Annotated in this window: 38 protein-coding genes, 2 tRNA genes, 3 rRNA genes and 1 pseudogene (1 of these 44 cut by a window edge); 18 read left to right on the forward strand and 26 right to left on the reverse strand. The window is 67.7% G+C overall.

Features of this window, described 5'->3' with window-relative positions:
* From DSC_RS15370 to DSC_RS15410, 9 genes are all read right to left on the reverse strand, one after another.
* On the reverse strand, window positions 1–837 hold the 5' portion of the coding sequence (locus tag DSC_RS15370) for a TIGR00266 family protein (RefSeq protein ID WP_014162130.1). 171 nt of this gene lie to the left of the window's left edge; the window shows 837 of its 1008 coding nt (coding positions 1–837); it begins with the start codon at window positions 835–837; its stop codon lies beyond the left edge, outside the window.
* Window positions 838–962: 125 nt separating this feature from the next.
* Window positions 963–3185, reverse strand: coding sequence for a TonB-dependent receptor (locus DSC_RS15375; RefSeq protein ID WP_014162131.1), 2223 nt, complete (start codon window positions 3183–3185; stop codon window positions 963–965).
* 138 nt (window positions 3186–3323) lie between these two features.
* Window positions 3324–3950 carry a nicotinamidase gene (locus tag DSC_RS15380; protein WP_148268160.1) on the reverse strand — a complete coding sequence of 209 codons (627 nt, stop codon included), beginning with the start codon at window positions 3948–3950 and terminating at the stop codon, window positions 3324–3326.
* Window positions 3951–4128: 178 nt separating this feature from the next.
* Window positions 4129–5022, reverse strand: a complete 894-nt coding sequence (locus tag DSC_RS15385; RefSeq protein WP_014162133.1) for a fructose bisphosphate aldolase — start codon at window positions 5020–5022, stop codon at window positions 4129–4131.
* 493 nt (window positions 5023–5515) lie between these two features.
* Window positions 5516–5630: ribosomal RNA gene (rrf, locus tag DSC_RS15390) — 5S ribosomal RNA — on the reverse strand.
* Window positions 5631–5766: 136 nt separating this feature from the next.
* Window positions 5767–8642 (reverse strand): 23S ribosomal RNA (locus DSC_RS15395).
* A 240-nt stretch (window positions 8643–8882) separates the two neighbouring features.
* Window positions 8883–8959, reverse strand: a tRNA-Ile gene (locus DSC_RS15400).
* A gap of 72 nt (window positions 8960–9031) precedes the next feature.
* Window positions 9032–9107, reverse strand: a tRNA-Ala gene (locus DSC_RS15405).
* Window positions 9108–9199: 92 nt separating this feature from the next.
* Window positions 9200–10748, reverse strand: a 16S ribosomal RNA gene (locus DSC_RS15410).
* The 16S, 23S and 5S rRNA genes sit together here with 2 tRNA genes alongside, the layout of an rRNA operon.
* 820 nt (window positions 10749–11568) lie before the next feature.
* Here DSC_RS15410 and DSC_RS15415 point away from each other — a divergent pair.
* The 8 genes from DSC_RS15415 (at window position 11569) to queF (ending at window position 19767) form a co-directional block, all read left to right on the forward strand.
* Window positions 11569–12771, forward strand: coding sequence for an MFS transporter (locus DSC_RS15415; protein ID WP_043291521.1), 1203 nt, complete (start codon window positions 11569–11571; stop codon window positions 12769–12771).
* A gap of 118 nt (window positions 12772–12889) precedes the next feature.
* Complete coding sequence (locus tag DSC_RS15420; RefSeq protein ID WP_014162136.1) at window positions 12890–13750, forward strand: NAD-dependent protein deacetylase; 861 nt, start codon at window positions 12890–12892, stop codon at window positions 13748–13750.
* Window positions 13751–13829: 79 nt separating this feature from the next.
* On the forward strand, window positions 13830–14930 hold the full coding sequence (locus DSC_RS15425; protein ID WP_014162137.1) for an NADH:flavin oxidoreductase/NADH oxidase: 1101 nt from the start codon (window positions 13830–13832) through the stop codon (window positions 14928–14930).
* Between the two features lie 223 nt (window positions 14931–15153).
* Window positions 15154–15579 carry an XVIPCD domain-containing protein gene (locus tag DSC_RS15430; protein ID WP_014162138.1) on the forward strand — a complete coding sequence of 142 codons (426 nt, stop codon included), beginning with the start codon at window positions 15154–15156 and terminating at the stop codon, window positions 15577–15579.
* Between the two features lie 47 nt (window positions 15580–15626).
* Window positions 15627–16478 carry a formyltetrahydrofolate deformylase gene (gene purU, locus DSC_RS15435; protein WP_014162139.1) on the forward strand — a complete coding sequence of 284 codons (852 nt, stop codon included), beginning with the start codon at window positions 15627–15629 and terminating at the stop codon, window positions 16476–16478.
* Between the two features lie 353 nt (window positions 16479–16831).
* Complete coding sequence (locus DSC_RS15440; RefSeq protein ID WP_014162141.1) at window positions 16832–17587, forward strand: glutathione S-transferase family protein; 756 nt, start codon at window positions 16832–16834, stop codon at window positions 17585–17587.
* A gap of 299 nt (window positions 17588–17886) precedes the next feature.
* A complete protein-coding gene (locus tag DSC_RS15445) occupies window positions 17887–18891 on the forward strand; it encodes an aldo/keto reductase (protein ID WP_014162142.1) in 1005 nt (334 codons plus the stop codon).
* A gap of 57 nt (window positions 18892–18948) precedes the next feature.
* Window positions 18949–19767: an NADPH-dependent 7-cyano-7-deazaguanine reductase QueF gene (gene queF, locus DSC_RS15450; protein WP_014162143.1), complete on the forward strand. Its 819-nt coding sequence runs from the start codon at window positions 18949–18951 to the stop codon at window positions 19765–19767.
* Between the two features lie 491 nt (window positions 19768–20258).
* Here the strand turns inward: queF and DSC_RS15455 are convergent, their stop codons facing one another.
* Window positions 20259–20807 (reverse strand): cytochrome b, encoded by a 549-nt coding sequence (locus DSC_RS15455; protein ID WP_014162144.1) that lies wholly within the window; start codon window positions 20805–20807, stop codon window positions 20259–20261.
* Complete coding sequence (locus DSC_RS15460; protein ID WP_043290791.1) at window positions 20804–21898, reverse strand: catalase family peroxidase; 1095 nt, start codon at window positions 21896–21898, stop codon at window positions 20804–20806. Before DSC_RS15460 ends, DSC_RS15455 begins: the two co-directional genes overlap by 4 nt.
* Before the next feature lie 167 nt (window positions 21899–22065).
* Here DSC_RS15460 and DSC_RS15465 point away from each other — a divergent pair, with 167 nt between their 5' ends.
* Together DSC_RS15465 and DSC_RS15470 are read left to right on the forward strand one after the other, a co-directional pair.
* Entirely contained in the window at window positions 22066–22596 is a 531-nt protein-coding gene (locus tag DSC_RS15465; protein WP_014162146.1) for an RNA polymerase sigma factor, read from the forward strand.
* Window positions 22593–23339, forward strand: a complete 747-nt coding sequence (locus DSC_RS15470) for an anti-sigma factor family protein (protein WP_014162147.1) — start codon at window positions 22593–22595, stop codon at window positions 23337–23339. Before DSC_RS15465 ends, DSC_RS15470 begins: the two co-directional genes overlap by 4 nt.
* An 11-nt stretch (window positions 23340–23350) precedes the next feature.
* Here DSC_RS15470 and dmeF read toward each other — a convergent pair whose 3' ends face one another.
* Window positions 23351–24328: a CDF family Co(II)/Ni(II) efflux transporter DmeF gene (dmeF, locus tag DSC_RS15475; RefSeq protein ID WP_014162148.1), complete on the reverse strand. Its 978-nt coding sequence runs from the start codon at window positions 24326–24328 to the stop codon at window positions 23351–23353.
* 52 nt (window positions 24329–24380) lie between these two features.
* On the opposite strand from dmeF, the gene DSC_RS15480 reads away from it, so the two are divergent.
* Window positions 24381–24653: a metal/formaldehyde-sensitive transcriptional repressor gene (locus DSC_RS15480; RefSeq protein ID WP_014162149.1), complete on the forward strand. Its 273-nt coding sequence runs from the start codon at window positions 24381–24383 to the stop codon at window positions 24651–24653.
* 79 nt (window positions 24654–24732) lie between these two features.
* Window positions 24733–25356 carry a flavin reductase family protein gene (locus DSC_RS15485; RefSeq protein WP_014162150.1) on the forward strand — a complete coding sequence of 208 codons (624 nt, stop codon included), beginning with the start codon at window positions 24733–24735 and terminating at the stop codon, window positions 25354–25356.
* Window positions 25357–25479: 123 nt separating this feature from the next.
* Here DSC_RS15485 and bglX read toward each other — a convergent pair whose 3' ends face one another.
* The 3 genes from bglX to DSC_RS15495 all read right to left on the reverse strand — a co-directional run bounded on the left by bglX (window position 25480) and on the right by DSC_RS15495 (window position 29057).
* Window positions 25480–27666 (reverse strand): beta-glucosidase BglX, encoded by a 2187-nt coding sequence (gene bglX, locus DSC_RS15490; protein WP_014162151.1) that lies wholly within the window; start codon window positions 27664–27666, stop codon window positions 25480–25482.
* 142 nt (window positions 27667–27808) lie between these two features.
* Window positions 27809–27967, reverse strand: a complete 159-nt coding sequence (locus DSC_RS16965) for a hypothetical protein (protein WP_014162152.1) — start codon at window positions 27965–27967, stop codon at window positions 27809–27811.
* A 127-nt stretch (window positions 27968–28094) separates the two neighbouring features.
* Entirely contained in the window at window positions 28095–29057 is a 963-nt protein-coding gene (locus tag DSC_RS15495) for an aldo/keto reductase (protein ID WP_014162153.1), read from the reverse strand.
* A 135-nt stretch (window positions 29058–29192) separates the two neighbouring features.
* On the opposite strand from DSC_RS15495, the gene DSC_RS15500 reads away from it, so the two are divergent.
* Both DSC_RS15500 and DSC_RS15505 read left to right on the forward strand, forming a co-directional pair.
* The gene (locus tag DSC_RS15500) at window positions 29193–30029 is read left to right on the forward strand and encodes a class I SAM-dependent methyltransferase (RefSeq protein WP_014162154.1); all 837 of its coding nucleotides are present in this window, start codon (window positions 29193–29195) and stop codon (window positions 30027–30029) included.
* Between the two features lie 279 nt (window positions 30030–30308).
* A complete protein-coding gene (locus DSC_RS15505) occupies window positions 30309–30851 on the forward strand; it encodes a pseudouridine synthase (RefSeq protein WP_043290793.1) in 543 nt (180 codons plus the stop codon).
* Window positions 30852–30983: 132 nt separating this feature from the next.
* Here the strand turns inward: DSC_RS15505 and DSC_RS15510 are convergent, their stop codons facing one another.
* Together DSC_RS15510 and hrpB are read right to left on the reverse strand one after the other, a co-directional pair.
* Entirely contained in the window at window positions 30984–31403 is a 420-nt protein-coding gene (locus DSC_RS15510; protein ID WP_014162156.1) for a hypothetical protein, read from the reverse strand.
* Window positions 31404–31533: 130 nt separating this feature from the next.
* Window positions 31534–34065 carry an ATP-dependent helicase HrpB gene (gene hrpB / locus DSC_RS15515; protein WP_014162157.1) on the reverse strand — a complete coding sequence of 844 codons (2532 nt, stop codon included), beginning with the start codon at window positions 34063–34065 and terminating at the stop codon, window positions 31534–31536.
* A gap of 71 nt (window positions 34066–34136) precedes the next feature.
* Between hrpB and DSC_RS15520 the strand changes: the two genes are divergently transcribed.
* Complete coding sequence (locus DSC_RS15520) at window positions 34137–34931, forward strand: TatD family hydrolase (RefSeq protein WP_014162158.1); 795 nt, start codon at window positions 34137–34139, stop codon at window positions 34929–34931.
* An 18-nt stretch (window positions 34932–34949) separates the two neighbouring features.
* Here the strand turns inward: DSC_RS15520 and DSC_RS15525 are convergent.
* From DSC_RS15525 to DSC_RS15540, 4 genes and pseudogenes are all read right to left on the reverse strand, one after another.
* A pseudogene (locus DSC_RS15525) lies at window positions 34950–35186 on the reverse strand (hypothetical protein); the annotation flags it as partial.
* A 63-nt stretch (window positions 35187–35249) separates the two neighbouring features.
* Window positions 35250–36188 (reverse strand): 2-dehydropantoate 2-reductase, encoded by a 939-nt coding sequence (gene panE, locus DSC_RS15530; protein WP_014162160.1) that lies wholly within the window; start codon window positions 36186–36188, stop codon window positions 35250–35252.
* A gap of 25 nt (window positions 36189–36213) precedes the next feature.
* Window positions 36214–37017, reverse strand: coding sequence for an ABC transporter permease (locus tag DSC_RS15535; RefSeq protein ID WP_014162161.1), 804 nt, complete (start codon window positions 37015–37017; stop codon window positions 36214–36216).
* Window positions 37014–37985, reverse strand: a complete 972-nt coding sequence (locus DSC_RS15540) for an ABC transporter ATP-binding protein (protein WP_014162162.1) — start codon at window positions 37983–37985, stop codon at window positions 37014–37016. Before DSC_RS15540 ends, DSC_RS15535 begins: the two co-directional genes overlap by 4 nt.
* A 567-nt stretch (window positions 37986–38552) precedes the next feature.
* Here DSC_RS15540 and DSC_RS15545 point away from each other — a divergent pair.
* The 3 genes from DSC_RS15545 to DSC_RS15555 are packed head-to-tail and all read left to right on the forward strand — an operon-like array spanning window position 38553 to window position 41934.
* Complete coding sequence (locus tag DSC_RS15545) at window positions 38553–40013, forward strand: alpha/beta hydrolase (protein ID WP_014162164.1); 1461 nt, start codon at window positions 38553–38555, stop codon at window positions 40011–40013.
* Entirely contained in the window at window positions 40010–40756 is a 747-nt protein-coding gene (locus DSC_RS15550) for an ABC transporter ATP-binding protein (protein ID WP_014162165.1), read from the forward strand. The genes DSC_RS15545 and DSC_RS15550 overlap by 4 nt, the downstream gene beginning before the upstream one ends.
* Window positions 40753–41934, forward strand: a complete 1182-nt coding sequence (locus tag DSC_RS15555) for an ABC transporter permease (protein ID WP_014162166.1) — start codon at window positions 40753–40755, stop codon at window positions 41932–41934. The genes DSC_RS15550 and DSC_RS15555 overlap by 4 nt, the downstream gene beginning before the upstream one ends.
* A 67-nt stretch (window positions 41935–42001) precedes the next feature.
* Here the strand turns inward: DSC_RS15555 and DSC_RS15560 are convergent, their stop codons facing one another.
* The 5 genes from DSC_RS15560 to rpmH form a co-directional block, all read right to left on the reverse strand.
* A complete protein-coding gene (locus tag DSC_RS15560) occupies window positions 42002–43075 on the reverse strand; it encodes an energy transducer TonB (protein WP_043291523.1) in 1074 nt (357 codons plus the stop codon).
* Between the two features lie 91 nt (window positions 43076–43166).
* A complete protein-coding gene (mnmE, locus tag DSC_RS15565) occupies window positions 43167–44516 on the reverse strand; it encodes a tRNA uridine-5-carboxymethylaminomethyl(34) synthesis GTPase MnmE (RefSeq protein ID WP_014162168.1) in 1350 nt (449 codons plus the stop codon).
* A 73-nt stretch (window positions 44517–44589) separates the two neighbouring features.
* Window positions 44590–46356: a membrane protein insertase YidC gene (gene yidC, locus DSC_RS15570; protein ID WP_014162169.1), complete on the reverse strand. Its 1767-nt coding sequence runs from the start codon at window positions 46354–46356 to the stop codon at window positions 44590–44592.
* A gap of 13 nt (window positions 46357–46369) precedes the next feature.
* Window positions 46370–46810, reverse strand: a complete 441-nt coding sequence (gene rnpA / locus DSC_RS15575; RefSeq protein WP_043290795.1) for a ribonuclease P protein component — start codon at window positions 46808–46810, stop codon at window positions 46370–46372.
* 91 nt (window positions 46811–46901) lie between these two features.
* Window positions 46902–47042, reverse strand: coding sequence for a 50S ribosomal protein L34 (rpmH, locus tag DSC_RS15580; protein ID WP_014162171.1), 141 nt, complete (start codon window positions 47040–47042; stop codon window positions 46902–46904).
* Between the last annotated feature and the right edge of the window lie 200 nt (window positions 47043–47242).

The following is a 47242-nucleotide window of genomic DNA, read 5'->3' on the forward strand; positions in this document are numbered from 1 at the left end:
CCCTTCGCCACCGAAGAACATGCTCTTGATGCCGGCCACCCGGCGGATGTCCATGTCCACGCCGCCGTGGTAGGCGACCACGCAGCCGGTATCGACGTCGATGCGCTCACCGGCGGCCAGCTCGCGCTCGACCACGGTGCCGCCGGCATGCACGAACACCCAGCCGTCGCCTTCGAGCTTCTGCATGATGAAACCTTCGCCGCCGAACAGGCCGGTCATGATCTTGCGCTGGAAGGCGATGCCCAGCTGCACCCCGCGCGCGCCGGCCAGGAAGCTGTCCTTCTGGCAGAGCAGGCGCCCGCCGTGCTCGGACAACTTCAGCGCGATCACCGTGCCCGGATAGGGCGCGGCGAAGGCGACCTTGGCCTTGCCCTGGCCGACGTGCGTGTAAACGGTGGTGAACAGGCTTTCGCCGGTGACCACGCGCTTGCCCGCGGCCAGCAGCTTGTCCATGAAGCCACCGCCGGTGCCGCTGGTGCGGCCATCGCCGAACACGGTGTCCATCTGCACCGAGGCGTCCTTGAACATCAGCGATCCGGCTTCGGCCACCGCGCTTTCGCCCGGATCCAGCTCCACTTCGACGAACTGCATGTCGTGGCCGACGATGCGAAACTCGATGTCATCGGCGCGCCGGCCCGCACCCGGCGGCGGCGGCATCTGCGACGGCCCAGGGCGACCGCCCAGCTCGGCCAGCGAGGCCGCCGGCTGCCAGCCGGGCAGACCCTCGCGCCAGGCCAGCGCGCCCGGGTTGCGGGCGGCGAAATCCTGCGCGGCCGCGTCATCGAAAGGGCCCGAGCGGATCTGCTCGGCGCCGGTGAGGAAATACCACTGGCTCATGACCACATCACCTGTTGTGGAAGATGCGCCGAGTCTAGCGTGCGGCCATGAACATCGCGCCCGTGCCCAAGGTCACGCTGGTCTTGTTGCCGCTGCCGTGACCGGCCGGCAGCGGCAACACCCGATCAGAAGCTCGCGCGGAACTGGGCCCCGATGATGCGCGGGTCGTTGATGAAGCCGGTCAGGTTGTCGAAGTCGATCGCACCGGTGGCACGGATCTGGTCGGTGCAGTTGCGGCAGAACACCGAGGCCTCGTACTTGCCCGCTTCCCAGCTGTAGCCGATCTTCAGGCCGCCTTCAAACAGCGGCTGGCCAACGAATTCCTTGGACCGGTACAGGAAGAAGTTGACCTCGCTGCGATAGGACCAGTCGGTGTAGAAGAACAGTTCGGCGCCATCGCCCATCGGGATGCCATAGCGGGCGTTGAGGTTTCCGATCCACTTGGCGGCCTGCGGCAGCCGGTTGCCGTCGATGTAGGCCCGGCCCTGTTCGTCGAGCGGGTCGGTCACGGTGCAGACCCAGGGCGAGCAGGTGGAAGTCGCCAGGCCCGCATCCTTGATCTCGGTATCGTTGTAGCTGCCGTTCAAGCCAAAGCGCAGGTTCTCGCTGACCAGCAGTTCAAAGTCCAGTTCGGCGCCATAGGCCTGGCTTTTCTTGGCGTTGATCAGCTGCACCGCGTTGGAGGTGCCGCCCACCGCGGTCAGCTGCTGGTCCTTGATGTCCATGCTGTAGATGTCGAAGGCCAGCCGGCCGCGGCGATCCCACAGGTCGGCCTTGATCCCCAGTTCGTAGGAATCCACGGTCTCCGGGCTGGCCACGGTCACCGGCACCCCGGGTGAAGGCGGGCCGAAGCTGGCGCCGCGGTAGCCGCGCGCGGCGCGGGCGTACAGGTTGACCGCATCGGTCAGGGCGAAGGTCGCACTGACATCGCCGGTCACCTTCGAGCCGCTGGTCTTGCCACCGACCGGCGGGGCCGAATCGCGATCCCACTGCAGGATGTCGAAGGTCTTGCGGTCATGCGTGTAGCGGATGCCCGCACGCAGGTCCAGCTGTTCGGTGGCCTGGTAGTCCAGCGAGGCAAAGGCCGCCCACGAGTTGGTCTTCTGCCGGGTCAGGTCGTAGCCGCTCAGCGCGCCGCCGCCGATGGTGTCGTAGTCGTAGGATTCGCCCTGCACATCGTCGTAGAAGTAGTACAGGCCGCCCTGCCAGTTCAGCGGGCCGTCGTAGTTGGACTGCGCGCGCAGCTCCTGGGTGAACTGGTCCAGGCTCTTGATCCCGCCGGCGGTTTCCACCGAGAACGGGATGAACCCCGGGCCATAGGGTTGGGTCGGGTCGACGAACGCACCGGCGCCGTAGCCGCCGTCGATGTCACCGCGGCTGTAGTAGTCGGAGATGCCTTCGTAGCCGGTGATCGAATGAAAGGTAATGTCGCCGGAGCTGAAGGTCAGGTTGGCACTGCCGCCATAGGTGGTCAGCTCCTGGGCATTGTGGCCGTCGATGTAGGCCTTGTCCTCGTCGAAGCCGTCGACCAGCTGATTGCTGCCCGGCCGGAAGATATTGGCGCGGAACAGGCGTGCGGTGCCGTTGAGCTTGCGTGCGTGGGCGTTGAACAGCCCTTCGAAATCATCGCTCGGCTTGAACAGCAGCTGCAGGCGCAGGGCCGCATCGTCGTAGCCTTCCAGCTCCTGGCCGGAGGCCTGGCTGGTCACCCAGTCGTCGCGGTGCTGCTGCAGCAGCGACAGGCGCGCGGCCCAGTCGCTGCTGATCGGCAGGTTGATCGCGCCTTCCACCGAGCTGGTGGCGTGGGTGCCGTAGGAGACGCTGGCATAGCCCTCGCTCGCGCCGAGCACCGGCCTGGCCGAGTTGAACTTGACCACGCCGCCGGGCGTGTTGCGGCCGAACTGGGTGCCCTGCGGGCCGCGCAGCACTTCCACGCTGGCCAGGTCGAACATCGGGAAGCCCTTGATGAAGGCATTCTCGTAGACGATGTCGTCGTACACCAATGACACCGGCTGGGAAGCGTAGGTGGTGAAGTCGGTGTTGCCATAGCCGCGGATATAGAAGCGCGGGAATACCCGTCCGTTGGAGGATTCCACGTTCAGGCTGGGCGCCTTGCCGGCCAGCACGCGCACGTCCGAGGCGCTGGTGGAGAGCGCATCCAGGTATTCCGGACGCAGCACCGTGGCCGAGACCGGCACGTCCTTGGCATCCTCACTGCGGCGGTCGGCGGTGACCTGGACCGCGTCGAGCTGGGCCACCGACGGCGCCTGCTGGGCCAGGGCGGCGGCGACAAAGGCCGCATTGATGGCAATGGCGAGGGTGCTGGTGCGTAACCTGCTGGCAGGCATGGGGAAGACTCCGGGCGTGGGGTGGAGGGGTGCTGTGCTGCAGCACTCTTAACGCAAAATACACGCCCCGCCCCGGGATGTGTCAAATACAAGACGCCCTACCCGGTCGACTTGACCCCTTCGACACCGCCGCCGTGGTCAGCCCAGCCCGATCCCCGCCTGCGCCAACGCCTGGCGCGTGGGCGCATCGCCATCCGGCGCCACCGGCCGGGTCAGATCCCACAGGAACCGCACCCGGAAGCCTTCGGCCTGCGCGTCCTGGGCGGTCCACAGCACGCACACATCGCGCGCCAGGCCGCACACATGCACCTCGGCGATGCCGCGCTCGCGCAGCCAGCCGGCCAACCCGGTGCGCGGCCGCGCACCGTTTGGACCGTGGTTCTCGCGGAAGGCGCTGTAGGAATCCACCTGCACGCCGGTGCCCTTGCGCAGGATCAGGTCGGCCGGTGTCCAGTCCACCCGCGCATCCAGCGCCGCGCCTGGCGTGCCCTGCACGCAGTGCTCGGGCCACAGCGTCTGCGGCGCACCGTGCAGGTCGATCACCTCGAATGGCGCCCGCCCGGCATGCTGGGCGGCGAAAGAGGCATGCGCACGTGGATGCCAGTCCTGGGTGGCCACCACCGTGCCGTAGTCACGCCGTTCCAGCAGCCGGGCGATGGCGGGCACGATCGCATCGCCATCGAAACACGCCAGCGCCCCGCCAGGCATGAAATCCGGCTGCAAATCGACCACGATCAGCGCGGTGTCATCGGCAAAACGGGACATGTGCATCTCCGCGGAAAACCGCTGATCCTATCGGGCGGGGCTGCGTGGAGCAGGCCGCTGCGCGCGCAACATCGTCACAGGCCTGCGCGGTATGGCCGGCATGCAGCGCAGCGGCACCACGCGCATCAGCCACCCATGCAACACCGGGCATCGCGCGCTGCGATGCCCATGCTGAGCATCAGGCGATCGAAGCGCGGTAGATCGACTCGATCGCCGCATCCAGCGCCGCGTTGAACTGCGCATCGCTTTGCTGGGCGCTGAGCCCTTCGGTGAGCGCGCGGCTGAAGCTGGCGATGATGCCGGGGTTGCGGGCCAGCCTGGCGTTGGCCTCGTCGCGGCTGTAGCCGCCGGACAGCGCCACCACCTTGAGCACGCTGGGATGGTCGACCAGCTCCTTGAAGAACCCATCGACGCTGGGCAGGGTCAGCTTGAGGATCACCGGCGTGGCCGGGTCGAGCTTGTCCAGACGCGCCAGCAGCCCTTTCTTCAGTTCGGCTTCGATGGCCTCCTTGTCGGCGGCCTTGATGTCCACCTCCGGCTCGATGATCGGCACCAGGCCGGCGTCCAGCACCTGCTGGGCCAGCTCGAACTGCTGGTCCAGCACCGCGGCGATGCCGGCGGCGTTGTTGGCCTTGATGACCGAGCGCTCCTTGGTCCCGAACACGCCCTTGGCCTTGGCCTTGGCCAGCAACGCGGCCAGGCCCGGGATCGGCTTGAGCAGCTGCACCCCGTTGGCCTCTTCTTCCAGGCCCTTGTCGATCTTCAGGAACGGCACGACCTGCTTGGTGTTCCACAGGTAATGCGCCGCTTCCTGGCCAGCGAAGGTATCGTCCAGCGTGCGCTCGAACAGGATCGCGCCAAGTACGCGCGCGCCGGTAAAGGCCGGGCTGGTGACGATACGCTCGCGCATCTGATGGACCTTGGCAAACATCTGCGCCTCATTCGAATACTCCGATTCGTCCACCCCATACAGCTTGAGCGCCTTGGGTGTGCTGCCGCCGCTCTGATCGAGCGCTGCAATGAAGCCCTGGCCGGATGCGATCTTCTCGCGCTGCTCCTGATTGATTGACACGGTCGGTTGGTCCTGTGGTGAAAAAGGGGAACCCCGAGTGTACGCAACCGCCCTGAAGCTGGCAGTCGTGGAACCGTTACCAGCTCGGATCCGCTTCACTGGCGTAAATGCGGCATGCCCACGGAAGAGGCGCGCAGCAAGCCTCCGCCCCGCATCCATCGAATCATCTGGCGATGCCGGCCACTTCCAGGTCCAGCACTTCCCCATGCAGCTCCCCATGCAGCGCAGCGCTGCTGGCAGGCCTTCGACCGGGCCTGATCGCCAGGCACGAGCGGCCATTGCCCGGAGCAGTGTCGCCGGCCGACTGACCGTCGCCCAAAGGTAGGGTGACTGCATCCGGACCTGATTTCTTCCCCCGCAAAGAAGAACCCCGCAGATCTTTCGATCTGCGGGGTTCTGGGGTAAGGCCCTGGCGATGACCTACTCTTGCATGGCTTACCCCCGCAAAGAAGAACCCCGCAGATCTTTCGATCTGCGGGGTTCTGGGGTAAGGCCCTGGCGATGACCTACTCTTGCATGGCTTAAGCCACACTACCATCGGCGCAGCTGCGTTTCACTTCCGTGTTCGGGATGGGAACGGGTGGGACCACAGCGCTAATTTCACCAGGGAGACAGTTGGAGCAGCGCACAGGGCGCCGGCTCGCGTTTGGACTTGTGACGTAGTGAGTTGGTTTTGATGCCATCGACACGTGCTGTCGAGGTTAAGCTGGTCATCGGGTTTGGCCCGAAGCCACTTGAGGTTATATGGTCAAGCCACACGGATCATTAGTATCAGTTAGCTCAATGCATTGCTGCACTTACACACCTGACCTATCAACCACCTGGTCTTGATGGTTCCTTTAGGGGACTTGTGTCCCGGGAGATCTCATCTTGAGGCGCGCTTCCCGCTTAGATGCTTTCAGCGGTTATCGCTTCCGAACATAGCTACCCGGCAGTGCCACTGGCGTGACAACCGGAACACCAGAGGTTCGTCCACTCCGGTCCTCTCGTACTAGGAGCAGCCCCTCTCAAATCTCCAACGCCCATGGCAGATAGGGACCGAACTGTCTCACGACGTTCTGAACCCAGCTCGCGTACCACTTTAAATGGCGAACAGCCATACCCTTGGGACCGACTACAGCCCCAGGATGTGATGAGCCGACATCGAGGTGCCAAACACCGCCGTCGATATGAACTCTTGGGCGGTATCAGCCTGTTATCCCCGGAGTACCTTTTATCCGTTGAGCGATGGCCCTTCCATACAGAACCACCGGATCACTAAGACCTACTTTCGTACCTGCTTGATCCGTCGATCTTGCAGTCAAGCACGCTTATGCCTTTGCACACAGTGCGCGATGTCCGACCGCGCTGAGCGTACCTTCGTGCTCCTCCGTTACTCTTTGGGAGGAGACCGCCCCAGTCAAACTACCCACCATACATGGTCCCCGATCCGGATTACGGACCTAGGTTAGAACGTCAAGCACATCAGGGTGGTATTTCAAGGTTGGCTCCGCTGCAGCTAGCGCCACAGTTTCATAGCCTCCCACCTATCCTACACAGACGAACTCAACGTTCAATGTAAAGCTATAGTAAAGGTTCACGGGGTCTTTCCGTCTTGCCACGGGAACGCTGCATCTTCACAGCGATTTCAATTTCACTGAGTCTCGGGTGGAGACAGCGCCGCTGTCGTTACGCCATTCGTGCAGGTCGGAACTTACCCGACAAGGAATTTCGCTACCTTAGGACCGTTATAGTTACGGCCGCCGTTTACTGGGGCTTCGATCAAGAGCTTCCCCCCGGTTTCCCGAGAGTGACCCCATCAATTAACCTTCCAGCACCGGGCAGGCGTCACACCCTATACGTCCACTTTCGTGTTTGCAGAGTGCTGTGTTTTTGATAAACAGTCGCAGCGGCCTGGTCACTTCGGCCTCCCCCAGCTATTCACCAGAAGAGGCGCACCTTCTCCCGAAGTTACGGTGCTATTTTGCCTAGTTCCTTCACCCGAGTTCTCTCAAGCGCCTGAGAATTCTCATCCTACCCACCTGTGTCGGTTTACGGTACGGTCTGCGTAAGCTGAAGCTTAGGAGCTTTTCCTGGAAGCGTGATATCGGCAGCTTCGCCCTCATGGGCTCGTCCTTAGTCTCAACGTTGCTCCCCCGGATTTGCCAAAGGGAACCGCCTCAACTCTCTCACCAGGACAACCAACGCCTGGCCTGCCTAACCTTCTCCGTCCCTCCATCGCACTTACGCGAGGTGCAGGAATATTAACCTGCTTCCCATCGACTACGGCTTTCGCCCTCGCCTTAGGGGCCGACTCACCCTGCGTCGATTAACGTTGCGCAAGGAAACCTTGGGCTTTCGGCGTGGGGGCTTTTCACCCCCATTATCGTTACTCATGTCAGCATTCGCACTTCCGATACCTCCAGCAGCCTTCTCAAGCCACCTTCGCAGGCCTACGGAACGCTCCTCTACCGCGCATTACTTGCGTAATGCACCCCAAGCTTCGGTTCACTGCTTAGCCCCGTTAAATCTTCCGCGCAGACCGACTCGACCAGTGAGCTATTACGCTTTCTTTAAAGGATGGCTGCTTCTAAGCCAACCTCCTGGCTGTCTGTGCCTTTCCACATCGTTTTCCACTCAGCAGTGAATTTGGGACCTTAGCTGTGGGTCTGGGTTGTTTCCCTTTTCACGACGGACGTTAGCACCCGCCGTGTGTCTCCCATACAGTCCGTCTTGGTATTCGGAGTTTGCAATGGTTTGCTAATCCGCGATGGACCGCTAGCCATAACAGTGCTCTACCCCCAAGAGGATACATATGAGGCGCTACCTAAATAGCTTTCGAGGAGAACCAGCTATCTCCGGGTTCGATTAGCTTTTCACTCCTAATCACAGCTCATCCCCGTCTTTTGCAACAGACGTGGGTTCGGGCCTCCAGTACCTGTTACGGCACCTTCACCCTGGCCATGACTAGATCACCCGGTTTCGGGTCTACTGCCCGCGACTATGCGCCCTTATCAGACTCGGTTTCCCTTCGCCTCCCCTATACGGTTAAGCTTGCCACGAACAGTAAGTCGCTGACCCATTATACAAAAGGTACGCAGTCACTCCTTGCGGAGCTCCTACTGCTTGTACGCACACGGTTTCAGGATCTATTTCACTCCCCTCTCCGGGGTTCTTTTCGCCTTTCCCTCACGGTACTGGTTCACTATCGGTCGGTCAGGAGTATTTAGCCTTGGAGGATGGTCCCCCCATGTTCAGACAGGGTTTCTCGTGCCCCGCCCTACTCGATTTCACTGATATGGCCCTTTCAAATACAGGGCTGTCACCTTCTCTGGCCAGTCTTTCCAGACTGTTCCTCTAAAGCCATATCAGCTTAAGGGCTGTTCCCCGTTCGCTCGTCACTACTCAGGGAATCTCGGTTGATTTCTTTTCCTCCGGGTACTTAGATATTTCAGTTCCCCGGGTTCGCTTCCAGCAGCTATGGATTCACTGCAGGATACTGCCGAAGCAGTGGGTTTCCCCATTCGGACATTACGGGATCAATGCTTGTTGCCAGCTCCCCCGTACTTTTCGCAGGCTGCCACGTCCTTCATCGCCTCTGACCGCCTAGGCATCCACCGTGTGCGCTTATTCGCTTGACCATATAACCCCAAGTTGCCTCAGGGCCATACGCCATGTCCCAGGGGTACAAAGCCTGGTCCACGAATATAACCACTCAATTTCTTAGGGACTTTTCGTCCCCGCCTTAGCCTCAACGACACGTGTTTAGATGATCATCTAAAACGCTCGCTACGTCACAAGTTGTTAAAGAACAAGGGTCAGGCCTCAACGCCTGACACTCAAACCTTGAATCATTCGTATGCGCAATCAAACATCCAGAGTGGTGGGTCTAGGAGGACTCGAACCACCGACCTCGCCCTTATCAGGGGCGCGCTCTAACCACCTGAGCTACAGACCCAAAAAGATTTCCTTCCCCACCACGCAGCACAGGCGCGCGATGGGCTGCGAGAACCTCGCATGGTGTGCCAGATGGTGGAGCCTGTCGGGATCGAACCGACGACCCCCTGCTTGCAAAGCAGGTGCTCTCCCAGCTGAGCTAAGGCCCCGTAACGGGACTTGCCTGATCAATCGGATCGATCAGAAACTCTGGATGCAGGTTACTTGTGTGGACGCCTACAAGAAGCGCTTGTCATGCTCAAAAGGAGGTGATCCAGCCGCACCTTCCGATACGGCTACCTTGTTACGACTTCACCCCAGTCATCGGCCACACCGTGGCAAGCGCCCTCCTTGCGGTTAAGCTACCTGCTTCTGGTGCAACAAACTCCCATGGTGTGACGGGCGGTGTGTACAAGGCCCGGGAACGTATTCACCGCAGCAATGCTGATCTGCGATTACTAGCGATTCCGACTTCATGGAGTCGAGTTGCAGACTCCAATCCGGACTGAGATCAGGTTTCTGGGATTGGCTCACCGTCGCCGGCTTGCAGCCCTCTGTCCTGACCATTGTAGTACGTGTGTAGCCCTGGTCGTAAGGGCCATGATGACTTGACGTCATCCCCACCTTCCTCCGGTTTGTCACCGGCGGTCTCCTTAGAGTTCCCACCTTTACGTGCTGGCAACTAAGGACAAGGGTTGCGCTCGTTGCGGGACTTAACCCAACATCTCACGACACGAGCTGACGACAGCCATGCAGCACCTGTCTCACGGTTCCCGAAGGCACCAATCCATCTCTGGAAAGTTCCGTGGATGTCAAGACCAGGTAAGGTTCTTCGCGTTGCATCGAATTAAACCACATACTCCACCGCTTGTGCGGGCCCCCGTCAATTCCTTTGAGTTTCAGTCTTGCGACCGTACTCCCCAGGCGGCGAACTTAACGCGTTAGCTTCGATACTGGGTTCCAAGTTGAACCCAACATCCAGTTCGCATCGTTTAGGGCGTGGACTACCAGGGTATCTAATCCTGTTTGCTCCCCACGCTTTCGTGCCTCAGTGTCAGTGTTGGCCCAGATAGTCGCCTTCGCCACAGATGTTCCTTCCGATCTCTACGCATTTCACTGCTACACCGGAAATTCCACTATCCTCTACCACACTCTAGTGATCCAGTATCCACTGCAATTCCCAGGTTGAGCCCAGGGCTTTCACAACGGACTTAAACCACCACCTACGCACGCTTTACGCCCAGTAATTCCGAGTAACGCTTGCACCCTTCGTATTACCGCGGCTGCTGGCACGAAGTTAGCCGGTGCTTATTCTTTGGGTACCGTCAGAACACCCGGGTATTAACCGAATGCTTTTCTTTCCCAACAAAAGGGCTTTACAACCCGAAGGCCTTCTTCACCCACGCGGTATGGCTGGATCAGGCTTGCGCCCATTGTCCAATATTCCCCACTGCTGCCTCCCGTAGGAGTCTGGACCGTGTCTCAGTTCCAGTGTGGCTGATCATCCTCTCAGACCAGCTACGGATCGTCGCCTTGGTGAGCCATTACCTCACCAACTAGCTAATCCGACATCGGCTCATCTATCAGCGCCAGGCCATTGCTGGTCCCCGGCTTTCCCCCGAAGGGCGTATGCGGTATTAGCGTAAGTTTCCCTACGTTATCCCCCACCAAAAGGTAGATTCCGATGTATTCCTCACCCGTCCGCCACTCGCCACCCGTAAGAGCAAGCTCCTACTGTGCTGCCGTTCGACTTGCATGTGTTAGGCCTACCGCCAGCGTTCACTCTGAGCCAGGATCAAACTCTTCACTTAAAACTTTCATTGCCTTGCGGCAAAAGCCTTGAATGCAGATGTCCAACCCAAGCTACGTATCGCTTGCATTTCTACAATCTCTATGTGCTTGTATAAGTCATCTGCAAGATGGACAGCTCGTCCTTCCTGCAGGCGCCCACACAAGTCACCTGCGCATACTGTCAAAGAACTCGAAGTCGGCCTCAGCGCCTCCCCCGTCATCACTGCAACCTATCGCTGCAGCGAGCCGCCCATTATAGGGCCATTTCCAGGTCCGTCAACACCTCGCCAACAGGCCCTTCGTACCACCACCTCGACCGCCCGGCCCAAACCGCTGAACCGTCACCGCCGAAGCGAGCCGCCCATTATGCAGGCCTTCGAACATCGGTCAAGCACTTCGTGCAAAGCCGCCGACCAACCCCACCTCCAGCCTCACCAGCAGAACCGGTGCCGCAGAAGCGGGGGCGAATTATGCAGGCTTCAAGTCGTTGGTCAAGCACTTGCGGAAGCGGTGGCTACCGGTCCTCCCACTTGAAGCGAAGGCTGCCGAGCGTTGTTTGATGCAGGCCACTTCGGCACCAGGTTGCGGCATTTGCCTCGGTGCGGCAGTAACGCCCTTGGCTGCCCTCGGCAAGCGCACAGCTGGTGAGGCGGGTTTCCGTACACCCTGGAACAGGCAGCAGACTTCAGCAGCAGAGGTTGGACCGGCAGGACGCGACGGGCCGATACTGGTCACCCTTCCTTCCAAGCCACGGCCATGTCCCGGCCTTCCACCCCTGGCCTGGGTGCCCGCCAGGCACCTGCCTGCGATGTCGCTTGCGGCGCCGAGCTGCCGCTGCCGATGGCGCGCATTCGCCTGGCCCTGTTCCTGGCAGGTTTTGCGACCTTCTCGCTGCTGTATTGCGTGCAGCCGCTGCTGCCGGAGTTTGCGCGCAGCTTCGGGGTGAGCGCGGCGGCCAGTTCGCTGCCGCTGTCGCTGGCCACCGGTGGCCTGGCGATCGCGATCTTCTGCGCCGGCGCGGTCTCGGAGAACCTGGGCCGGCGCGGGCTGATGTTCGGCTCGATCGCGCTGGCGGCGCTGCTCAACGGCATCGCCGCCTTCCTCCCGCACTGGGAGTCGCTGGTGGTCGTGCGGGCGCTGTCGGGGGTGGCCCTGGGCGGCGTGCCGGCGGTGGCGATGGTCTACCTGGCCGAGGAATTGCCCGCACACCGGCTTGGCGCGGCCACCGGCCTGTACGTGGGCGGCAATGCCTTCGGCGGGATGATGGGCCGGATCGGGATGAGCTTTCTGACCGACCATTTCGACTGGCGCACCGCGATGGCGGTGCTGAGCGGCTTCGACCTGCTGGTGGCGATCGGTTTCGTGCTGCTGCTGCCGCCTTCGCGGCATTTCGTGCGCAAGGCCGGAGTGAACCTGCGCTTCCACCTGCGGGCCTGGGGCGGGCACCTGCGCGACCGGCAGCTGCCCTGGCTGTTCTCGATCCCGTTCCTGCTGATGGGCACCTTCGTCAGCGTCTACAACTATGCCGGGTTCCGCCTGGGCGGGCCGGAGTTTGGCCTGAGCCAGAGCCAGATCGGCCTGATCTTCAGCGCGTACGTGTTCGGGATCGTGTCCTCGTCGGTGGCCGGCGCGGCTTCGGATCGCTTCGGCCGCGGGCCGGTGGTGCTGGCCGGGATCGGCTGCGCCCTTGCTGGGGTCCTGGCGACGCTGAGCCATGCACTGCCGGTGGTGGTGGCCGGCATCGTGCTGCTGACCATCGGCTTCTTCATCGCGCACTCGGCCGCCAGCGCCTGGGTTGGCCGGCTCGGCCGGGCCAGCAAGAGCCACGCGGCCTCGCTGTACCTGCTGGCGTACTACGTGGGCTCCAGCGTGGTCGGCTCGGTCAGCGGCTGGTTCTGGGAACACGGCGGCTGGGGGGCGCTGGTGGTGTTCTGCGTGGTGCTGCTGATGCTCGCGCTGGTTGCCGCCCAGGTCCTGCGCCGTGGTGCCGACGATACCCGGCCCTACGGCCGCTTCGGTCCACAGCCGGCGCGCGGCGAGTGAGCATGCAGATGCAGTGCCTGGGCCATCTGCGGCCGAACCTCGTCGGGAGCGTGGCCAGCGGTGATTTCCATGCCCGTGGAAGGGCAGCGGGCGGCGCGTTCGTCACGGAGGCCGCGGCGTGAGTACGCCGGCGCAGCTGCAGGATTTCGTCGAACGGCACGAGCGGATCTTCGTGCTCACCGGCGCCGGCTGCAGCACCGATTCGGGCATTGCGGACTATCGCGATGCCGATGGCCAGTGGAAGCGCGCCCAGCCGGTGACCTACCAGGCCTTCATGGGCGAACACGCCACGCGCCAGCGCTACTGGGCGCGCAGCCTGGTCGGCTGGCCGCGCTTGCTGGCGGCGCGTCCCAATGGCGTGCACCACGCGCTGGCGGCGCTGGAAGCGCGCGGGCAGACCTCGCTGCTGCTGACCCAGAACGTGGATCGCCTGCACCAGGCCGCCGGCAACCGCCAGGTCGTGGACCTGCACGGGCGGCTGGACCTGGTGCGCTGCATGGACTGCGAACGGCGCACGCCGCGCGCGGACTTCCAGGCCGAGCTGGTCGCGCGCAATCCCGGCTGGGACACGCTGGATGCCGGCATCGCCCCGGACGGCGACGCAGACCTGGAGGCCGATTTCGATGCCTTCCATGTTCCGGCCTGCACGCACTGTGGCGGCATCGTCAAACCCGACGTCGTGTACTTCGGCGAGCACGTGCCGCGCGAGCGCGTGCAGGCCGCCCAGCACGCGCTGGAGACCAGCGATGCGCTGCTGGTGGTGGGTTCGTCGCTGATGGTCTATTCGGGGTTTCGCTTCGCCCAGTGGGCGCACAAGGCCGGCAAGCCGATCGCGGCCCTGAACCACGGCCGCACCCGTGCCGACGCGCTGTTGACGCTCAAGGTGCAGCACGACTGCGCCCAGGCGCTGGCCTTCCTGCTTGCGCCACCGCCGCGCGCGCAGGATGTGGGGCGTGAGGATTCGCAGCGCGCTTCGTGACGCAGTGATCCACCGATCCGGTTGAGCGGGCCGCCGGCAACCGCTGCAATGGCGGTCTCGACCGCCACCCGGATTCCCCGTGAGCCAGCTGTTCTCCCCCATCGCCCTGGGACCTGTGTCCCTGCCCAACCGGATCGTGATCGCGCCGATGTGCCAGTACTCGGCCGATGAAGGTCGCGCCACCGCCTGGCACGCGCAGCACCTGGGCAGCCTGGCCCAGTCCAGCGCCGGCCTGCTGATCCTGGAAGCCACCGCGGTGGAACCGCGCGGGCGCATTTCCTGGGCCGATCTGGGCCTGTGGGACCAGGCCACCGAAGACGCGCTGAAGGCCGTGGTCGATGGCATCCGTGCCTGGTCGCCGATGCCGCTGGGCATCCAGCTGGCCCATGCCGGACGCAAGGCCTCCACCCACAAGCCGTGGGAACACGGCGGCTCGGCCATCGCGCCTGGGCAGGAACACGGCTGGCAGACCGTCTCGTCCAGCAACCGTCCGTTCAACGCGGGCGACCCGCCGCCGCAGGCGCTGGACCAGGCCGGCATCGAGGCGGTGATCGCCGCCTTCGCCGACAGCGCGCGCCGTGCGCACCGGCTCGGCTTCGAGGTCATCGAGCTGCATGGCGCGCACGGCTACCTGTTGCACCAGTTCCTCTCGCCGCTGAGCAACGACCGCAGTGATGGTTATGGCGGCGTCCTGGAAAACCGCCTGCGCCTGCCGCTGCAGGTGTTCGATGCGGTGCGTGCGGCGATACCGGACAGCGTGGCCGTCGGCATGCGCATCTCGGCCAGCGACTGGGTCGACGGTGGCTGGGACGTGGCCCAGAGCATCGCCCTGGCCCAGGCGCTGGAAGCACGCGGCTGCAGCTATCTGCACGTCTCCAGCGGCGGCCTGGATCCGCGCCAGCAGATCAAGCTGGAAGCCGGCTACCAGGTACCCTTCGCCAGCCAGATCAAGGCCCGGCTGACGACCATGCCGGTGATCGCGGTCGGCCTGATTACCGAGCCCGACCATGCCGAGCGCATCGTCGCCGAGGGCAAGGCCGATGCGGTGGCCATCGCCCGCGGCATCCTCTACGACCCGCGCTGGCCCTGGCATGCCGCCGCGGAACTGGGCGCCACCGTGCGCGTCTCGCCGCAGTACCTGCGCTGCCAGCCGTACGGTGCCAAGGGATTGTTTGGCTGACGGGGGTCCAGGCCAGGGCCCTGACCAAGGCCAGCGCGCGTCAGACCGGGGCGGGCGTCAAGTGGCCCACGCTTACGTGCAACGCCGCTTGAGCCTGGGCCGGTGCTGCGGCTAAGGTGCAGGCGCGCGCCACAGGTGTGGGCGGCACGGTGTCAACGGAGGGCACGATGCAGGCTGGTTCCAGGCAATCCGCGCATGCGCCTTGCTGGCGCGGGAGTGACTCATGAGCGCACCGGCACCGGCGCAGCCGCATTCGTCCGAGCTCATCGGCCCGGACCATCCCGAACACCCGGAGCATCGGCTGTACCAGCAGATCGCCCGCGGCGTGCACCGGCTTGATGCCGAGGTCGGTCGCACCCCGGACCAGGCCAGCGCGCGCATGATCGCCCGACTGTTGCCGCTGGCCCGCGAGAAGGGTTTCCGCCGGGTGGACCACGTGGTGCTCAGCCGCCACATCGGCCTGGTCGAACAGGGCGAGAACGTGTTCCTGGTCCAGGGCAGGCTTGACGATCCGGCCCACAAGCGCGCCTTCATCAGCACCGACGAGGCCACGGCCACGCCGGTGGCCGATTCGCTGGAGCGGCTCGAGGCAGTCAACGCGCAGCGCCGACGTCGACGCAGGTCCGGCGCCCAACACGACGACGACTGAAACCATCGTCCCGCAGCGGCCGCAGGGTTGCGTAAGATGCCGGCCCCATGCGCCGCGACCACATCCTCACCCTCTCCTGCCCGGACCGCACCGGGATCGTCTACCGCGTCAGCGGCCTGCTGTTCGAGGCCGGCTGCAACATCCTGGATGCGCAGCAGTTTGGTGATGCCGATAGCGGGCGGTTCTTCCTGCGCGTGCATTTTGATGTGCCGCCGGCACTGGAGGCGCAGGCGCTGCGCGCGCACTTTACGCCGCTGGCTGCGGAATTTGCGATGGACTGGCAGATCCACGACGCCCACGCCAGGGCGCGGCTGCTGGTGCTGGTGAGCAAACACGGCCATTGCCTCAACGACCTGCTGTTCCGTGCCCACAGCAGGCAATTGAACGTGGACATTGCCGCGGTCGCCTCCAACCATCCCGACTTCGGCCCGCTCAGCCAGTCCTACGGCGTGCCGTTCCATCACCTGCCGGTGGATGCCTCCAACCGCGCGCAGCAGGAGCAGGCCATCATCGACCTGGTCGAAGGCGAGCGCATCGACCTGGTGGTGCTGGCGCGCTACATGCAGATCCTCTCGCCGGCGCTGTGCACTGCCCTGGCCGGGCGCGCGATCAACATCCATCACAGCTTCCTGCCCAGCTTCAAGGGCGCCCAGCCCTACCACCAGGCGCACGCGCGCGGGGTCAAGATCATTGGCGCGACCGCGCACTACGTGACCGCGGACCTGGACGAGGGCCCGATCATCGAGCAGGACGTGGCCCACGTGAACCACGCCATGACCCCGCGCGACCTGATCCGCCTGGGCAGCGACATCGAGTCGGTGGTGCTCGCGCGCGCGGTGCGCCGCCATGTCGAGCACCGCATCCTGCGCAACGGCCACCGCACCGTGGTGTTTCGCTGATGGGCCCGTGGCTGGGCCTGGTGCTGGTCGCGCTGGCGCTGGGCCTGGTGCTGGCGCTGGTGGCGGTGGGCGTCAAGCTGCTGCTGGAAAAACGCAGGCGCTGAGCCGGATTGCAGTTGCCGCGCGCCGGTGCGCTGGTCGATGCGCAAGCGCTAGCAGCCTGTCGGGCTTTGGTGGTCGAGGCGAGAATTCGGCTGTGCGAGGTCAGATTTTCGACGGTTCGCCGGCCCATAGTGGTGCTATGGGCCAAGAAGCGGCGGAAAGATGGACCGCACAGGCGGATTCGCAGCCCGGCCGACCACAGTCCGACAGGCTGCTAGGCTGGTGTTTCCACAGACGATGCGGGAGGTCACATGAGCGAGCCGGTCTATCACGTGGTGGGCAGCTACCTGTCGCCGTACGTGCGCAAGGTGCTGGTGTGCCTGGGCCACAAGGGCCTGCGCTACGCCATCGACCCGATTGCGCCGTTCCTGGGCGGCGATGAATTCGAAAAGCTCAGCCCGCTGCGGCGCGTGCCGGTGCTGGTCGACGGGGCGCGGGTGATCAACGATTCCAGCGTGATCTGCCAGTACCTGGAAGACCGTCACCTCACCCCGTCGCTGTATCCGGCCGACATCGGCCAACGCGCGCAGGCGCGCTGGCTGGAGGAATACGCCGATGCGCGCCTGGGCGAGGTCATCATCGCCAGGATGTTCTATCAGCGCGGGCCCAAGCGCTTCCTGTTCAAGGAGGAAGTGGACGCGGCGTCCTTCAACCGCGCCCGCGACGTGGAACTGCCCGGTTGCCTGGACTGGCTGGAACCGCAGATGCCGCAGGAAGGCTATTTGCTCGGCGCGCTGTCGATCGCCGACATCGCCATCGCCAGTTTCTTCCGCAATGCTGCGTTGGTGCGTTTCGAAGTCGACGCCGCCCGCTGGCCGCGCACTGCGGCCTGGCTGCAGCGCATGTTCGCCCTGCCCGAGTTCGCGCGCCTGGCCAGGATCGAAGACACCATCGCCCGGGTGCCGCTGCCGGAACAGGCGCAGGTGCTGCGCGCGCTGGGCGAACCGGTCACCGAAGCAACCCTGGGCACCACCACTGCGCGCAAGGGCGTGATGCGCCTGGATTGAGCGGGCGTGCGGCGGATTTTCCCGGCTCGCGCGTGCGTCCGGGCCCGCCGGCGTCGGACCCGATGACTTGGGCCCGGCGGGGAGCCGGGCGCGGACGATGGCCCGGCTGGAAGACAGCCTGGGCGCGCGTGAGCTGCAGCTCACGCGCGCGCAATGCGCACGGCTGGACGATACCCGCATGGGTGCGGCACCGTTTTCCGCAGGACGCGCCACGTGCGCCGCTGGCGCCTGGCAACCTGTTTGCCACCATGCGGCTGCAGCCGCCCCCTGATCCCGTTTTGCCGCCAAGGAGTATCGACATGAAAACCCGCACACTGGGCCGCACCGGCCCGAGCGTTTCGGCCATCGGCCTGGGCTGCATGGGCATGAGCCACGCCTACGGCCACTACGACGACACCGAATCGCTGGCCACGCTGGACCGCGCGCTGGAGCTGGGCATCAACTTCTGGGACACCGCCGACATCTACGGCCCGCACACCAACGAGCAGCTGCTCGGCCGCGCGCTGCGGGGCCGACGCGAGCAGGTGTTTTTGGCGACCAAGTTCGGCTTCGTCGCCAACAGCGGCCAGTTCGGCAGCGCGCAGGGACCAAAGGTGAATGGCTCGCCGGCATACGTGCGCCAGGCGGCGCAGGCCAGCCTGCAGCGTCTGGGCACCGACCACATCGACCTGTATTACCTGCATCGGCTGGACCCGGCCACACCGATCGAAGACACGGTCGGGGCGATGGCGCGGCTGGTCGAGGAAGGCAAGGTCCGCTACCTGGGCCTGTCCGAGGTTTCGGCCCAGACCCTGCGCCGCGCCCATGCGGTGCATCCGATCACCGCGCTGCAGAGCGAGTACTCGCTGTGGACGCGCGAACTGGAAACCAATGGCGTGCTCGATGCGGTACGCGAGCTTGGCATCGGCCTGGTGCCGTTCTCGCCGCTGGGCCGTGGCTTCCTGACCGGCACGATCACCGCCCAGGACGACCTGGAGGAAGGCGATTTCCGCCGCAGCAACCCGCGCTTCCAGGGCCAGGCGCTGCAGGCCAACCTGCGCCTGGCCGAGACCGTGAAGGCGGTCGCGGCCGAGCTGGGCGCCACCCCGGCGCAGGTCGCGCTGGCCTGGGTGCTGGCCCAAGGTGAGCACGTGGTCCCGATCCCTGGCACCAAGCGGCGCAAGTACCTGGAAGACAACGCCGGCGCGGTCGCGCTCACACTCCCGGCCGATGTGCTGGCCAGGCTCGAGGCAGTCTTCCAGCCCGATGTGGCCGGCCCGCGCTATGGCGCCACCGAACTGGCGCTGGTGGACCGCGGCCGGTAGCGCCCGCAGTCTGCAGCGTCGGTCGAAGGCCGATCATGCGGGGCGTAAAATCCCCGCATGAACACCCCCCAAGATTCGCTGCTGGGTCGCACGGTCGCCTATCCCGCGCACTACGACCCGGACCTGCTGTTTGCGATTGCGCGCGCCGGTGCGCGTGCCGAACTTGGCCTTGACAGCGCCGCTCTGCCCTTCGTCGGCCACGATCGCTGGCATGCCTACGAGCTGGGCTGGCTGGACCTGCGTGGCAAGCCGCAGGTGGCGACCGCGACACTGACCGTGCCGCAGGACTCGCCGAACCTGATCGAGTCCAAGTCGCTCAAGCTCTATCTCAACTCGCTCAACGCCACCGGCTTTGCCAGCGCCGAGGCGGTGTGTGCGCAGATCGCGCAGGACCTGTCCGCGCGCGCCGGAGCGCCGGTGACGGTGGCGCCGGGGCTGCCGGGGTTTGGCCACCACGCCGATGCACTGCTGCTCGATACGCTGGAGCTGGACATCGACGACTATGGCCCGCCCAATCCGGGGCATCTGGCCGCAGGCAGCCACGTGGTCAGCGAGACCCTGGTCTCGCACCTGCTCAAGTCCAACTGCCCGGTCACCGGCCAGCCCGACTGGGGCAGCGTGGTGCTGCGCTACGAAGGCCCAAAAATCGACCACGAAGGCCTGCTGCGCTACCTGGTCAGTTTCCGCGAGCACGCTGGCTTCCACGAGCAATGCGTGGAGCGGATCTTCGTCGACCTCAGCGCGCGCTGCGCTCCGATCAGGCTGTCGGTGGAAGCGCGCTATACCCGGCGCGGCGGCCTGGACATCAATCCCTGGCGGGTCACCCCGGGTTGGGAAGACCACGCGCCGGCGCCGCTGCGCGAGTTGCGCCAGTAACCTCGCGCCGACAGGGGCGCGATGCCTTGCCCCGGCGGGCTGTGCAAGGGTGGGAATGCACGGAGGGGCTTGCGGCTGGCGTTTGGCTCCGAGCCTGGCCGGGGCGGCGTATCGAACCCTTCCGCGCCGGCAGAGAACACGCCGCCGCAGAGCAGTCGGCCTGCGGACAAGTAAGCCGCATCATCATCGGAAGGAAAAGACAAAGGGCGCGGTGCAGACCGCGCCCTTTTCGTCATCGGATTTCCGTGCATCGCGTGCGCCCGACCCTCACCCCAACCCCTCTCCCGGTGGGAGAGGGGCTTAGAAGCCATGGCTCCAACGCGCTAGCTAGGAGTCTGTCGGGCTTTGGCGGTCGAGGCGAAAATTCGGCTGCGCGAGGACAGATTTTCGGCGATTCGCCGCCCCATAGTGGTTCTATGGGGCAAGAAGCGACGGAAATATGGACCGCACAGCCGGATTTGCAGCCCGGCCGGCCAAAGTCCGACAGGCTCCTAGGGCCTGGCACCGGTCTTGCCGCTGCGCGCCATGCTGGAGAACACCCCGTCGCGCCGCACCCAGGCATGGAACAGGGCCGCGCCCAGGTGGCCCAGCACCGTGGCGAACAGGACGTAGGCCAGCACCGTGTGCGCAGGCCGCAGCAGCGCATACAGGTCCGGGCTGTGCGGGGCGATTGCCGGCAGGTGCACCCCGCCGAACAACACGACCGGGTAGCCGCCGGCCGAGAGCATCGACCAGCCGATCAGCGGCATGGCCAACATCAACCCATACAACAGCCAGTGCGACGCATGGGCGGCCCGCTTCTGGATCGCCGGCAGGTCCGCGGGCAAGGGCGGCGGCGGGCTGCGCAGGCGGTTGACCAGGCGCACGATCGCCAGCAACAGGATCGCGAGACCGAGCGGGCGATGCAGGTCCAGCAGGGTCGGGCGCCAGGCCAGCGATACCACCATGCCGGCGCCGATGAACAGCATCGCCAGGATCATCGCGGCCATCAGCCAGTGCAGCATGCGCGCCAGTGCGTCGAAGTGTCCGTGGCGGTTCATCTGGTCTCTCCCTTGGCGCCGGTCGCCGCGGGCGCCTGACCGGTACCGATCTCGTGCATGCGCCGGTTGAACGACACCGAGTACACCGCCGCGCGCGCGGCCAGGATCGGGTCCTTGGATGGCGCCATGCCGTCGGGCAGCACGGTCGGGTCATAGTTGATGTCGCGGCAGGCGCCGCTGTCCTGCGGCGTGGTGCCGGTGAAGGTCACGGTGCCGGCCACCACCTGGGTGCGGTCGGCGGGCCAGGGCTGCGAGGGATCATCGATGGGGTCGCCCTCCCTGGCTTGGGTCACGACCAGGTCCCACTTCACCGGACCCCTGGCCAGGCGCGTGTTGAATTCCTCGCTGAGAAAATCGGCATCGGCCTGCGCGCGCTGCCCGGCGCTGAGCTCCTCGAATGGCGCCTGCGGCCGCAGCGACCAGCGCACCGCATGGCGTTCACCAGCGGCGTTGGTAAACCAGAAACTGTTGACGCCGTTGAACCGGGTGTTGGCCCAGCTGTTGGACCACGGCGCCGACTTGGCCCAGGCCATGAACTTCTTCGCTTCCGGATACTGGTCCAGGAACGCGGCCATCCTGGCCGGGTCGGGCTTGCCGGTGGCCGGGTCCGGCGCCGAGGCGAGGTTCTGCGCCTGGAAGCCTTCCGGCGTGGCCACCACGAAGAACGGAAAGCTGTTCATGGCGGTGCGCCATTGCTGGCCGTCGTCGGTCTTGAGCAGCAGGGCGACGCTGCGCACGCGCGCCTTGGCGTCGGCGCCGTGCGGGTCGCCGCCGCCGATCGACAGCCGGCCCAGGATCGGCGTGTTTGCCTGGGTGAACACGCGCGCCCTGGACAGCTGCGGCGCCTGCGCGCTGGGGGTAAAGCTGCCGGCGACACACACGCCCTTGGCGTGGGCCCGGCGGAAGCCGGGGTGCGGCTTGCCGGCTTCGATGGTGTTGGTCATCTGCTGCGCCGTGAGCCGCGCGCCGAACCCGCCGCCAACCCAGGCAAAGGCGCCGGCCAGGGCGGCCAGAAGCGCGACGATGCCCAACAGGGCCGGCACCGGGCTGGGTTTGCCCGGCGGTCGGGATGAGGAAGATGGCTGGGACATGGGGTTTGCTGGCGCTGGGAGTCGAAGGTGGGACGCGGCGGGCGTGGAGTTATTCCATCTGCCTGTGGCGGCCAAGCTGCGGCCGCGGCGGTGATGGCCTCGTCAGACCCAGGGAATACCCTGTCGCCTCGCCCGTCCCACCCACAGACCCGTCCGGCATCGCGCCCATGACCGCTCCCGCCACCGACCTGGATGACGCCACGCTGCAAGCGCTGATCCCGCGCCTGCGCCGGTTCGCCCGTTCGCTGGTGCACGAGCCGGCGGCGGCCGACGATCTGGTCCAGGCCACGCTGGAGCGCGCGCTCGTCCATGGCCGCAGCCGGCACACGCCCGCGGCGCTGCAGGGCTGGCTGTTCTCGGTCCTGTACCGGCAGTTTGTCGACGAACACCGCCGCGCCCTGCGCTGGCGCCGGCTGGCGCAGCTGTTCGGCCAGGCCGAGCCCGAGCATGCGCCGTCGGCCGAGCGCGTCACCGCCAGCCGCGCCACCCTGGCCGCCTTCGACACGCTGCCGGCCGAGCAGCGCGCCTTGCTGCTGCTGGTCAGCGTCGAGGGCTTCAGCTACCGCCAGGTGGCCGACACCCTGGGCGTACCGATCGGCACGGTGATGTCGCGCCTGGCCCGTGCCCGCCAGGCCCTGCGCGTGGCCAGCGATGCCGCGCCCGGCCCGACCCGGCCGGTGCTGAAGGTGCTGCGATGATCCGCCTGGCGCCGAGCGAGGCGGACCTGCACGCCTATGTCGACGGCCAGCTGGAGGCCCCGGCGCGCGCCGAGATCGAGCGCTGGCTGGCTGCGCACCCGGAGCGCGCGGCCGTGGTCGCCGACTGGAAACGCGATGCCAAACGCCTGCGCGTGAGCCAGGCCCTGCCCGAGCAATGGCCGGCCAATCCGAACCTGGAGCCGGCCCACCTGCGCCGCCGCGTGCGCGCCCGCGGTCGTGCGCGGCTGGGGGTGGCCGCCGCGCTGCTGCTGTCGCTCGGGCTGGGGACCGTGACGGGCTGGCAGGCCAGGCAGCTGCAGGTGGCCTCGGCGCGGCTGCCGATGGCCGATGCGGTCTCGGCCTATCGGCTGTTCGCCGTGTCCGACCGCCCCGATACGCTTGATGCGGCCGCTCGCGCGCAGCTGCAGGACTGGCTGGGCCAGCACTTCGGCGCGCTGGGCGCCATGCCCGATCTGCACGCGCAGGGCTTGCACCTGGTCGGGGGACAACGCCTGTCCACCGAACAGGGCGCGGCGGCGATGCTGGTCTATGCCGATGCCAGCGGTGCGCGGATCGGCGTGTACCTGCGCCCGGGCGGCCGCTTCGGCCAGCCGGGCCAGCGCCGCGACGGCGAGCTGCTGGCCCAGTACTGGTCGCGCGGCAACACCAGCTTCGCGGTGGTCAGCCCGTTCGAGGATGCACGCGCGCGCAACGTGGCGGCGGTGCTCGCGCCAGGCGGCTGAAGGCGCTTCGATCAAGCCGGTTGCACGGCGTTGATCTCCACCGTCACGTGGACCAGTTCCTCATGGATGGCCAGCGCCGCGCGCACGTCCTGCGGCGACAGCGGCCGGGTGGTGACCAGGCCGAGGATGGCCGCGTACTGGCCCCGTCCCACGCGCCAGACGTGCAGGTCGCTGATCGCGGTGGGCTGCGGCAGTTCGGCGATCACCTCGCGCACTTCCTCTACCACCGGCGCGTCCATCTCCGCATCCAGCAACACCCGGCCGGTGCTGCGCAGCAGGCCGATTGCCCACACCGTCACCAGTACCGCGCCGGCGATGCCCATGACCGGGTCCAGCCAGGACGCACCGAAGAACCGGCCGGCGAGCAGGGCGACGATCGCCAGCACCGAGGTCGCCGCATCGGCCAGCACGTGGACATAGGCCGCGCGCAGGTTGAGGTCGGCATGGGGGGCATGGTGATCCTCGCCGGGGTGCCCATGTGCGTGGTGGCCGTGGTCATGACCATGGTCGTGCCCGTGATGGTGGTGGCTGTGGTCGTCCTTCAGCCACCAGGCGCAGACCAGGTTCACCGCCAGCCCGAGCACGCCCAGCACGATGGCCTGGTCGTAGTGGATCGGCAGCGGATTGACCAGCCGCTGCAGCGACTGCACCGCCATCAGCAGCGCCACGCACAGCAGCAGCACCGCGCTGGTGTAGCCGCCCAGGATCTCGATCTTCCAGGTGCCAAAGGCAAAGCGCCGGTCGCGCGCGAACCGGCGCGCGCTGGCATAGGCCAGCAACGACAGGCCCAGCGCCAGCACGTGCGAGCTCATGTGCCAGCCATCGGCCAGCAGCGCCATCGAGTTGAAGATCCAGCCGCCGGCAATCTCGGCCAGCATCATCGCGGCGGTCAGGACCACGGCCCGGCGCGTGTTGCGTTCGCCGGCGGTATTGCCGGTGACGTAGCTGTGGTCGTGACGATGCGCGTGCAGCGCTGGGTCCAGGGACATGCGGAAAACCTGGTGTAGGATACCCCCCCATGGTATCCGAGATTGATCCCGCATGACCCACCTGATCCACGACGTGGCCAGGCTCACCCCGCGCATCCGGCGCCTCAAGGGCCAGGTCGCCGCACTGGAAAAGGCGCTGGCCGGCCAGCCCGAGTGCATCGCCGTGCTCACCCAGATCGCGGCCATCCGCGGCGCGGCGCAGGGCCTGCTGCTGGAAGTGCTGGAAGGCCACATGCAAGCGCACGTGGCCGGCGAGAAGAACCCCGCCAGGCGCAGCGCCGAGGTCGCCGCGATCCACAAGGTGCTGCGTTCCTACCTCAAGTAGCGCGCAGCTCGCGCCGCGTTGCCGCCATCGCCACCTGCGCACGGGCATGCTGTGGGTCTGTCTCCCTCAAGGCGTCGACATGGGCAACCTGCATTTCTACCGTCCCGGCCAAGGCCACGGCCTGGCCCACGATCCGTTCAAGGCGATCCTCGCCCCGCGCCCGATCGGCTGGATCGGCTCGGTCTCGGCCGACGGCGTGCGCAACCTGGCGCCCTACAGCTTCTTTGGCGCCTTCTGCGACACGCCGCCGATCATCGGTTTCAGCAGCTCGGGCTGGAAGGACAGCGTGCGCAACGTGCAGGCCCGCGGCGTGTTCACCTGGAACCTGGCCAGCCGCGCGCAGGCCGAGGCGATGAACCTGAGCTCGGCGCCGTTTGCGCCGGAGGTCGACGAGTTCGAACGCGCCGGCCTGGTCGCGCTGCCCGGCAAGGTGGTCGATGCGCCGTTCGTCGAAGGCGCGCCGGCCGCCTTCGAATGCAGGTTGACCCAGCTGCTCCAGCTCACCGACGCCGATGGCCACGCACTGGAACAGTGGCTGGTGCTGGGCGAGGTGGTGGGCGTGCACATCGACCGTCGCTGGCTGGTCGATGGCGTCTACGACACCGCCGCGGCCGGGCCGATCCTGCGCGCCGGCGGCCTTGACCGCTACGCGCAGATCACGCCCGAGGCGATGTTCGAGATGGCGCGGCCCACAGGCGTGTAGCGCGCCGGTGGCGCAGCCTGTGCAGCCCCTTGCGATGCGCAGGCACCGCCGTGCCCTGGTCCGGACCGACCTGCAGGCCGCCCGCATCGATGCCTTCGGTGCCGCCGTGGCTCGCGCGTGGCGTCAGCCCTTGGGCGGGCACAGCTCGAACTGCACCGGGGTGCCGTTCGCCGACGAGTCGGTGATCCACACATCGAACAGGCCCGGCTCGGCCCGGCACACCAGGTCCATGCCGGTGAAGGCCAGCAGGCTGCGGTCCAGCTGGAAGCTGACCTGGGCCGATTCGCCGGGCCGCAGCGCGATCTTGTTGAAGCCCTTCAGCTCGCGCACCGGGCGCACCCGGCTGGCCACCCGGTCGTGCACGTACAGCTGCACCACGGTTTCGCCGGCGACCTCACCGGTATTGGTCACGGTCGTGGTCGCGGTCAACGTCTGGTCCCAGCCCAGCTGGGTGGTCGACAGCTGCGCCGGGCCGTACTCGAAGGTGGTGTAGGAGAGTCCGTGGCCGAACGGATACAGCGCATCGGCCGTGACCTCGCGCCAGCGCGACTTGAACTCGCGCATGTGCGGCAGCTCGGGGCGGCCGGTCCGCGAGCGGTTGTAGAACAGCGGCTGCTGGCCCGAATCCTGCGGGAAACTCACCGGCAGGCAGCCGGCCGGGTTGTAGTCGCCGAACAGCACGTCGGCCACGCCGTGCCCGGTCTGGCTGCCCAGGTACCAGGTCACCACGATCGCTGCAGCCTTGCGCACCGCGCCGTGCAGGGCCAGTGCGCGACCATTGCGCAGCAGTACCACCAGCGGCTTGCCGGTGGCGGCCAGGGCTTCGGCCAGGGCCTGGTGTGCGGGCGGGACCACGATCTGGGTCCGCGACTGCGCCTCGCCGCTGTAGGACTGCGGCTCGCCGATCGCCAGCACCACCACATCGCTGGCATGTGCGGCGGCCACGGCGGCCTCGATGCCACCGTCGATCGGCTCTTCCAGGCCGCAGCCGTCCTCGACGATCAGCTGCGCGTGCTCGCCCAAGGCGGCGCGCACGCCGGCTTCCAGGGTGACATAGCGCGTCCTGTCGCCGAACAGCGTCCAGCAGCCTTCGATATTTTTGGTGTCGCGCGCGAACGGGCCGACCAGCGCGATCTTCTGCCCGGTCTTCTTCAGCGGCAGCACTGCGCCCTGGTTCTTCAGCAGCACGATCGATCGGCGCGCCGCATCGCGCGCAAGCGCCTCATGCGCGGCCAGATGCGACGGGTCGGCTTCGCGCGCCGGATCCAGCGAGCGGTATGGATTGTCGAACAGGCCGATCTGCTGCTTGACCCACAGCACCCGGCGCACGCTTGCATCCAGCTGGGCCAGGGTCACCTCGCCGCTTGCCACCAGCGAGGCCAGGTTGCGGTCGTAGAAGCCGCTCTGCATGCTCAGGTCCAGGCCGGCGGTGAACGCGCAGCGGGTGGCGTCGCGTTCGTCGGCCGCATAGCCGTGCGCGATCAGCTCCATGTCGGCGGTGTAGTCGGACACCACCAGCCCGGGGAACTGCCAGGCCCCGCGCAGCAGGTCGGTCATCAGCCAGCGGTTGGCACTGGCCGGCACCCCGTTGATGTCGTTGAAGGCGCTCATCACCGTGATCGCACCGGCGTCGAAGGCGGCCTTGAACGGCGGCAGGTGCACATCGCGCAGGGTCTGCTCGGAAATGTCGACCGTGTTGTATTCCAGGCCACCGGCGACCGCGCCGTAGGCGGCGAAATGCTTGGGCGTGGCCAGCAGGCAATCATCGGCAGTCAGCCCGGCCTGGCCCTGAAACCCCTGCACGCGTGCACGGGCGAAGGCACAGCCCAGCAGCACGTCCTCGCCGGCGCCTTCGGCACCGCGGCCCCAGCGCTGGTCACGGGCCACGTCCACGGCCGGGGCGAAGGTCCAGTGGATGCCCGCGGCGGTGGCTTCGACCGCGGTGGCGCGCGCGGTGCGGCGGGCCAGCTCCGGCTCGAAGCTGGCGGCCTCGCCCAGCGGGATCGGGAACACCGTGCGCATGCCGTGGATCACATCGGCGCCCAGCAGCAGGGGAATGCCCAGGCGCGACTCTTCCACCGCCAGGCGCTGCGCCTGGCGTCCCTCGGCCGCGCCCACCCCGTTGAACAGCGCACCGATCTTGCCGGCGCGGATCCCCGCACGCACCTCCGCCGCACCGCGGGCGTTGGCCTCCGGATTGACCTCCGGGGCGAACGGCCGCAGCGCGTCGGCAAAGATGCCCAGCTGGCCCACTTTCTCTTCCACCGTCATCTGCGCGATGAGGGCCTCAATCCGTTCCGAGTTCGACATCCGGTCCTGCCGTGAAAACGTTTACATGTATTCTAGGCGAAGCCCGAAGGATGCCAAGCCCGCGGGCAAGGCTGCACCGCCCCGGGCGCCCTGTCGAGGCCTTGCTGCCAGCGCCGCCGCGGGCCTGCGCCCGGCCAGGCGACTACTGCAGCTGCTCTGGTCCCTGGTCCTCGCCCCGGGGCGGCGGCGGATCGCCGGCCTGCAGCAGCGGCGGGATTTCGCCGGCGCCGGGCGGCAGGACGGGATAGGCATCCCATTCAAAGGGCATCTCGAACTCGGGTTCAAACGCGCGACCGGGCATGGCGACCTCCACGCGTCGGCATGCGAGGGTGCGCCGGCGCTGCCCGGTACTGTCCACCGCCGTTCGTCACGATCAGGTGCAGGCCTGCTGACGGCGGGTTTCACGCCGCCGGCCGCCGGACACGCGCTCAGGGCGCGCTGGCCTGGTCCAGCGCCTGGATCTGCGCCGGGGTCAGGGTCAGGCGCGCGGCCTGCAGGATCTCCTGCAGCTGCTCGACGCTGCTGGCACTGGCGATCGGGGCGGTGATCGAATCGCGCGCCATCAGCCAGGCCAGCGCGATCTGCGCCGGCGTGGCCTTCTGCGCCTCGGCCACCGCATCGAGCGCCTCGAGGATCGCCTGGCCGCGCGGATTGAGGTATTGCGCGACCACCTTGGCCCCGCGCGCCGGACTCTTGGCCGCATCGGCCGGATCGCGGTACTTGCCGGTCAAAAAGCCCGATGCCAGCGCGTAGTAACTGATCACGCCCAGGCCCTGGGCCTTGACCAGCGGCTCCAGCTCGGCCTCGTAGCCGGCGCGATCGTAGAGGTTGTACTCGGGCTGCAGCGTTTCATAGCGTGGCAGGTTGTGATCCTGGGACACCCGCAGCGCCTCGGCCAGGCGCTCGGCGCTGTAGTTGGAAGCACCGATCGCGCGCACCTTGCCCTTCTCGATCAGCCGCGAGAATGCGCCCAGGGTGGCCTCCAGCGGCACGGACGGATCGTCCTCGTGCGCCTGGTACAGGTCGATGGTGTCGATGCCCAGGCGGCGCAGCGAATCGTCCACCGCCGCCTCGATGTTCTCCGGCGACAGGCCCGGGCGCTCGCCCCACTTGGCCACCTTGGTGGCGATCACCACCTGGTCGCGCTTGCCGCTGGACTTGAGCCACTGGCCGATCAGGGTTTCCGATTCGCCGCCCTTGTTGCCCGGCACCCAGGCCGGATACACATCGGCGGTATCGATCAGGTTGAAGCCGCCATCGACGAAGGCGTCCAGCAGCCTGCCGGTGCCGGCCGCATCCTTGACGCTCCAGCCAAACACATTGCCGCCAAAGGCCAGCGGCGCGACGGTGATGCCGGATCTGCCCAGCGGGCGTCGGGGAATGGAACTCATCGTGGTATCTCCAGTGCGCGCGGAAAAAAACGAGCCCAAGCGTATGCGCCCGGCGTTTAAGCCAGCGTGCACACCCGTGGCCAAAACCCGCTGCGTGCTAGGCTCGGCGCCACTTTTCCCGCCGGGAATTGCGTCATGCGCCGATCGCTTGCCACCCTTGCCCTGTGCGCCGCGCTGGCGCCGCTGGTGCCGGCCCTGGCCCAGGTCGCCACGCCCGCCACGCTCCCCGTCCCGGCGCCGCTGCAGGCGGCCATCGACGGCCCCTGGCGCAAGCCGGCCGACGTGGCCCGCGACCGCTATCGGCATCCGGGCCAGACCCTGGCGTTCTTCGGTGTGCAGCAGGCCGACACCATCATCGAAATCACGCCCGGCAACGGCTGGTATTCGGCGATCCTGGCGCCCTACGTGAAAGGCCAGGGCCAGTACATCGCCGCGGTGGTCGACCCCGACGCGGTGCCCGAGTCCTCGCGCGCCTACCAGCAAAAATCCAGGGACAGCCTGGAAGCGCTGTACAAGTCCGATGGCGCCCGCTACGGCCAGGCCAAGCTGGTGGCCTACGCGCCGGCCACGCCCAGCTTCGGCCCGGCCAATTCGGCCGACGTGGTGCTGACCTTCCGCAACGTGCACAACTGGCGCATGGCCGACAACGCCGAGGCGATGTTCAAGGGCTTCTTCGCCGTGCTCAAGCCCGGCGGCACCCTGGGCGTGGTCGAGCATCGCGCCGCCACGGCCGTGCCCGATGATGACAAGAGCGGCTATGTCGGCGAGGACCAGGTGATCGCGCTGGCCACCGCCGCCGGCTTCCGACTGCAAGGCAAGAGCGAAATCAACGCCAACCCGCGCGACACCAAGGATTATCCGGGCGGGGTATGGACCCTACCGCCGACCAACAAGCACGACCAGGCCGACGACGCCAGGTTCCAGGCCATCGGCGAAAGCGACCGCATGACCCTGCGCTTCGCCAAACCATAGGCACCCAGCCTCGTTGCGGCGAAGCCTGCGCCGAGCGCGTGCAGCGGGTGCATGGATTCGGGCATCGACGGCGCCGCCTTGAAAAAGATCGACCCGCGCGCAATGAGCAGTGGCGGTGCCGACCACCCACAGCGGTCGCTGTGTTCTGCCTTGCCCAACCCGTGTGATGTCGCAACGCTGGGCGGCGGCGTGGGCGCAGTCAGATCCAGCAGCTCCCACGCGGCGGGCATCGATAATGGGCCCCCACATCCCGCCGCGGTCGCCACGCCGGTCAACGCCTTGCTCATTGCCTTCAACAAACCATTCAACGTGCTGTGCCAGTTCACCGATCGCAGCGCGCCGCCGCGGCGCACGCTGGCCGAATTCGGCCTGCCCAGGGAGGTCTACGCGGCTGGGCGGCTGGACTACGACAGCGAAGGCCTGCTGCTGCTCACCGACGAGGGCGCCCTGGCCCACCGGCTCACCGATCCGCACCACAGGCAGGACAAGACCTACCTGGTGCAGGTCGAAGGCACGCCCCATCCGGACCAGTTGCATGCCCTGCGCGATGGCGTGGGATTGAACGACGGCCCGACCCTGCCGGCGCGCGTACGCCTGCGCGAAACGCCGCCGAAGCTATGGCCGCGCGATCCGCCCGTGCGCGTGCGCAAGACCGTGCCCGATGCCTGGCTGGAACTGACCTTGCGCGAAGGGCGCAACCGGCAGGTGCGGCGCATGACCGCCGCGGTCGGCCTGCCGACCCTGCGGCTGGTCCGCGTGGCAATGGGTGGGGTGGCGCTGCAGGACCTGCAGCCGGGACAGTGGCGCATCCAGCAGCCATGAGCGCTGCATGGCAACGCCGAAACGGCACGACGCCCGGTCGTGCCGGGCGTCGCCTCAACCTCGGGAAGCTGGCTCGACCGCCCGGCCCCCGCGGTGGCGAGGGCCAGACGGCCGAGGACTCAGCATTGCAGCTCAGCTTTCGCTGGGCGTCTTGGCGGCTGCCCGGCTGTAGCGTGCGGCGCGCGAACGCAGCCCGGCGTTGCCCCGGCTGGTGGCCGGTTGCAGCCGGCGCGCGCTGCCGTCGATGGCGGCCATGTCCTGCTTCTGCCTGTACCTGCGGAACACCGCATAGCCGATCAAGCCGATGCCGACCGCGGCCGCGGCGCCCACCGCGACCGGGTTGCGCTTGACGAAGCTGGTGGCGACCTTGCCGCCGGTGCGCGCCACGCCCAGCGCAGCGCTGCTCTTGAGGAACTTGCCGGCGGTGGACCGGCGCGAAGGCACCAGGTCGCGCACGCTGCTGCCGGCGCTGCGCAGTCCGTCGCCGGCCTGGTGGACCAGCTCCAGGGCGGTCTCCAGCGCGCGGTCGCTGATGTCAGTGAACTTGCTCATGACGGAACCCTGATGAGGAGGAAGAGGTGCAGTGTCCGGGCAGCCATGTAGACGGCGCGTGTGCGGCGCCGCGCCAGCCCATCCACAGCCTGAACACGCTGCGCGCAAGGTCGCTTCAAGCCCGGGCGATTCAGCTGCCGCGGGGCTTGGCCCGGTGGGTGGCGGTGGCGCTCCAGGGGTCGTCGGGCCAGGGATGGCGGGGGTAGCGTCCCTTCATCTCCTTCTTGATCTCGGCATAGGTCTTGGCCCAGAAGCTGCGCAGGTCGCGCGTGACCTGCAGCGGCTTGCCGCCGGGCGAGAGCAGGTGCAGGGTCAGCGGCACCCGGCCACCGGCAATGTGCGGGGTCTCGCCCAGGCCGAACAGCTCCTGCAACTTGACCGCCAGCACCGGCGCGCGCGGGCTGCCGTCATGCTCGACGCCGTAGTCGATGCGCCGCTCCAGCCCGGAAGGCACGGTGATGTGGGTCGGGGCCAGGGCGTCGATGCGCTGGCGCGTGGCCCAGTCGGTCAAGGACTTCAGCGCCTGGGCCAGTTCGCTTTCGTCCAGTGCATCCAGCGCGGTCTTGCCGGCGAAGGCGGGCCTGAGCCAGTGGTCCAGGGTGGCCAGCAGCGCCGCGTCGGACAGGTCGGGCAGGGCCAGCTCCGGCATCCAGGCGCGCAGGTTGCGCACGCGCGCGCGCCATTGCTGCAGGCCCTCGGTCCAGGGCAGGGCGTCCAGGCCCAGCGCGCGCACCGCGTCGGTGAGCGCGGCAGCGGCGTGCTGCGGATCGATCCTTCCAGCCGGGCGCGCGTCCAGCACGATCGCATCGAAGCGCGAGGTGCGCTGGGCCACCAGCGCGCGCCGCTCCACATCCCAGCGCACCTGGTCGGCGGTGGAAAAATGCGCGGCGAAGTGCTCGTGCAGGAACGCCTGGTCCACCGGCGCGGCGCGCAGGACCAGGCCATCGCGCGCTTCCAGGCGCAGCTCGCTGGCCACGATCCACGGCTCGCCACGCAGCGCGCTGTCATCGAACAGGCGCGCGGTGCGGCCGTTGGCCAGCGCATAGCGCAGCGGATCGGTGGGATGGCGATAGCCGATACGATCGGGAAAGGCCTGCGCCAGCAGGTCGCCCAGCGCGTGCGCTTCGCTCTGGCGCGGTGGCGCGGCGTCCTCGCGCAGGCGGCGGCGCCACTGCCTGGCGGCCGCATCGATCGCCGCCAGCGCCGAACGCTGCGCATCGGCCGGGACGCGGCCATCACGGAAGGCGGCCAGCGCACGCCAGCGCGCGGCCAGCGCATCGCCGCCGCCACGCAGCGGGTCGCGCGCCTCCACCAGCGCGGCCAGGTCGCAGGCCAGCGCGCGCGACGTGCCCGCCGGGGCCGCCAGCAGCATCGCGGCCAGCCGTGGATGGGTGCCCAGCGCCAGCATGCGCCGGCCGAGCGGGGTGATCGCCCGGCTGGCATCCAGCGCGCCCAGCCGCTGCAGCAGCTCGCGCGCGGCGGCCAGCGGGCCGGACGGCGGCGGATCGACAAAGCGCAGCTCGTCGCTGCCCCACGCCGCCAGTTCCAGCGCCAGGCCGGCCAGTTCGACCTGGGTGATCTCCGGGCGTCGCTGGGGTTCCAGTCGCTGCGAGGCCGGCCACAGGCGCCAGGCCACGCCTTCGGCGACACGGCCGGCGCGGCCGGCGCGCTGGTCGGCCGAGGCCTGGGCGATGTGGACCACGTCCAGCCGCGAGAATCCGCTGTTGGGATCCAGCCGCGGCTCGCGCGCCAGCCCGCTGTCGATCACCACCCGCACGCCGGGCAGGGTCACCGACGACTCGGCCACGTTGGTCGCCAACACCACGCGGCGTCGGCCCTGCGGATCGGGCTGCAGCACGGCCGACTGCTGCTGCACCGGCAGCTCGCCATGCAGCGCCAGCACGCTGACCCCGGCCAGTGCAGGACTGTCGCCCAGCGCCGCCTGCACGCGTGCGATCTCGCGCTGGCCCGGCAGGAACACCAGCACGTCGCCGGGATGGCTGGCAATGGCCGCTTCCACCGCGCGCCGGGCCTGCGACTCCAGCGCCTCGTCGCGCCGCGCGGGGAAATGCGAAACCTCCACCGGATAGCTGCGCCCTTCGCTGGACAGGCGCGGCGCGTCCAGCCACTGCGCCAGGCGCGCGCCATCCAGGGTGGCCGACATCACCACGATGCGAAGCGCCTGCCCCGGACTTGATCCGGGGTCCTGCGGATAAAGTGCCGCCTGCACGTCCAGCGCCAGGGCCAGGCCCAGGTCGCCGGCCAGGTGGCGTTCGTGGAATTCGTCGAACAGCAGCGCGCCGACCCCTTCCAGCAGCGGGTCGTCCTGCAGCATCCGGGTCAGGATGCCCTCGGTGACCACCTCGATCCGGGTGCGTGCGCTGGTCCTGTTGTCGAAGCGGATGCGGTAGCCAACGGTCTGACCGACCGGCTCACCGAGCTGGCTGGCCATGAAGCCGGCGGCGGCACGCGCGGCCACCCGGCGCGGTTCGAGCATCACGATCCTGCGGCCGGCCAGCCACGGCGCGTCCAGCAATGCCAGCGGCACCTGGGTGGTCTTGCCGGCACCGGGCGGGGCTTCGAGCACCAGCCGCGGATGATCGGCCAGCGCGGCGGTGATCTGCGGCAGCAGCGGCGAAATGGGGAAGAACGGCGCGGACATGGCACACAGGATAAGGCGCGTGTCCGCCGCGCCCTACACTATGGCGCTCCCAGGTCTTCGCTCCACGCGCCATGCAGCTCATCGATATCGGTGCCAACCTCACCCACGAGGCCTTCGACCGCGATCGCGACGCAGTCCTGCAGCGCGCGCGCGCTGCCGGCGTGGCCCAGCTGGTGGTCACCGGGGCCAGCCGCGAGCATTCGCCCAGGGCGCTGGAACTGGCGCGCGCGCATCCGGGGTTCCTGTTCGCCACCGCCGGCGTGCATCCGCACCACGCCAGCGAATACAGCGCCGAGTGCGATGCGCAGATGCGCATGCTGCTTGCCCAGCCTGAAGTGGTGGCGGTGGGCGAATGCGGGCTGGACTACCACCGCGACCTCTCCCCGCGCCCGGCCCAGCGCCGCGCGTTCGAGCACCAGCTGCAGAGCGCGGTGGACACCGGCAAGCCGCTGTTCCTGCACCAGCGCGAGGCGCATGCCGATTTCATGGCGATGATGAAGCAATTCGACGGTCAGCTGCCGGCCGCGGTGGTGCACTGCTTCACCGGCACGCGCCAGGAGCTGTTCGATTACCTGGACCAGGACTGGCACATCGGCATCACCGGCTGGCTGTGCGACGAGCGCCGCGGCGCGCATCTGCGCACGCTGGTGCCGCACATCCCCGCGCACCGGCTGATGCTCGAGACCGATGCGCCGTACCTGCTGCCGCGCACCCTCAAGCCGATGCCCAAGGACCGTCGCAACGAACCGGCCTTCCTGGCGCACATCGCACACGAAGTTGCACGCGAGCGCGGCGAGGAACCTGCCGTCACTGCCGCCAGCACCACCCACACCGCGCGCGCGTTCTTCGGCCTGCCGGTTGCCTGAGCGTGCCGGCCGCCGGGCTCACTGGGCCTGGTCGTCTTCCTGCTTGGCCTCTGCCATCGCCTCCGGTTCCAGGTCTTCGGCGACGCGGTTGAACTTGACGAAAGCGCCCCAGGCGATCAGCAGCACCGCGGCGGTGAGGCCGATGGCCCCGGCATAGGGCAGTTTGGTGGGATCTTCGTGGCCCAGCTCGAAGGTCATCACCAGGGTCTCGATGCTCAGCGCGATCACCACCACCAAGAACCGCGACAGGTAGCGGTGCGTCGATGGCGCCGCAGCATGGCCAGCGCCGCGTGCGGGCGGCGCGAAGGCGTCAGCCGCTCACCCAAGCTGGGCGGCGACCAACACCTGCAGGTGGATCCACGCCGTTTCCAGCCGCGCCACGCGCAGGCCGGCGTGCGCGGCGCGATGGACCATGTCGCCGACGATGTGCGCCGCTTCCACCCGCTGGCCCGATTGCAGGTCGCGCAGCATCGAGGCGGTCAGCGTGGAACCGGGCTGGGTCAACGCCTCCAGCATCGAGGCCTGCGCGGTCTGCGGCACCTGGACCCCGGCCGCGGCGGCCACCTCCAGGCATTCCGCGTACAGGCCGGCCATGAACGCGTGCCCGCCCTCGGCGGCGACGATCTGGCCGACGCTGCCGCGCATCAGGCAGGTGGCCGCCGCCAGCGCGGTCACGAAGCTGTACTTGCTCCATTGCGCCACGGCGATGTCGGCTGCGTGTTCGAACTTCAGCCCGGCCTGCCGGCACAGCGTGGCCAGCGCCTGCGTGCGCGGGCTGTCGGTGTCGCCGCTGCGCTCGCCGAAGGTGATCGAGGCGGTCCTGCCCAGGTGCAGCACCTGGCCATCCGGGCCCTTCATCGCACTGATGAAGCACAGCCCGCCCAGCACGTTGGCCGCGCCAAAGCGCGCGTCCAGCGCGGTGTAGTGCAGCAGGCCGTTGAGGATCGGCAGCACGCTCGTGCCCGGGCCGACCGCAGGGGCGATCGCGTCGATGGCGCTGTCCAGGTCATAGGCCTTGCAGCTCAGCAGCACCAGGTCGAAGGGTTTGCCGGCCGCCAGCGCCGGCAGCGCCTCGGCGGTGACATGGGCCACCGGAAACTGCGCATCGCTCTGCGCGGTCCTGATCACCAGGCCGTCGCGCTCGAGCTGTTCGGCACGCGCAGGACGCACCAGGAAAGTCACGTCCGCGCCGGACTGCGCCAGCCGTCCGCCGAAATAACCACCGGTGCCACCGGCACCCAATACCAGGATCCGCATGTGCCGTTCTCCAGAGCTTGCAGGATCAGCTGCGCAGGCCGATGCCGCGCTTGAGCAGGTGCAGGCCCAGTGCGCCCAGTGACACCACGAAGCCCACCATCAGCACGTAGGCCACCCACAGCGGCACGTCGGAGCTGCCCAGCAGGCCGTAGCGGAACGCGTTGACCATGTAGAAGATCGGGTTGAGGTGGGTCAGCGCCTCGGCCCAGCCCGGCAGCAGCTCGACCGAATAGAACACCCCGCCCAGATAGGTCAGCGGGGTCAGGATGAAGGTCGGCACGATCGCGATGTCATCGAACTTGCGCGCGTAGGCGGCATTGACGAAGCCGGCCAGCGAGAAGATCGTCGCGCCCAGCAGCACCGTGCTCAGGGTCACCAGCGGGTGCGGGATGCGCACCGGGGTGAAGAACATCGCGATGATCAGCACGATCACGCCCACCATCAGCCCGCGCAGCACCGCGCCGGCCACGTAGCCCAGCAGGATCACCCAGTTGGGCACCGGGCTGACCAGCAGCTCTTCCACATGGCGGCCGAACTTGGCGCCGAAGAACGACGAGCTGATGTTGCCGTAGCTGTTCTGGATCACGCTCATCATCACCAGGCCCGGGACGATGAACTGCATGTAGGAGAAACCGCCCATGTCGCCCACGCGCGAGCCGATCAGGCCGCCGAAGATCATGAAGTACAGGGTCATGGTGATCGCCGGCGGCACCAGGGTCTGGCCCCAGATGCGCAGGATGCGCGCCACTTCGCGCCGGGCGATGGTCCACAGCGCGGTCAGGTTGCGCCGGGTGTTGCTGGCAGGCGGCAGCAGGGCCTGGTTGCTCATGCGGAAACCTCCGTGGGCGTGGCGGCGGGCGCGGCGGTCAGGCGCACGAACAGCTCCTCCAGCCGGTTGGACTTGGTCCGCATCGAACGCACGCGGATGCCGGCCGCGGCCAGCGCTTCGAACACCCGGGTGAGGTCCATCGCCCGCGGCATGTCCAGGTCCAGCGTGTGCGGGTCGGCGGCGGCCAGCGTGGCGCCTTCGATCACCGGCAGCTGCGCGGGCAGTTCGCCCTCAATGTCGAACAGGAACCCCTCCACGTCCAGCTGCGCCAGCAACGTGCGCATCGGCCCCTGCTGCACGATCCGGCCGTGATTGATGATGGCCAGGTTGCGGCACAGGCTCTCGGCTTCCTCCAGGTAGTGCGTGGTCAGGATGATGGTGGTGCCGGCGATGTTGATGTCCTTGAGCGTCTTCCACATGCCGCGGCGGATCTCGATATCGACCCCGGCGGTGGGTTCGTCCAGGATCAGCAGGCGCGGTCGGGTCATCATCGCCCGGGCGATCATCAGCCGGCGCTTCATGCCACCAGAAAGGGTGCGGCTCATCAGGAAGGCCTTGTCCCACAGCTGGGCGCGCTTGAGCTCGTCCTCGGCAAGCGGCACGGCCTGGCGGCGCGGGATGCCATAGAAGCCGGCGTAGTTGACCAGGATGTCGAAGGGTTTCTCGAACAGGTTGAAGTTGATCTCCTGCGGGACCAGGCCGATCAGGCGCATGGCCGCGTCGCGGCGGGCCGACAGGTCGACGCCGAACACCTGGACCTGGCCTGAGGTCTTGTTGACCAGCGAGGAAATGATGCCGATCAGGGTCGACTTGCCGGCGCCGTTGGGGCCGAGCAGGGCGAAGAAATCGCCGGGCGCCACGGTCAGCGACACGCCCTTGAGCGCCTCGACGCCGTTGCTGTAGCGCTTGGTCAGATCGACGATGGACAGCGCCGGGACGTTGCCGGCCGCCGCGGAAGGAACAGTCATGGAGTGGGCCTTTGCGCGGGCGAAGGCCCGCAGGACAAGCGATTGCCTATTATAGGCGCCCCGCCTGGCTGCCCGGGCACCAGAGCGTTCCACTTGGCCATTGCCCAGTTCCGCCGACGCTGCGCGAACGCGGCATGATCGCGCCCAGCGTGGGCCACGATGTGTTCGCCTGCACCCAGGGCACCCGATGGCGTTCGTGCCCGGCCAGTTCATCCTGCAGCCGGGCGATGCCAACGCGCGAGATGCCGTACCACGACCCGTTGCGCGCCTTCGCCGTGGCGCATCCGGGCTTTCGCTGCCTGCCGTGCCTGGCGCGAGAACGGCCGGCCGCCGCGCACGCCCGGATGCGCGGCGGCTACCTGCAGCAGGTGCTGGCCGGGTTCGCCCCGGACCCGACCCGCGACATCGCCTGCCTGTGCGGCAATCCGGACAGGGTCGAGGCCCCGTTCCCAAGGCGCGCGTGCTGTTCGAACCGTCATGCCCCCTGCCTTCGGTCACATCCGCCGGCGCCCCGGGTCATGTCAGCATCCACGCAGGAAATTTCCGCTGTCTTCCAAGGAGTTCGTCATGCGGCACCGCTGGTTGTTCCCCGCCCTGATCCTGGCCGCATGCGCGCCAGCGGCGCAGGCCCGCACCCTGGGCACGCTGGAATTCAAGCCGTGCGCGCTCAGCGCACCGCTGTCGGCCAGCGTCGTCCAGGCCCAGTGCACCACCCTGGCGGTTCCGGAAAATCCCAAGGCGCCCGATGGCCGCAGGATCAGCCTGCGCATCGGCTGGATCCCGGCCGGGCGCGAGGAGGCGGCCGAGCCCGATCCGGTGTTCATGCTCGCCGGCGGCCCGGGCCAGTCGGCGCTGGACAGCTATCCGCAGGTGCAGCCGGCGTTCGCCGAAGTGGTCAGGAAGCGCAACCTGATCCTGGTCGACCAGCGTGGCACCGGCGGCTCCAACCCGCTGCAGTGCGCCAACCCGACCGATGCCATGGACCCTGACTCGCCGCAGGCGGCGGCGGACTACGCGCGCCAGTGCATGGCCACGCTGGAGAAGAAGGCCGACCTGCGCCACTACACCACCGGTCAGGCCATCGGCGACCTGGACAGCGTGCGCCAGGCCATCGGTGCGGACAAGATCAACCTGGTCGGCGTGTCCTACGGCACCCGCGTGGCCCAGCAGTACGCGGCCGCCTATCCGCAGCACACCCGCGCGATCGTGCTGGACGGGGTGGTGCCCAACTCGCTGGTGCTGGGCAACGAGTTCGCGGCGAACCTGGAACACGCACTGGACCTGCAGTTCGGCCGCTGCGCCAGGGACGCCAAGTGCACGGAGAAACTCGGCGACCCGCGCCAGCGCCTCAACGCGTTGATGAAGACCTTGAAGGACACCCCGCCGACGGTCAGCTTCCGCGATCCGGCCACTGGCGTGGCCCGGCAGGAAGTGCTCACTGCCGGCGATGTGGCGATGCTGGTGCGCATGTCGGCCTATCTGCCGCTGATGACCGCGACCCTGCCGCTGCAGTTTTCCGAAGCCGCGCAGGGCCGCTACGACACCCTGGCCGCCAGCGCCAACATGATCGGCGATTCGCTGGCCGATGCGATGGCCATCGGCATGCAGCTGTCGGTGATCTGCACCGAGGACGGCAGCGAGCTGAAGGCCGATCCGGCACAGGACGGCACGCTGCTGGGCAACGCGATTGTCGACGGTTTGAAAGCACAGTGCGCGGTATGGCCCAAGGGCACCCGCGCGGCGAACTTTCGCAAGCCGCTGTCCACACAGGTGCCGGCGCTGCTGCTGAGCGGCCAGTTCGATCCGGTCACCCCGCCGCGTTATGGCGAGGAAGTGGCCAAGGCCCTGCCCAACGCGCGCCACCTGGTGCTGCGCGGCCAGGGCCACAACGTCATCGCCGCAGGCTGCACACCGCAGCTGCTGGGCAAGTTCCTCGATGGCCTGGATCCGAAGGCACTGGATGCCAAGTGCCTGGACCGGCTGACCGACACCCCGCCTTTCACCGGCTTCTACGGATGGGACCCATGATCGCCCTGCGCAATCTCCACAAGACCTTCAAGACCAAAAAGAGCGAGGTCAAGGCCGTCAATGGCGTGGACTTCACCGCCGCCGATGGCCAGATCACCGGCCTGCTGGGGCCCAATGGCGCCGGCAAGACCACCACCCTGCGCATGCTCTACACCCTGATGCAGCCCGACGTGGGCCAGGTGCTGGTCGATGGCGTGGACGTGGCCAGCAACCCGCAGGCCGCGCGCCGCGCGCTGGGCGTGCTGCCCGATGCGCGCGGTGTCTACAAGCGCCTGACCGCACGCGAGAACATCGCCTACTTCGGCCAGCTGCATGGCCTGGACAGCGACACGATCAACGCGCGCACCGAGCGCCTGGTGCAGGCATTGAACATGGCCGACTTCATCGACCGCCGCGCCGAGGGCTTCAGCCAGGGCCAACGGACCAAGACCGCGATCGCCCGCGCGCTGGTGCATGACCCGCGCAACGTGGTCCTGGACGAGCCCACCAACGGCCTGGACGTGATGACCACCCGCGGCCTGCGCGAATTCCTCAAAGACCTGCGCGGCGAAGGACGCTGCGTGGTGTTTTCCAGCCACATCATGCAGGAGGTCGCCGCGCTGTGTGACCGCATCGTGATCATCGCCAAGGGCACCGTGGTCGCAGCGGGAACCGCCGACGAACTGCGCGCGCACTACGGCGAGCAGAACCTGGAGGACGCCTTCGTCAAGGCGATCGGCTCCGAGGAGGGTCTGGTCGCATGAGCAGTCTGAAGACCCTCATGATCGTGATGCGCAAGGAGCTCAAGGACCTGTTCCGCGACCGGCGCACGGTGTTCCTGTCGCTGGCGCTGGGGCCGATCCTGATTCCGGTGATGCTGGTGGGCATCTTCACCCTGACCGAGAACCGGATCCGCGACCTGACCGAAAAGCCGCTGGAGCTGCCCGTCATCGGCAAGGACAACGCGCCCAACCTGATCGCCTGGCTGCAAGGCCAGAACGTCACCATCAAGGCGCCACCGACCGACATCGCCGCTGCCATCGCCGAGCAGAAGGACGATGTGATCCTGCGCATCGGCGACGACTACGCCGAGAAGTGGCGCAGGAGCGAACCTGCACCGGTGGAGGTGATCAGCGACAGCACCCGCCAGAACGCCGAGGTGCCGGTCAAGCGGGTACAGGCGCTGCTCAAGGCCTACAGCGGGCAGGTCGCGGCACTGCGCCTGCTGGCGCGCGGGATCAGTCCCTCGGCCGCCGCACCGCTGCAGGTCGGCGAGACCGACATGGCCTCCGATGCGGCCAAGCGCGGCCAGCTGGTCGGGATCCTGCTGCCCTACCTGCTGATCCTCAGTGCGTTCATGGGCGGCGCCTACCTGATCATGGATGCCACGGCCGGCGAGCGCGAACGCCAGTCGATGGAACCGCTGCTGGCCACGCCGGCCGCGCGCGGCGCGATCGTCAGCGGCAAGGTGGCCGCGGCCTGCGCGGTGGCGCTGCTGTCGCTGGCCTTTACCCTGCTGATGTTCAAGGCCACCGCGGTGATCTCGCCGACCGTGGGTCGGCAGATGTCGGTGAGTTTCATGACCATCGCGATGCTGCTGCTGATCCTGATGCCGATGGTGTTCATCGGCACCACCCTGCTGACCTATCTGTCGGCCACGGCCAAGAGCATGAAGGAGGCGCAGAGCCACATGAGCTATCTCATGCTGCTGCCGATGCTGCCTTCGATCATCCTGATGGTGAACCCGGTCAAGACCCAGCTATGGCAGTTCGCGGTGCCGTTCCTGGCGCAGAACCAGCTGATCCTGAAGGTCGTGCGCGGCGAGGCGATCGCGCCGGTGCAGTGGGCCACCTACCTGGGTGCGAGCTTCTCGCTGGCCGCGCTGATGTGGTTGCTGGCCGTGCGCCGCTATCGCGGCGAGCAGCTGGCGATCTCCGGCTGAGGCCCAGGGCCCTCGCCAAACGAGGAAGGGCCGGCATTGCCGGCCCTTCTTTCCCACATCTGGCCGATCAGCCCGGACTGAACGCGATCGTGCGCCGGGTGGTGCTGGTCGCGCCGGTGGGTTCGAACTTCCAGCGCTTGACCGCAGTCAGCGCGGCGCGGTCGAACACGCGCGGCGGAGTCGCCTCGACCACCCGCGCATTGGTGACATCGCCGTCGCCGCCGATGGTGATCTCCACGACGACGGTGCCGCTGGTATTGGCGCGCAGGGCCTCCATCGGATAACGCGGCGAGGGCGCGCTCAGCAGCCGACGTTCGCCCGCCGGCGGGGCCGGCTCGGCGGCCACCGGACGCGGCGCCGGGGTTTGGGTGGCCGGGGCCGGCGCCGGGTTCGGGGCGTCTGCCACGGGCTGGCGCGCAGGCGCGGCGGCCGGAGGCGTCTCGGTCCGGGCCGGCTCGGCCCGCGCGGCTGGCGTTTGCTGCGCCTGCTGGGCCTGCGCCTGCTGCGCCTGCTGGGCCGCCAGGGCGTCGGCGGCCTGCTTCTGCTGGGCGGCCTGTTCGGCCAGGCGCTGGGTTTCCCTGGTCTTGGCCTCGGCGGCCGCCTTGGCCTTGCTGGCTTCGTCGGTGGTCTGCTGGGCCAGCAGCTTCTCGCCGCTGGCGATGGCCTGGCCCAGGCGGGGCAGGGCCGGCGCCTTGGGATCAGCCTTGCCGATCAGGGCCAGCAGGCGCCTGGCCTCGTCGAAGTCCTGGCGGCCAATGCTCTGCTCGGCGGCGATCACCGTGTAGGGCATCAGGTCGGTCAGGGCGCTGGTGGTGGCCGGATCGTCGGGCTGCTTGTCACGCAGGGCCAGGTAGTACTCCATGGCGTTGTCGCCGCCCGGGGCGTAGATGCGGTTCTGGCTCAGCGCCTTGCTGGCGGCGGCGCGCAGGTCCTCGGCGCTCATCGCCTGGACACTGGCGGCCACCGCTGGCTTGGGTGGGCTGTCGGCGGCCACCGCCTGCGCTGCGCTGGCCTTGTCGGTCGGTGCGGCGCTGCCGGGTTGGCCGTCGGCGGCCGGCGGTGGCTTGGAACAGGCGGCCAGCAGGCCGAGCAGCGCGAACGCTGCCACGGGCCGCAGGGCGGTCGGTGTGAGCTTGGACATCTGGTATTTCCCCTGGGTGCGCATTGCCTGACGAATGCCTGCAACGTGAAAGTCACGGAAATCGCCAGCGCTTGTCAACAGGCGCCCGCTCCTACTTGCCGATGCAGAACGTGGAAAAGATCCGTCCCAGCAGCGCGTCGGGCGAGGTTTTGCCGGTGATCTCACCCAGCGCGTCATGGGCAAGCCGCAAGTGTTCAGCGGCCAGTTCAAGCGTTTCATGATCAATCTCGCGTTTTGCAAGGTCCAGGTGCGCCAGGGCCTGCTCCAGCGCCAGCACATGGCGGGCGCGGGCGGAGAACTCACCCTCAGCAGAGGCGAGTGCCGGGCCACTGACCAGCGCCTGCAGCCGCGCCAGCAGGGCCTGGATGCCGGCGCCGGTGCGGGTCGAGATGCCCAGCGCCTGGTCCGGCAGCGCATGGGTCGCCGGCAGCAGATCGGTCTTGTTGTGCAGCCACAGCTGGCGAAGCTGCGGGTCGAGCAGGTTTGCGGTCGCCGCATGGCCGGCCTGCGGATCGCGCGCGTCGACCACCACCAGGGCCACGTCGGCGCGCTGCAGTTCCTCGCCGGCCCGGCGCATGCCTTCGCGTTCGATCACATCGCCACCGCTGCGCAGGCCGGCGGTATCGACCAGGGTCAGCTCCAGGCCATCGACGCGGATCACTTCGTGCAGGGTGTCGCGGGTGGTGCCGGCCAGCTCGCTGACGATGGCCCGCTCGCGTCCGGCCAGTGCATTGAGCAGCGAGCTCTTGCCGGCGTTGGGCGGGCCGACGATCACCACATGCAGGCCGTCGCGCAGGCGCCGGCCGCGCTCGGCCTCGGCCAACAGCCCGGCCAACGCGTCGCCCAGCTCGGCCAGGCCGGAGCGCACCGCCGCGCCGCCGAGCGTGTCCAGCGGCTCGTCGGCGAAATCGATCGCCGCCTCCACATGCACGCGCAGCCGCAGCAGCTGTTCGGACAGTGCCTGGATGCGGCGCGAGAACACCCCCTCCAGCGAACGTCGCGCCGCGCGCGCCGCGCGGGCGTCACCGGCGGCGATCAGGTCGGCGATCGCCTCGGCCTGGGCCAGGTCGAGCTTGCCGTTGAGGAAGGCGCGTTCGGAAAACTCGCCGGGCCGCGCCGGGCGCGCGCCCAGCGCGCAGGCGCGCGCCACCAGGGCGCGCAGCACGACCGGGCTGCCGTGGGCCTGCAGTTCGACCACGTCCTCGCCGGTAAAACTGGCCGGGGCGAGGAAGGCCAGGGCGATGCCATCGTCGATCACCTCGCCGTCGCCATCGAGGAAGCGCGCGTAACGCGCCCGGCGCGGCCGCAGCTGGCCGGCGCCCATCGCCGCGGCGATCGCCAGCGCCTGCGGCCCGGACAGGCGCACGATGCCCACCCCCCCGGCGCCGGGGGCGGTGGCCACTGCGGCAATGGTGTCGGTGGTCGCGGCCGCTGCGCTCACGGTTGCTCCGGTTGGACAGGCGTTCGGTGCAGGGTCGACGCGATCCTGGTCAGGTCCGGAATTGCCGCCCGGCTTACTTGCCCTTGGTCTTGAGGTCGTCCTTGGTGTGGCCCTTGCCATCGGTCTCGGGCCTGGCCAGCACCGGCTGGCCGTGGATGCGGCCCATCCACCACTGCTGCAGCAGGCTCAGGCCGCCGTTGGTGACCCAGTACAGCACCAGGCCGGAAGGGAAGAAGGCCATGGTCGCGCCGAAGATCAGCGGCATGAGCTGCATCATCCTGGCCTGGGTCGGGTCCATGCCCGGGTTGGGCGTCAGCCGCTGGGTCAGGAACATCACCGCCACGTTGAGCAGCGGCAGGACGAAGTACGGATCGCGCGCGGTCAGGTCCTGGATCCACAGGATCCACGGCGCCTGGCGCAACTCCACCGATTCGTTGAGCACCCAGTACAGGCACAGGAAGATCGGCATCTGGATCAGCGTGGGCAGGCAGCCACCCATCGGATTGATCTTCTCTTTCTTGTACAGCTCCATCATCGCCTGCTGCAACTTGGCGCGGTCATCGCCATAGCGCTCCTTCAGCTGCGCCATGCGCGGCTGGAAGCGGCGCAGCTTGGCCATCGACTTGTACTGGGCCGAGGACAGCGGGAACAGCACCAGCTTGATCACCACCACCAGGCCGATGATCGACCAGCCCCAGTTACCCAGCAGCTCGTGCAGATGACTCAGGATCCAGAACAGGGCCGAGCCGATCACCGCCAGCGGCGCGAACCGGCTGTAGTCCACCGCGCTGTCCAGGCCCGGAATGCCCGAGGCCTGGATCGCCCTGACCAGCTTCGGGCCAACCCACAGGCGCGCCTGGACGGTGCTGGTCTGGCCTGGTGCCACGCTCACGGCCGGACCGGTCTGGCTGATCAGGTAACGCGGGGTGCCATCGACCACGCGCTGGTCCAGCGAAACCTTGGTCGGCTGCGCCGGATCGGGCACCCAGGCGCTGAGGAAGTGGTGCTCCAGCATCGCCGCCCAGCCGCCGGTGGCATCCTGGTTGAGCTTGCCCCCTTCCAGGTAGTCCTCGTCGAACTTGCGTCGTTCATAGGCGCCGCTGGCGGTGCGCCAGGCGGCACCGACCAGGCTGAAGGCATGCGGATTGGTGAAGCCGCCCTTGACCGGCGGCGGCGGCACGCGTTCGAGTTGGCGATAGACCACCCCGCGCCACGGTGCCTGGCCGGTGTTGGTGACCTGGTCGGACACGCCTACCAGGTACTGGCCGCGCCTGACGGTGAAGGTGCGCACGATGCGCACGCCATTGCCTTCCCACACGAACGGGATGCTCAGGCTGTCCTGGTCGGCGCCCAGACTGTAATCGCGCTGCGGCTGCATCGGGCGAAAGACCGAGCTCTGGTCCGGGGCCGCGCCGCTCTGGGCAATCCAGGCCACCGCGGCGGTGTAGCGCTGGGCCGGGTCGTCCTTGAACAGCTCGACCGGTGGGGCGCCGGGATCACGGCTCTGCGGGTACTGCAGCAACTGGGCGCGCAGGACCTTGCTGCCGTCAATCACCAGCTTGAGCGTGTCGGTACTGACGGTGACCTGGGTGCCCTGCGTCGCCGGCGCGGCGGCCGCCGCATGGGCCGGCGCGGTGGTCTGCTCGGCCACGTTGGCCGACGGAATGGTCAGGCCCTCGGTGCTGGGCACGCCATTGCCCTGGTCGGATGTGGTGCCCGGCGCGGTCGCAACCGCAGTGGCGGGTTGGTCCTGGGCGCTGGTCCACTTGCCCCACTCCATCCACAACAAGGTCGCCACCATCAGCCAGGCGAAGATCAGGAAAACACGGGTCTGGTTCATCAGGCAGGCAGTCTCAGCCGGTGGTCGGGTCCGGCGTGGAAAGGGAGGAGGGAGGGCTCGAAGGCGCGGGGCGCATTGTGCCGCCCGCATCCGGAGGGGGCAACGCGCCGGCGCGCACCAGCAGCCCGCAGAAGGCCTGGCGCAGCTGCGTGGACGAAGCGGCGGCCGCCGGTGGGCGGGCGACCAGCACGTAGTCGCCCGGCTCCAGCTGCGCGCGCAGGGCGCGGAACTGCTCGCGCAAGGTCCGCTTGATGCGGTTGCGGCCGACGGCGTGCTTGTCGACCTTGCGTGACACCGCCAGACCCAGCCGCGCCCCGTCGCCGCCAGCCGCGTAATGCAGGGCCAGCATCGGCGCCGCGGTCCGGCGTGCGGTGGCGAACACCCGGGCGTACTCGGCCGAGGTGCGCACCCGGGCCGCACGGGGGAAGGTCCTGCGGGGAAATTCAGAGCTCATGGCACGACAAAGCCCGCACCGTTGCCGGGCGCGGGCTTGGGGTGCAGACGCATGGCAATGTCAGAGCCGCGCACCGGGCGCGGCCCCGGCATCAGGCGCAGAGCGTCTTGCGGCCCTTGGCGCGACGGCGGGCGAGGATCTTGCGGCCGTCAGCGGTCTTCATGCGTGCACGAAAACCGTGGTCGCGCTTGCGCTTGAGATTGCTGGGCTGGTAGGTGCGCTTGGTGGCCATGGGGCACTCTAAGGCGTATGCGTGGAAAGAACCGGAAATTCTACGGGGCGCCGGTTTGCTGCGTCAAGGGCAGGGTGTGGACCAGGCTGTGGATGGGCGGTGGGCCGCCGGTGCATCGTGGTAACCTGCGCGGCCCCTTTTTCGCTTGTGCCACGCAGGTTGTTGCCACGCCTGCGCCGGCCGGATGATCGATCTCGCAA

This window comes from Pseudoxanthomonas spadix BD-a59, from assembly GCF_000233915.3.
Classification (GTDB): Bacteria; Pseudomonadota; Gammaproteobacteria; order Xanthomonadales; family Xanthomonadaceae; genus Pseudoxanthomonas_A; species Pseudoxanthomonas_A spadix.

Bases quoted from the DNA above. Each gene is read 5' to 3' on its own strand.
- DSC_RS15375 (WP_014162131.1), bottom strand. From the start codon at position 3,185: ATGCCTGCCAGCAGGTTACGCACCAGCACCCTCGCCATTGCCATCAAT.
- DSC_RS15380 (WP_148268160.1), bottom strand. From the start codon at position 3,950: ATGTCCCGTTTTGCCGATGACACCGCGCTGATCGTGGTCGATTTGCAG.
- DSC_RS15415 (WP_043291521.1), top strand. From the start codon at position 11,569: ATGGCGCGCATTCGCCTGGCCCTGTTCCTGGCAGGTTTTGCGACCTTC.
- DSC_RS15430 (WP_014162138.1), top strand. From the start codon at position 15,154: ATGAGCGCACCGGCACCGGCGCAGCCGCATTCGTCCGAGCTCATCGGC.
- purU (WP_014162139.1), top strand. From the start codon at position 15,627: ATGCGCCGCGACCACATCCTCACCCTCTCCTGCCCGGACCGCACCGGG.
- DSC_RS15440 (WP_014162141.1), top strand. From the start codon at position 16,832: ATGAGCGAGCCGGTCTATCACGTGGTGGGCAGCTACCTGTCGCCGTAC.
- DSC_RS15445 (WP_014162142.1), top strand. From the start codon at position 17,887: ATGAAAACCCGCACACTGGGCCGCACCGGCCCGAGCGTTTCGGCCATC.
- queF (WP_014162143.1), top strand. From the start codon at position 18,949: ATGAACACCCCCCAAGATTCGCTGCTGGGTCGCACGGTCGCCTATCCC.
- DSC_RS15455 (WP_014162144.1), bottom strand. From the start codon at position 20,807: ATGAACCGCCACGGACACTTCGACGCACTGGCGCGCATGCTGCACTGG.
- DSC_RS15460 (WP_043290791.1), bottom strand. From the start codon at position 21,898: ATGTCCCAGCCATCTTCCTCATCCCGACCGCCGGGCAAACCCAGCCCG.
- DSC_RS15465 (WP_014162146.1), top strand. From the start codon at position 22,066: ATGACCGCTCCCGCCACCGACCTGGATGACGCCACGCTGCAAGCGCTG.
- DSC_RS15470 (WP_014162147.1), top strand. From the start codon at position 22,593: ATGATCCGCCTGGCGCCGAGCGAGGCGGACCTGCACGCCTATGTCGAC.
- dmeF (WP_014162148.1), bottom strand. From the start codon at position 24,328: ATGTCCCTGGACCCAGCGCTGCACGCGCATCGTCACGACCACAGCTAC.
- DSC_RS15480 (WP_014162149.1), top strand. From the start codon at position 24,381: ATGACCCACCTGATCCACGACGTGGCCAGGCTCACCCCGCGCATCCGG.
- DSC_RS15485 (WP_014162150.1), top strand. From the start codon at position 24,733: ATGGGCAACCTGCATTTCTACCGTCCCGGCCAAGGCCACGGCCTGGCC.
- bglX (WP_014162151.1), bottom strand. From the start codon at position 27,666: ATGTCGAACTCGGAACGGATTGAGGCCCTCATCGCGCAGATGACGGTG.
- DSC_RS16965 (WP_014162152.1), bottom strand. From the start codon at position 27,967: ATGCCCGGTCGCGCGTTTGAACCCGAGTTCGAGATGCCCTTTGAATGG.
- DSC_RS15495 (WP_014162153.1), bottom strand. From the start codon at position 29,057: ATGAGTTCCATTCCCCGACGCCCGCTGGGCAGATCCGGCATCACCGTC.
- DSC_RS15500 (WP_014162154.1), top strand. From the start codon at position 29,193: ATGCGCCGATCGCTTGCCACCCTTGCCCTGTGCGCCGCGCTGGCGCCG.
- DSC_RS15510 (WP_014162156.1), bottom strand. From the start codon at position 31,403: ATGAGCAAGTTCACTGACATCAGCGACCGCGCGCTGGAGACCGCCCTG.
- hrpB (WP_014162157.1), bottom strand. From the start codon at position 34,065: ATGTCCGCGCCGTTCTTCCCCATTTCGCCGCTGCTGCCGCAGATCACC.
- DSC_RS15520 (WP_014162158.1), top strand. From the start codon at position 34,137: ATGCAGCTCATCGATATCGGTGCCAACCTCACCCACGAGGCCTTCGAC.
- panE (WP_014162160.1), bottom strand. From the start codon at position 36,188: ATGCGGATCCTGGTATTGGGTGCCGGTGGCACCGGTGGTTATTTCGGC.
- DSC_RS15535 (WP_014162161.1), bottom strand. From the start codon at position 37,017: ATGAGCAACCAGGCCCTGCTGCCGCCTGCCAGCAACACCCGGCGCAAC.
- DSC_RS15540 (WP_014162162.1), bottom strand. From the start codon at position 37,985: ATGACTGTTCCTTCCGCGGCGGCCGGCAACGTCCCGGCGCTGTCCATC.
- DSC_RS15545 (WP_014162164.1), top strand. From the start codon at position 38,553: ATGCGGCACCGCTGGTTGTTCCCCGCCCTGATCCTGGCCGCATGCGCG.
- DSC_RS15550 (WP_014162165.1), top strand. From the start codon at position 40,010: ATGATCGCCCTGCGCAATCTCCACAAGACCTTCAAGACCAAAAAGAGC.
- DSC_RS15555 (WP_014162166.1), top strand. From the start codon at position 40,753: ATGAGCAGTCTGAAGACCCTCATGATCGTGATGCGCAAGGAGCTCAAG.
- DSC_RS15560 (WP_043291523.1), bottom strand. From the start codon at position 43,075: ATGTCCAAGCTCACACCGACCGCCCTGCGGCCCGTGGCAGCGTTCGCG.
- yidC (WP_014162169.1), bottom strand. From the start codon at position 46,356: ATGAACCAGACCCGTGTTTTCCTGATCTTCGCCTGGCTGATGGTGGCG.
- rnpA (WP_043290795.1), bottom strand. From the start codon at position 46,810: ATGAGCTCTGAATTTCCCCGCAGGACCTTCCCCCGTGCGGCCCGGGTG.
- rpmH (WP_014162171.1), bottom strand. From the start codon at position 47,042: ATGGCCACCAAGCGCACCTACCAGCCCAGCAATCTCAAGCGCAAGCGC.